Annotated in this window: 51 protein-coding genes and 3 pseudogenes (1 of these 54 only partly in view); 31 read left to right on the plus strand and 23 right to left on the minus strand. The window is 53.0% G+C overall.

Annotation, left to right across the window (positions count from 1 at the left end; all coding sequences use genetic code 11):
- Positions 1-28: 28 nt before the first annotated feature.
- The 6 genes and pseudogenes from QFZ34_RS02450 (at position 29) to QFZ34_RS02475 (ending at position 7,270) form a co-directional block, all read left to right on the plus strand.
- Positions 29-1,255 carry an MFS transporter gene (locus QFZ34_RS02450; RefSeq protein ID WP_307276446.1) on the plus strand — a complete coding sequence of 409 codons (1,227 nt, stop codon included), beginning with the start codon at positions 29-31 and terminating at the stop codon, positions 1,253-1,255.
- A gap of 35 nt (positions 1,256-1,290) precedes the next feature.
- Positions 1,291-1,791 carry a cyclophilin-like fold protein gene (locus QFZ34_RS02455; protein WP_370878708.1) on the plus strand — a complete coding sequence of 167 codons (501 nt, stop codon included), beginning with the start codon at positions 1,291-1,293 and terminating at the stop codon, positions 1,789-1,791.
- Positions 1,792-2,437: 646 nt separating this feature from the next.
- Positions 2,438-4,150 (plus strand): calcium-binding protein, encoded by a 1,713-nt coding sequence (locus QFZ34_RS02460; RefSeq protein WP_307276448.1) that lies wholly within the window; start codon positions 2,438-2,440, stop codon positions 4,148-4,150.
- Positions 4,134-4,511 (plus strand): annotated as a pseudogene (locus QFZ34_RS02465) (VOC family protein). Before QFZ34_RS02460 ends, QFZ34_RS02465 begins: the two are co-directional and overlap by 17 nt.
- 65 nt (positions 4,512-4,576) lie before the next feature.
- Entirely contained in the window at positions 4,577-5,095 is a 519-nt protein-coding gene (locus QFZ34_RS02470) for an alpha/beta hydrolase (RefSeq protein WP_307276451.1), read from the plus strand.
- Between the two features lie 426 nt (positions 5,096-5,521).
- Positions 5,522-7,270: a calcium-binding protein gene (locus tag QFZ34_RS02475; RefSeq protein ID WP_307276454.1), complete on the plus strand. Its 1,749-nt coding sequence runs from the start codon at positions 5,522-5,524 to the stop codon at positions 7,268-7,270.
- A gap of 507 nt (positions 7,271-7,777) precedes the next feature.
- On the opposite strand, the gene QFZ34_RS02480 is transcribed toward QFZ34_RS02475, so the two are convergent.
- Positions 7,778-8,521, minus strand: coding sequence for a hypothetical protein (locus QFZ34_RS02480; protein WP_307276458.1), 744 nt, complete (start codon positions 8,519-8,521; stop codon positions 7,778-7,780).
- A gap of 686 nt (positions 8,522-9,207) precedes the next feature.
- Here QFZ34_RS02480 and QFZ34_RS02485 point away from each other — a divergent pair.
- The 3 genes from QFZ34_RS02485 (at position 9,208) to QFZ34_RS02495 (ending at position 16,636) form a co-directional block, all read left to right on the plus strand.
- Positions 9,208-10,248: a helix-turn-helix domain-containing protein gene (locus QFZ34_RS02485; protein WP_307276461.1), complete on the plus strand. Its 1,041-nt coding sequence runs from the start codon at positions 9,208-9,210 to the stop codon at positions 10,246-10,248.
- A gap of 205 nt (positions 10,249-10,453) precedes the next feature.
- The gene (locus QFZ34_RS02490; RefSeq protein WP_307276464.1) at positions 10,454-11,071 is read left to right on the plus strand and encodes an outer membrane protein; all 618 of its coding nucleotides are present in this window, start codon (positions 10,454-10,456) and stop codon (positions 11,069-11,071) included.
- A 21-nt stretch (positions 11,072-11,092) separates the two neighbouring features.
- Complete coding sequence (locus QFZ34_RS02495) at positions 11,093-16,636, plus strand: autotransporter domain-containing protein (protein ID WP_307276467.1); 5,544 nt, start codon at positions 11,093-11,095, stop codon at positions 16,634-16,636.
- Positions 16,637-16,963: 327 nt separating this feature from the next.
- On the opposite strand, the pseudogene QFZ34_RS02500 reads toward QFZ34_RS02495, so the two are convergent.
- The 6 genes and pseudogenes from QFZ34_RS02500 to QFZ34_RS02525 all read right to left on the minus strand — a co-directional run.
- Positions 16,964-17,188 (minus strand): annotated as a pseudogene (locus QFZ34_RS02500) (helix-turn-helix domain-containing protein); the annotation flags it as partial.
- A 37-nt stretch (positions 17,189-17,225) separates the two neighbouring features.
- Positions 17,226-18,071 (minus strand): type IV toxin-antitoxin system AbiEi family antitoxin domain-containing protein, encoded by an 846-nt coding sequence (locus tag QFZ34_RS02505; RefSeq protein WP_307276472.1) that lies wholly within the window; start codon positions 18,069-18,071, stop codon positions 17,226-17,228.
- Positions 18,072-18,249: 178 nt separating this feature from the next.
- Positions 18,250-18,438, minus strand: a pseudogene (locus tag QFZ34_RS02510) (hypothetical protein); the annotation flags it as partial.
- Between the two features lie 194 nt (positions 18,439-18,632).
- Complete coding sequence (locus tag QFZ34_RS02515) at positions 18,633-19,082, minus strand: hypothetical protein (protein WP_307276474.1); 450 nt, start codon at positions 19,080-19,082, stop codon at positions 18,633-18,635.
- A gap of 554 nt (positions 19,083-19,636) precedes the next feature.
- Positions 19,637-21,427 (minus strand): YbhB/YbcL family Raf kinase inhibitor-like protein, encoded by a 1,791-nt coding sequence (locus QFZ34_RS02520; RefSeq protein WP_307276477.1) that lies wholly within the window; start codon positions 21,425-21,427, stop codon positions 19,637-19,639.
- 899 nt (positions 21,428-22,326) lie between these two features.
- Positions 22,327-22,611: a hypothetical protein gene (locus tag QFZ34_RS02525; protein ID WP_307276480.1), complete on the minus strand. Its 285-nt coding sequence runs from the start codon at positions 22,609-22,611 to the stop codon at positions 22,327-22,329.
- A gap of 147 nt (positions 22,612-22,758) precedes the next feature.
- Here QFZ34_RS02525 and QFZ34_RS02530 point away from each other — a divergent pair, with 147 nt between their 5' ends.
- Both QFZ34_RS02530 and QFZ34_RS02535 read left to right on the plus strand, forming a co-directional pair.
- Positions 22,759-23,469 (plus strand): Crp/Fnr family transcriptional regulator, encoded by a 711-nt coding sequence (locus QFZ34_RS02530; RefSeq protein ID WP_307276483.1) that lies wholly within the window; start codon positions 22,759-22,761, stop codon positions 23,467-23,469.
- Between the two features lie 59 nt (positions 23,470-23,528).
- Positions 23,529-23,699 carry a hypothetical protein gene (locus QFZ34_RS02535; RefSeq protein ID WP_307276486.1) on the plus strand — a complete coding sequence of 57 codons (171 nt, stop codon included), beginning with the start codon at positions 23,529-23,531 and terminating at the stop codon, positions 23,697-23,699.
- 216 nt (positions 23,700-23,915) lie between these two features.
- Here the strand turns inward: QFZ34_RS02535 and QFZ34_RS02540 are convergent, their stop codons facing one another.
- The 3 genes from QFZ34_RS02540 to QFZ34_RS02550 all read right to left on the minus strand — a co-directional run bounded on the left by QFZ34_RS02540 (position 23,916) and on the right by QFZ34_RS02550 (position 24,922).
- Positions 23,916-24,128 carry a hypothetical protein gene (locus QFZ34_RS02540; protein ID WP_307276489.1) on the minus strand — a complete coding sequence of 71 codons (213 nt, stop codon included), beginning with the start codon at positions 24,126-24,128 and terminating at the stop codon, positions 23,916-23,918.
- Positions 24,104-24,433: a hypothetical protein gene (locus QFZ34_RS02545; protein WP_307276494.1), complete on the minus strand. Its 330-nt coding sequence runs from the start codon at positions 24,431-24,433 to the stop codon at positions 24,104-24,106. Before QFZ34_RS02545 ends, QFZ34_RS02540 begins: the two co-directional genes overlap by 25 nt.
- A 171-nt stretch (positions 24,434-24,604) precedes the next feature.
- Positions 24,605-24,922: a hypothetical protein gene (locus QFZ34_RS02550; protein ID WP_307276497.1), complete on the minus strand. Its 318-nt coding sequence runs from the start codon at positions 24,920-24,922 to the stop codon at positions 24,605-24,607.
- Between the two features lie 223 nt (positions 24,923-25,145).
- Between QFZ34_RS02550 and QFZ34_RS02555 the strand changes: the two genes are divergently transcribed.
- A complete protein-coding gene (locus QFZ34_RS02555) occupies positions 25,146-25,385 on the plus strand; it encodes a DUF982 domain-containing protein (protein WP_307276500.1) in 240 nt (79 codons plus the stop codon).
- A gap of 47 nt (positions 25,386-25,432) precedes the next feature.
- On the opposite strand, the gene QFZ34_RS02560 is transcribed toward QFZ34_RS02555, so the two are convergent.
- The 3 genes from QFZ34_RS02560 to QFZ34_RS02570 are packed head-to-tail and all read right to left on the minus strand — an operon-like array spanning position 25,433 to position 28,902.
- Complete coding sequence (locus QFZ34_RS02560) at positions 25,433-26,401, minus strand: TIGR03885 family FMN-dependent LLM class oxidoreductase (protein ID WP_307276504.1); 969 nt, start codon at positions 26,399-26,401, stop codon at positions 25,433-25,435.
- Complete coding sequence (locus QFZ34_RS02565) at positions 26,401-28,032, minus strand: alpha-amylase family protein (protein WP_307276508.1); 1,632 nt, start codon at positions 28,030-28,032, stop codon at positions 26,401-26,403. The genes QFZ34_RS02560 and QFZ34_RS02565 overlap by 1 nt, the downstream gene beginning before the upstream one ends.
- Before the next feature lie 12 nt (positions 28,033-28,044).
- On the minus strand, positions 28,045-28,902 hold the full coding sequence (locus QFZ34_RS02570; protein WP_307276511.1) for an SDR family oxidoreductase: 858 nt from the start codon (positions 28,900-28,902) through the stop codon (positions 28,045-28,047).
- 210 nt (positions 28,903-29,112) lie between these two features.
- Here QFZ34_RS02570 and QFZ34_RS02575 point away from each other — a divergent pair, with 210 nt between their 5' ends.
- Positions 29,113-29,373 (plus strand): hypothetical protein, encoded by a 261-nt coding sequence (locus tag QFZ34_RS02575; RefSeq protein WP_307276515.1) that lies wholly within the window; start codon positions 29,113-29,115, stop codon positions 29,371-29,373.
- Positions 29,374-29,739: 366 nt separating this feature from the next.
- Here QFZ34_RS02575 and QFZ34_RS02580 read toward each other — a convergent pair whose 3' ends face one another.
- Complete coding sequence (locus tag QFZ34_RS02580; protein WP_307276518.1) at positions 29,740-30,507, minus strand: endonuclease/exonuclease/phosphatase family protein; 768 nt, start codon at positions 30,505-30,507, stop codon at positions 29,740-29,742.
- Between the two features lie 38 nt (positions 30,508-30,545).
- Here QFZ34_RS02580 and QFZ34_RS02585 point away from each other — a divergent pair, with 38 nt between their 5' ends.
- Complete coding sequence (locus tag QFZ34_RS02585; RefSeq protein WP_307276520.1) at positions 30,546-31,508, plus strand: lysylphosphatidylglycerol synthase domain-containing protein; 963 nt, start codon at positions 30,546-30,548, stop codon at positions 31,506-31,508.
- Here the strand turns inward: QFZ34_RS02585 and QFZ34_RS02590 are convergent.
- A complete protein-coding gene (locus QFZ34_RS02590; RefSeq protein ID WP_307276522.1) occupies positions 31,459-32,841 on the minus strand; it encodes a phospholipase D-like domain-containing protein in 1,383 nt (460 codons plus the stop codon). The two genes, QFZ34_RS02585 and QFZ34_RS02590, sit on opposite strands and share 50 nt — an antisense overlap.
- Before the next feature lie 437 nt (positions 32,842-33,278).
- Here QFZ34_RS02590 and QFZ34_RS02595 point away from each other — a divergent pair, with 437 nt between their 5' ends.
- The gene (locus QFZ34_RS02595; protein WP_307276523.1) at positions 33,279-33,533 is read left to right on the plus strand and encodes a type II toxin-antitoxin system ParD family antitoxin; all 255 of its coding nucleotides are present in this window, start codon (positions 33,279-33,281) and stop codon (positions 33,531-33,533) included.
- A 59-nt stretch (positions 33,534-33,592) separates the two neighbouring features.
- Positions 33,593-33,817 (plus strand): type II toxin-antitoxin system RelE/ParE family toxin, encoded by a 225-nt coding sequence (locus QFZ34_RS02600; protein ID WP_307278849.1) that lies wholly within the window; start codon positions 33,593-33,595, stop codon positions 33,815-33,817.
- Positions 33,818-33,975: 158 nt separating this feature from the next.
- Here QFZ34_RS02600 and QFZ34_RS02605 read toward each other — a convergent pair whose 3' ends face one another.
- From QFZ34_RS02605 to QFZ34_RS02620, 4 genes are all read right to left on the minus strand, one after another.
- Complete coding sequence (locus QFZ34_RS02605; protein ID WP_307276525.1) at positions 33,976-35,049, minus strand: ABC transporter ATP-binding protein; 1,074 nt, start codon at positions 35,047-35,049, stop codon at positions 33,976-33,978.
- A gap of 15 nt (positions 35,050-35,064) precedes the next feature.
- A complete protein-coding gene (locus tag QFZ34_RS02610; protein ID WP_307276529.1) occupies positions 35,065-35,913 on the minus strand; it encodes a carbohydrate ABC transporter permease in 849 nt (282 codons plus the stop codon).
- A complete protein-coding gene (locus tag QFZ34_RS02615) occupies positions 35,906-36,847 on the minus strand; it encodes a carbohydrate ABC transporter permease (protein ID WP_307276532.1) in 942 nt (313 codons plus the stop codon). Before QFZ34_RS02615 ends, QFZ34_RS02610 begins: the two co-directional genes overlap by 8 nt.
- An 82-nt stretch (positions 36,848-36,929) precedes the next feature.
- The gene (locus tag QFZ34_RS02620) at positions 36,930-38,231 is read right to left on the minus strand and encodes an ABC transporter substrate-binding protein (RefSeq protein WP_307276536.1); all 1,302 of its coding nucleotides are present in this window, start codon (positions 38,229-38,231) and stop codon (positions 36,930-36,932) included.
- Between the two features lie 211 nt (positions 38,232-38,442).
- Between QFZ34_RS02620 and QFZ34_RS02625 the strand changes: the two genes are divergently transcribed.
- From QFZ34_RS02625 to QFZ34_RS02680, 12 genes are all read left to right on the plus strand, one after another.
- On the plus strand, positions 38,443-39,642 hold the full coding sequence (locus tag QFZ34_RS02625; protein WP_307276540.1) for an ROK family transcriptional regulator: 1,200 nt from the start codon (positions 38,443-38,445) through the stop codon (positions 39,640-39,642).
- A gap of 34 nt (positions 39,643-39,676) precedes the next feature.
- Positions 39,677-40,777 carry a Gfo/Idh/MocA family protein gene (locus tag QFZ34_RS02630; RefSeq protein ID WP_307276542.1) on the plus strand — a complete coding sequence of 367 codons (1,101 nt, stop codon included), beginning with the start codon at positions 39,677-39,679 and terminating at the stop codon, positions 40,775-40,777.
- Between the two features lie 17 nt (positions 40,778-40,794).
- Positions 40,795-41,436: a ThuA domain-containing protein gene (locus tag QFZ34_RS02635; RefSeq protein ID WP_307276545.1), complete on the plus strand. Its 642-nt coding sequence runs from the start codon at positions 40,795-40,797 to the stop codon at positions 41,434-41,436.
- A gap of 87 nt (positions 41,437-41,523) precedes the next feature.
- Positions 41,524-41,874 (plus strand): prolyl oligopeptidase family serine peptidase, encoded by a 351-nt coding sequence (locus tag QFZ34_RS02640; RefSeq protein ID WP_307276548.1) that lies wholly within the window; start codon positions 41,524-41,526, stop codon positions 41,872-41,874.
- Positions 41,875-41,942: 68 nt separating this feature from the next.
- Positions 41,943-42,215, plus strand: a complete 273-nt coding sequence (locus QFZ34_RS02645; protein WP_307276551.1) for a hypothetical protein — start codon at positions 41,943-41,945, stop codon at positions 42,213-42,215.
- 463 nt (positions 42,216-42,678) lie between these two features.
- Positions 42,679-43,509 (plus strand): response regulator transcription factor, encoded by an 831-nt coding sequence (locus QFZ34_RS02650; protein WP_307276554.1) that lies wholly within the window; start codon positions 42,679-42,681, stop codon positions 43,507-43,509.
- A 945-nt stretch (positions 43,510-44,454) separates the two neighbouring features.
- Positions 44,455-45,543: an NAD-dependent epimerase/dehydratase family protein gene (locus tag QFZ34_RS02655; RefSeq protein WP_307276557.1), complete on the plus strand. Its 1,089-nt coding sequence runs from the start codon at positions 44,455-44,457 to the stop codon at positions 45,541-45,543.
- A 79-nt stretch (positions 45,544-45,622) separates the two neighbouring features.
- Positions 45,623-46,225, plus strand: a complete 603-nt coding sequence (gene rfbC / locus QFZ34_RS02660) for a dTDP-4-dehydrorhamnose 3,5-epimerase (protein ID WP_307276561.1) — start codon at positions 45,623-45,625, stop codon at positions 46,223-46,225.
- Complete coding sequence (locus tag QFZ34_RS02665; protein ID WP_307276564.1) at positions 46,222-47,598, plus strand: NAD(P)H-dependent oxidoreductase; 1,377 nt, start codon at positions 46,222-46,224, stop codon at positions 47,596-47,598. The genes rfbC and QFZ34_RS02665 overlap by 4 nt, the downstream gene beginning before the upstream one ends.
- Before the next feature lie 3 nt (positions 47,599-47,601).
- Positions 47,602-48,378 carry a glucose-1-phosphate cytidylyltransferase gene (gene rfbF / locus QFZ34_RS02670; protein WP_307276567.1) on the plus strand — a complete coding sequence of 259 codons (777 nt, stop codon included), beginning with the start codon at positions 47,602-47,604 and terminating at the stop codon, positions 48,376-48,378.
- A gap of 71 nt (positions 48,379-48,449) precedes the next feature.
- The gene (locus tag QFZ34_RS02675) at positions 48,450-49,439 is read left to right on the plus strand and encodes a glycosyltransferase family 2 protein (RefSeq protein WP_307276570.1); all 990 of its coding nucleotides are present in this window, start codon (positions 48,450-48,452) and stop codon (positions 49,437-49,439) included.
- Between the two features lie 94 nt (positions 49,440-49,533).
- Positions 49,534-50,982 (plus strand): oligosaccharide flippase family protein, encoded by a 1,449-nt coding sequence (locus tag QFZ34_RS02680; protein WP_307276575.1) that lies wholly within the window; start codon positions 49,534-49,536, stop codon positions 50,980-50,982.
- A 35-nt stretch (positions 50,983-51,017) separates the two neighbouring features.
- Here QFZ34_RS02680 and QFZ34_RS02685 read toward each other — a convergent pair whose 3' ends face one another.
- The 4 genes from QFZ34_RS02685 to QFZ34_RS02700 form a co-directional block, all read right to left on the minus strand.
- Positions 51,018-51,866 carry a glycosyltransferase family 25 protein gene (locus tag QFZ34_RS02685; protein ID WP_307276578.1) on the minus strand — a complete coding sequence of 283 codons (849 nt, stop codon included), beginning with the start codon at positions 51,864-51,866 and terminating at the stop codon, positions 51,018-51,020.
- Positions 51,867-51,872: 6 nt separating this feature from the next.
- Entirely contained in the window at positions 51,873-53,144 is a 1,272-nt protein-coding gene (locus tag QFZ34_RS02690) for an O-antigen ligase family protein (protein ID WP_307276580.1), read from the minus strand.
- A 27-nt stretch (positions 53,145-53,171) separates the two neighbouring features.
- Positions 53,172-54,455, minus strand: a complete 1,284-nt coding sequence (locus QFZ34_RS02695; protein ID WP_307276583.1) for a polysaccharide biosynthesis/export family protein — start codon at positions 54,453-54,455, stop codon at positions 53,172-53,174.
- An 84-nt stretch (positions 54,456-54,539) separates the two neighbouring features.
- Positions 54,540-55,220, minus strand: coding sequence for a sugar transferase (locus QFZ34_RS02700; RefSeq protein WP_307276588.1), 681 nt, complete (start codon positions 55,218-55,220; stop codon positions 54,540-54,542).
- 642 nt (positions 55,221-55,862) lie between these two features.
- Between QFZ34_RS02700 and QFZ34_RS23285 the strand changes: the two genes are divergently transcribed.
- From QFZ34_RS23285 to exoK, 3 genes are all read left to right on the plus strand, one after another.
- Positions 55,863-56,132 carry an exopolysaccharide production repressor protein gene (locus QFZ34_RS23285; RefSeq protein ID WP_370878674.1) on the plus strand — a complete coding sequence of 90 codons (270 nt, stop codon included), beginning with the start codon at positions 55,863-55,865 and terminating at the stop codon, positions 56,130-56,132.
- Positions 56,133-56,177: 45 nt separating this feature from the next.
- Positions 56,178-57,176 carry a glycosyltransferase family 2 protein gene (locus QFZ34_RS02705; RefSeq protein ID WP_307276592.1) on the plus strand — a complete coding sequence of 333 codons (999 nt, stop codon included), beginning with the start codon at positions 56,178-56,180 and terminating at the stop codon, positions 57,174-57,176.
- 162 nt (positions 57,177-57,338) lie between these two features.
- Positions 57,339-57,671: the 5' end (the start) of an endo-1,3-1,4-beta-glycanase ExoK gene (gene exoK / locus QFZ34_RS02710; RefSeq protein WP_307276594.1), read on the plus strand. 450 nt of this gene lie beyond the right edge of the window; the window shows 333 of its 783 coding nt (coding positions 1-333); the start codon lies at positions 57,339-57,341; its stop codon lies beyond the right edge, outside the window.

The following is a 57,671-nucleotide window of genomic DNA, read 5'->3' on the forward strand; positions in this document are numbered from 1 at the left end:
TGTCGTTCGACCAATACAGAGGCATGAAATGGCCCACGCAACCGCGGTAGCGACTACCGAAAGCGCCCCAGACTCGGCATCATGGAGCGCTGTCCTCGCCCTTAGCTTGTGCGTTGCGACGCTCATCGCTTCGGAATTCTTGCCCGTCAGCTTGCTGACGCCAATCGCCTCCGACCTGCATCTGAGCGAAGGGCAGGCGGGGCAGGCCATCGCGATCTCCGGTATATTCGCGGTCGCCACCAGCCTCTTCGTCGCGGCATTCACGTCGAAGCTTGACCGGCGACAATTGTTGTTGTGGCTCACAGCTTTGATGCTCATTTCGGGCGTCGTGACCGCGTTCGCGCCGAACTATGCGGTCCTGATGGCGGGGCGTGCCTTTGTTGGCGTCGTAATCGGCGGCTTCTGGTCGATGTCAGCGGCGACAGTCATGCGCCTCGTGCCGGCTGCAGACGTGCCCCGTGGCCTCGCGATCCTCAACGGCGGCAATGCACTGGCAGCAACGATTGCTGCGCCTCTCGGCAGTTTCCTTGGACAGTATATCGGTTGGCGCGGCGCCTTCTTCAGCGTGGTGCCGCTCGCTGCGATCACCTTTGTGTGGCTCCTCGCAACGTTGCCGTCCATGCCCAGCCGGACCCGTGCGAACCCACTGGCGGCGTTTCAAGTTTTACGCCGACCTGGCGTGCCGACCGGCATGGCGGCCGTCGCACTTTTCTTCATGGGCCAATTCGCGCTTTTCACGTACCTGCGGCCATTCCTGGAAACCGTGACGCTCGTCAATGTTTCCGGCTTATCGCTCCTGTTGTTGGCAATGGGCGTCTCCGGTTTACTCGGGACCCTCCTTATCGGCTCTGTCCTGCGTACGCGCCTCTACCAAGCGTTGATCGCCATGCCTGTGATGATGGCGGCGCTCGCGATTGGCCTGGTCGTATTCGGATCGTCGTTAGGTACCACTGCCGGGTTGCTGGCACTTTGGGGCCTGATCGGCACCGCCGCGCCAGTGGGCTGGTGGAGCTGGTTGAGCGAAGCACTGCCGGACGATGCAGAAGCGGGAGGAGGACTCATGGTGGCTGTAGTGCAACTCGCCATCACAGCCGGCGCAGCCTCCGGCGGTCTGCTGTTCGACAATGGCGGTTATCAGATCGCATTCGGATTCGGCGCGATCGTGCTTTTCACGTGCGCTATCGCGGCTGTGGTGCTGGTGCGTCACGACAGATCACGCACGGCCACGCCAACGTCAAGGGAGCATCTATTATGAGCAAAAGACAAAGCCAGTTTGGCGATGCAACCGCAATGTCAGTTAGCCAAATCTTGTCTGCGCCCGGTGCGCCCGGTTTTTCTCCGCTCCGCCGCTCTATCCTTGGAGCGATATTGGTCACCGCCACTATGCCCTGGCCGGCGTTCACCCAACAAAAAAACGATCCGGCAAGTCAGGAGCCAACCGACATGAAAATTCGAATGATGTTCAACGGTCATAGCCTGACGGCAACGCTTTATGACAACCCCTCGGCGCGCGATTTCGCATCCATGCTACCCCTAGAACTGACCACCGAAAATTATGCCGGCAACGAGAAGATCGCTTATCTCCCCCGTAAGCTGACGGAGGACGCGAGTGGTCCATTCGGCAACGAGGCGCCAGGCGACCTTTGCTACTTCTCGCCGTGGGGCAATCTCGCGATGTTCTACGCCGGCTACAGCTATTCCGGTGGGCTGATCCGGCTCGGCCGCTTCGACGATTTCGAGCCGTTGCTTGTGCGCGGGACGTTCCCCCTGACCATCGAACGGATCGTCTGAACGCATTGTCTGGGCGAGAAGGAATGTACCAAATAGCGAAGATTCGAAACTGAGCTTCCTCCAAGTCGAGGCCGCGCGATAACCACGACGCAGGTCGATGAGCCTTAAAACTTATAACAGGGTGGCGCATGAAGAGCTGCGGAGTCCGCTTACAGGGACCGACGGAGCCCCATAAATGACCGATTTCGGGGCGCAAACCGTCGCCGTTCTTTGGTGACTTTCATTCCTGTTTTGCCAAATTATATATTTACTCGAAACGAGAGGGGACAACTAGCGGGTTTGCAGGGTCGGCGGCCTCGAAGACTCCCGCTCGTTTTCTTCTTTCGAGAGGTTTGGATCTGGTACGTGTGCCCATAATCCTTGTCATGATCTGGCCAGTCTTCGTTCTGGCGGTCAAAAGGTTGCGCGGTGCGGGACAAAACCCCTTATTGTGTTTTTTCATATTGATTATCCTTGCAATAGAATTAAACAATATTATTTTGAATCTATCCTTAAATTGTACGCAAGTTTGTAGTATATTTCTTCGTTCGCTTAATAAACTCTTTCGATCAATATTTACGCGATATTGATTTAATGCTTGCAGTACTGATTTTGAGGAAGTTTAATGCATTATCCAGGTTAAACCGGGAAACTGCGGGAGGACGCGATGGACGTTGAGGCGAATAAGCCAGGGTTTTCTTTTTCGAACGGGGTCTTTGTCTCGACGAGACAAGATACGGTTCCCCTTGCGGTCATCGACGGAACGCAAGGGGATGACGTTCTAAACGGAACGGATGGTGATGACCGCATCAACGGATATGGTGGCCGCGATAGCATGTTCGGGCATGCTGGCGACGACGTTCTGAATGGCGGTGGTGGGTCAGATGTCCTTGATGGTGGCGACGGTGATGATTGGCTTAATACCGCTGTTGGTGATGGATTGTGGCAAGATTCTCTGTCTGGTGGTTCGGGCAATGACGTTCTTACATCCGGATACGGCAACGATGTGCTTCACGGTGGAGACGGAGACGACATCCTCATAAGCGGTGGCGGACCCATAAGCGGCAGTGTTTCCGGCAATACCGATGGTGACACCGTCTACGGTGACGCGGGCGATGATACACTGATCGGCAGCGGTCTGAGCGACAGGCTGTACGGTGGCGTTGGCAATGATGTGCTTTTCGGCGGCAATGAACAGGATATTCTGTATGGCGATGCCGGGGCTGATTTCATGGACGGCGGAGACGGATGGGACTATGCGGACTATCGCACGGCAGACGCCGGTGTGACCATCGATCTGCAAACAGGCCTCGGTCGAGGCGGCGTGGCAGAAGGCGACATTTTCCGTAACATCGAATATGTTCGCGGCAGCGACTTCGCCGACACGCTCATTGGCGATGACGGCAACAATCTCCTCCTGGGCTTTGTCGGCAATGACAATCTGTCCGGCGGTGGTGGCAATGATCAACTGGATGGTGGTGCGGGTGATGACATTCTGCGCGGCGACGCCGGTGACGACCGTTTCACCGGCGGGGCTGGCGCTGATCATTTCGACGGGGGCGATGGTTCAGATACGATGTTGCTTCGCTCCTATAGCGGTGTTTTTAGCCCGCTAACGGTCAATCTTGAGGCAGGCACGGCTTCAGGCGGTGCCTTTGATCCGGGCGACACGTTCACCAGTATAGAAAATGTAGTCGCAACGCAGTTCAACGATACTCTCATTGGTGACGCCAAGGATAACACCTTTGCGGGTGATGATGGTGGGGATCACATTGATGGGGGAGACGGCTCGGACACCGTCATTTACTATGGCGAGGTATTTGGTGGTGGTGGTTCCTTTGGAATTGGCGTCACGGTCGATCTAGCAAATAGCACAGCCTATGGCGCCGACGCCAATGGCGACACAATTATCAGTATTGAGAATGTCGTCGGTTCAACTTATGAAGATTCCCTTACCGGAAGCGATGCGGCAAACCGCCTATCCGGCGGCGGTGGCATCGACAATGTGTTCGGCGCTGGTGGCGATGATGTTCTCATCGATCCAGACGGCGGAGATTCCCTTTATGGCGGTGCTGGTGCGGATGTTTTCGTCTTCAATTATGGAGACAGCGGTCTGATCAAGGATTTCAATTCCCTCGACGGCGACAAGATCGATCTCACAGATTTCTACGGTCCGTACGGATTGAACAATCAGGATCCGCAAGATCTTACATTCATCGGCTATCGCGCTTTCACGGGAGAGGCAGGTCAGTTGAGTCTGGTCCAGGCTTCGGATTCAACTTTCGTCCAGATCGATCTTGACGGCGATCAGACTGCAGACTTTCAGATTACTCTGAAGGGGATTTCGAACGTACTCACTTCCGATGCCTTTGAACTTTAACGGGGCTGATATCGGAGCTGAACAAGATGACGATCAAGGCATTCACCACGTTCAACTCGCAACGCCAGCAGGTCAGGAAAATGCGGCCAAAGGCTTTTACCAAGGATTGCTGGGTTTGAACGAAGTATCCAAGCCTTCAAACCTTGTGGTATCAGAGTTCACCTTGGCGTAGAGACGAATTTCGCCCCAGCCAGGAAAGCGCACCCCGGCTTTGTCGTCGTGATCTTTCCAACATATGCGAACTTTGGAGAAAGCGGGCTTTCCGACAATTTCGGACGAACCACTGGAGGGATACTCGCGAAAGTATGTAAGCGATCCTTTCGGTAATCGTATTGAACTCATGCAGATCGTAGCGGACTAGACGAGCGGCAGAGTTTCATCAGGGATGCCACGAATTCCCTCGTCATTTATTGATGTGTCGCAACTTTGGACTTCCGGATCGAGGGGCTTGCTTCAGACGGTTCCGGTTATTCTTGCAATGTCGAGATTGCGATTGCTGGTTTCGAGAGGGCAGTTGAGGATGTGGATGCTGTCGTACGCCATTTGCGCGAGCGATCGGACGTGGATCAGAGCCGGCTCGCTATCGGCGGGGTCTCTCGCGGCGGCATTCTGTCGATAGCCTATGCGGGGATGCGCCCGAATGTTTTCCATGGTGCCATCAATTTCAACGGTGGATGGCTCGGCAGAGGTTGCCTCAATCATGAAATCGTAAATCCGATTATCTTTGAGCGTGGAGCACCAGCTGGAATTTCGACGCTCTGGCTGTACGGAAGTTATGACCAGTACTACCGAATAGGACATTGTCGAGGAAATTTCGAAAGGTTTCTGGCGGCGAGCGGACAGGGGAAGTTCATCGTTGCTCCCATGGGCCATGCCCTGCTGTTCAAGCCAGCACTATGGAAGAACCATCTCGATCAGTACTTGGACGGCCTCGGCCACTCCTAAAACCAGACGCCGTTGTCGCTAACCTTGGCTTCCGGCGAAATTCCGGTCAAGGTGGGTTGCGGCTGTTCTTGTCTGAGAATTGGGCGAGCGATCACAAACCCGCTGGCGTGCGGATGAGCACCGAGTTCAGTATGCCGCGGTCGCCGGTAAGTCGGCAGGGTTCCCCACTGCGTTAAATCGTCCTTAGTCTACACTCTGGCAATATACTTCGAAAATTGAAGTATATTGCCAGAGTGTAGAAATAAAAAATGCATTTGGCGTGACGATGATTTTGTAGCTTACTGCCAAACCATCAGTAAGTAAAAGTCAAAGCGGGAAACCCGCCCATTTACAATCACGACATACATGCTAGTTTGAACAATCAACACATCGCATCACAACTCCCCCATCGACGTAACCCTCAGGTTTGACCAAGGAGACTTCGTAATGGCCGCTTTGTTGAGAAATTCCCAACGGACTGAATTCTATCTGCCGGATTCCGACCCGACTGATCCTCGTTGGTGGCAAGCTCACATCAGGCACTCACCCTTTCTGGCGACTACAGATGAAGTCATTCCGGCCGCTGTTATCGACGGTACCGAAGGAGAAGACCATCTGATTGGCACTGCGGAAGAGGACACTATCAATGGTTTGGGCGGGGACGACTTCCTGGATGGCGGCGCAGGATCTGACGGCCTTTATGGCGGAGAGGGAAGCGATTGGCTCACCGGCGGCCGCAATAATGAGGGCGAGCGTGACTTGCTCGTCGGCGGCGCCGGCAACGACACGCTCATCGTCGGCTATGGCGGCCTGTACGGCGGCGCTGGAGACGATGTCCTGATCAGTGGACAAACGGCTCTGACCGGTGGTTATCTGCCAAGCAACGAGCAGGGCAGTTCTCTACGCGGTGATGAAGGCAACGATCTGCTTATCGGAACGGCAGTCGATGACAAACTGTACGGCGGGGATGATGATGACATTCTGCTTGGCGGTGCCGGGTATGATATTCTGGAGGGTGGCTCTGGCGCTGATGTGATTGATGGCGGCGAGGGCGATAATGATCGCGCTACTTATGAGAATTCGCTGGCGGGCATACAGATTAACCTGAAAAACGGAACGGGCCACGGAGGCGAGGCCGAGGGCGACACTCTCCGCAATATTGAACGGGTGCTGGGTACTGATTTCGCTGACACACTGATCGGAAATGACAAGGGCGTCGTTCTGGATGGTGAGGATGGCAATGATATCATCCGCGGTGGAGCCGGCGATGATGGCCTATATGGCGGTTACGGCGACGATGTCCTCGACGGCGCGGCGGGTGACGACCATCTCAGTCCCGATGTCGGAAGCGACCGGATTGATGGCGGCAGCGGTAGCGATACCATCACGTTTCGGGGATTTTTCACTTTTCCCGGAGATGAGACATTTCAACATGGAGGCGTAACGGTCGACCTTGATGCGGGCACTGTCCTGCGCGGCGATTTCCTCGAGAAAACGATCAGCAACGTCGAAAACGTCAATGCAACCGAGTACGCCGATACGCTGATTGGCAATGCCAGCGACAATACGTTCTTGGGCGGAGAGGGGGGCGACTACATCAACGGCGGCGCGGGTGTGGATACCGTCCTATACTCCGGCGATCCCTATAATGAGCGCGGCGTAGGGGTCAATCTCAATAGCGGCATCGCACAAGGTGCAGATGCGGCGGGAGACATATTGATTGGCATCGAGAATGCGATCGGCAGCCCCTATGATGACGACGTCCTGATAGGCTCAGAGGGTGCCAATCATCTCTCCGGCAATAGCGGTCGTGATAGGCTGACTGGGCTTGCCGGCGATGACACCCTGGAAGATGCTGATGGCGGCGACGACCTTTACGGTGGCGAAGGAGCCGATACCTTTGTCTTTGCTTACAGTTGGAAGAACGTTAGCTCAATTCACGATTTTGATTCGGTTGCAGGCGACAAGATCGATCTCAGCGGCTTTTACGGGGACTATGCCAATGACGAGCCCCTCGACCTGACATTTGTTGGTTACAATAACCTCACTGGCAAAGCTGGTGAGGTTGGTCTTGTTGCAGAACCTGGCATCACCCGTGTCATGATCGATGAGAACGGGGATGGTTCGGCGGATTTCAACCTCTGGGTGGATGACGTCATCACTCCGACGCTCGACGAGGGCGATTTTATATTTTGACATTTGGAGAATCCACTCCGAGTGCGTCATGCGGTGACTGAGGGGTGCGGCAGGTGATCTTGGCAGTCAATCCAAACAGGTAACAGCCTTGCAACCGCTCGCTTCCTGCTTCGGATAAAGCGCAGGATCGATAGACACCTCTACTGTCTCGTTCGTATGCAAAGCACTGCACGACCGCCTAAACGTTTTCCTTTCTCACTCCTGATCTATTGCTCGGCGAACTCGCGGGTAGGGCCATTATGCCTGGCATGAAGCAGCAGCTGCATTCGTTGCCGCTCAAGACTTTGCAGTATGGCGCATCTCTATGTCGGACGCTACATGCAATCCGCGCCTATCTCAGTCTGATCGCCGACTACCCCGCGAACGAGCGAGACTACGCAACTTCACAGGCAGTTGGCACTCATTTGCTCACGTGCCTACGGCACCAAACCGAATCCCATCGCGGCCTGTAATTTGCCCAATCAATAGAGCACTGTCGTGGCAATTAAGCATTGCGCTCCGGACGCATCAGGACTGCGAGAAATTCGTGGATCTTCCAATCTCACATCCAGACAGGACGAGGTCGTCTTGTGTTTCGAAAGCGACCAATCCGGAAATAGCACCCTCAAGGATCGTCACATCTCGGAATTTGGCAAGGATCGAAGACAGCTCCGCGGCTTCACTCGCAGCAAGATGATCGCGGAAATTATAGTAGCCTAGCAGATAGACATCGGTAATCTGCTTCCCGAGTGTCATCTGTAAGGTCTGGATCGGATTGCCTTCGCGGTTTTCAGGATAGACGGGGAAGTAAATCCGTCCCGTATTTTTCTCCCCCACCAGGGGCCCAGCCAGGCGGAAGCGGATAGAGCCTGTGCGCAAAAGATGATCTTCCGTGCGCAGCAGCAGCTCCTTGACTTCATCCGCGTTCACCCTTCCACAGATGGTTGCGTGCAGCCTTGCTTGTCTCGCGTCCATGACATCCCAAGCAATTTTGGGTGAAAAAGAGGCTTCTCGCATGGCTGCATCAACGGCGCGAAAAGCGTGGGACATCTGCAGATCCTCAATGCTAAACGGAATCGCCAGCGAGTACCGCTTCGTCTCATAGCGGCCAAAATGGTAATCCTCATAGAACGGAATGACATCAGAATGTTGCGGATTGACGAGCGGGAGATGGGCGTGACGATAGATGGAATCGAGCACAAGGCGGCTTCCAGGAGAGGAACTCCATCGGATTTGGTCGTAACCGAGGCTATGATCATCGAGATAATACATTTACACTCCATTTCGATCGGTCGTGAGCAGACTATCCGTCCATGCAGCCGGTGACGACCGGCTACAAACACAAGGCTGAGAAAACTCTCCTGCCTTGCCTTTCCGGTCAAGGCTCATTCAGGTCCTCCAATTTTTAATGAGCGGCACCCTTCCAACCTTGCGCGTATCGATTGTTGCGTTTACTCAAGTCAGACCAATTTGGCCTCGGTTCAAACAGGGGGCGAAATACGCCCTAGACGAGACGAAACAGGCTTTTTTCCGGATTGTAGAAATTTGGGCTACAATCAAAATTGCTCGAAATTTGACTATTATCGTCATTTTCAAAGGAAGGGTTTCTCGCCATGGAACGATTGTACAGTCGAAGCGACCCAAATCACTAATCCTTTGCGAAATACAGAGTTGCTGTGCAAATTCTACATGTTGAGCCCGCTATTTCATAAGCCCGGTCTCTCCTTGGTCGGGAATTGAGGTTCACAGGTTCGGGAACCGTCATGGTGGTGATTTTAACCTTCTGGCTGAGGCTTTCCGCAAACTATCCGTTGGGAAGAACAACATACGGCCGCTGCGCACTCACAGAATAATCCCCGCAAAGCAAGTAATTGCTCTTGCAATCAATATTACCGTTCTCAAGAATGCTCATATAGTTTTTAGGCTCGCGACCGAAATCTAGGTGGACACAAGGTGCAATGAACGAGGCAAATGGAACGCTAGTGCAGCCAGATAGAACAACGGTTCTCTTCGATACCGACACACGCACCCTTTCGCTGAAAAAAGCCCTGGAGTTTTGGGAAGAGTCGGCGGGCTCTCTTTACGATTTCCACATCGCCAGACCGGAATCATTTTATACTCACGGTCGCACGCTGTGTTTCGGGGAACTACTTCTGAATTACTGCGTGAGTGTAGAGCAGAAGCTTAGCCGCTCAAGCTATCGTATCGGAATGGATGGCTTCGATCACTACGAGGTGCAGTTCTTTCTGGATGGGATTTGGCGTCGTGGCGACGGAAAACTCGAAGCACAGGCAGGTCCCGGCGATCTGATCGTCCATGATACGGCACAGGCTCATGCGGGTTCCGCATCGGATTTCACCAATATTACTTTGTTCGTCCCGCGATTCTTGCTCGCGCCGTTACTCAACCGGCCAGACGAACATAATATGCGCGTTATCAGTTCCCATAACCCGCTTATGGGTCTGTTGCGCAGTCATGTAAGTGGCCTTTTCCACGCTCTTCCCTCGCTTGATAGCGTGCAAGCCGCCTCAATGGTTTTACCCACAGTCGAGTTGATCGCCGCGACACTCAATGGTACTCCGAGAGAGGATAACTCGCGCGGGGTTGCGGCTGCCCAGTTCAACCAGATACGACGTTACGTCGACGAGCATGTTCTGGATCGCGGCCTTGGCGCCGAGCGGCTTGCAGTTACGTTTGGTATTTCGCTCCGCAAGCTGGCCTATCTTTTTTCCCCGGAAGGCGGGGTTGCTTCCTATATCCAGAAACGGCGGCTTCATTTCGCGCGTCGTTGCCTACGGGATCAGCGGCAAGCCCACAAGTCTATCGCAGATATAGGTCTGGAACATGGCTTTATCTACGCGCCTAATTTTACACGCGCCTTTCAGCAAACGTACGGGATGACTCCGCGCGAAACGCGCGCCGTGGCTCGCAGGACCTGGTCCGCCGGGGAAGGCGAATCACCAAGCTGGTTTTATCGAGCCTCGCGGTGGGGTCTGTAGTCAGCAATTGGTCCAGTTGCGCGCTGAGATCATTTGAGCAAAGGACTTTTGCGCGCTCGGATAAATCCGAAATCTGCTCCCGCTAACCCATTAAATTCCAAACGCTCCCATGATTTATTTGGCTCGGGCGGTTGGGGCTAGCGATCTTCTGGCATTGTCAGAGGTCAAGAGTGAGGCTGCTCTATGTTCATTGGAGTGTGGCACCTTGAGAAAAATTCTGTTTTGCTCGTTCATTCTGATCGGCTCGTCCGGGGCAATGGCAGCCGATGTTACCAACTCGCGGCCCCCGGTTTCAGAAGGGTCCTTTACCTGGTCCGGCGGCTATATCGGCATTCAGGGCGGAGGTGGCTGGGCCAGTGGTGACTTCTCCGGGTTTGGCATCAATGGATCCGAAGACGCCAATGGAGGCACGCTCGGCGGATTTGTCGGCTACAATCATCAATTCCATAATAATCTGGTGATCGGCATCGAAGGCGACCTGGAATACAATTGGAATGAACAGCAAGTTTTCGGCGCTGATTTCGGCACCGACTGGGCCGGATCGGTGCGTGGCCGTATCGGTTATGCCTTCGATCAGGCGCTGGTCTATGCCGCGGCCGGCTGGGCCACAACACGCGGTTATGTGGAGGTGCCGGGGCTTGGCGAGGACGAAAAGGCCTTCAACGGCTATACGGTCGGTGCCGGCCTCGACTATGCGTTCAGCAACCAGATTTTTGGCCGTCTTGATTACCGCTATAGCGACTACGGAGACAAAGATCTCCAAGGCATCAACGTCGATGTTGACCAACATGCGGTCAAGATTGGCCTGGGCGTCAAATTCTAGTTTCCCACCGGCTAAAGCACAATGATCAACGAAACATTCCAATGGACATCTGCCCCACGGCGATATCGGTTCCTGCTGGCCACCACCGCTCTAATTTCCTGCCTTGTTGGGGTGGCAGCCACGGTTTCCGCACGAGCGCAAAGCGTCACCACGTCGGGAGATGTCAATCCGTTGCCAGCGACATCACCAATCTGGAATGTCGGGGGCGTTCTCAATGTCGGCGATGCCGGCGCCGGAACGCTATCTGTGGAAGGCGGGGGCATTGTCACCAGCACCTACGGTCAGATCGGCGTCCAGGCCGGTAGCGACGGTAAGGTAACCGTGAGCGGCTCTGGCTCGGGCTGGTTGAGCAACAGCAGCATATATGTGGGCTACTTCGGGACAGGCACGCTTAGTATTGAGGATGGGGGCGTCGTCAGCAACGCTCAAAGCGGTTATATCGGTAATGATCCAGGATCCACTGGCGTTGTGACGGTGACCGGCGCCGGATCAAGCTGGGTCAATAATAATTATCTGTCTGTCGGATATATGGGGAATGGTGCGCTCACCATTGCTGATGGCGGCAGGGTTACAAACAATTTTGGCTACATAGGCGCGAACCTCGGCTCCATTGGAACGGTGTTCGTATCCGGTAGCGGTTCGAGCTGGGACAATAGCGGCGATCTGATTGTAGGCCAGCTTGGCGACGGCACGTTGGCCATTGAAAGCGGCGGCGTTGTCAACAACACGACGGGCCATATTGGCTTCAGCCCAGGCTCTATTGGCAAGGTGACGGTGACCGGCGACGGCTCGGTGTGGACGAGCCATAATACTCTTGTTGTCGGCAATTACGGTAGTGGCACACTGACAATAGCACAGGGCGGTACGGTCAGCAGTGAGGATGGCGGCCTTGGCGTTGAGGCTGGCTCTACCGGCATGGCGACAGTGAGGGATGCCGGGTCGACCTGGACAATGGTGGACGATCTCATAATTGGTATGGGCGGCAATGGCGCTCTGTCTGTAGAGGCTGGTGGCACAGTCAACAACGGGTTCGGATATGTTGGTACAGGTAGTGGTGCCGAAGGTCACGTCACTATAACTGGTGCTGGTTCGCAATGGACCAACGCGCATAGTCTTTTTGTCGGGGATGCCGGGGGCAGTGGCACGCTTCTGATCGAGGATGGTGGGACAGTCACCAATGGCTATGGGGTTATCGGCAGTGGTACCGGCACCGGTACAAATGGCGCGGTTGTTGTAACCGGCAAAAACTCCAGGTGGTCCAATTTAGGCGACCTCAATCTTGGCAATTCGGGCAGAGGTACGCTGACTATCGAAGAGGGAGGTTCGGTGATTACCGGCAGGGTCGGTTATGTCGGCTACGGCGCCGGCGCCTCTGGCGCTGTCACCGTCTTGGGAGAAGGATCATCATGGGATTCTCTCGGACTTTCCGTGGGCGTTTTCGGTACGGGTGAACTTTCGATCAAGGAGGGCGGCAGGGTGTCCGGCTCCGGTGGCACCATTGGCGATTTTTCCGGTTCGAATGGCTCGGCCACGATCAGCGGTGCGGGGGCCTCCTGGATAAACACTTCCGACATCATTATTGGTAACAATGGCGCAGGCACATTGTCTGTCGAAGACGGCGGCCAGGTTTCGAATACATTCGGGTTCATAGGAAAAGAAGCTAGCTCAACAAGCGAAGCGACCGTCACCGGCAAGGATTCAACATGGAGTAACAGCGACACACTTTATGTAGGCTTTTACGGAACAGGGTCTTTGGCAATTGAGGATGGCGGCCATGTCTCCAATGCCACCGGTTTCATCGGTCGCGCAGACGGTGCTGAAGGCATAGCCACCGTGGTAGGTAGCGGCTCTGCGTGGAACAATGAAAATCTCTACGTCGGTACAGACGGAAAGGGCTCGTTGACGGTAATGAACGCCGGGGCGGTAACGAATGAGGCTGCCGGCTTTGTAGGATATTCACCAGGTGGACAGGGAGATGTCTTAATCACTGGCCGCGATTCAAGCTGGATCAGCAAAGGCAATCTCAGTATCGGATACGCTGGGATCGGCACCCTGACGATTGCCGACGGCGCCGCTGTTAGGGCGGGGAGCGGGATAGGAAGCACTGATATTGGCAGCATTTCTGGTTCTACCGGTACGATCAATATCGGTGCGGCAGCGGGCGAGCGCGCTGCGGCAGCCGGCACGCTCGAATCTGCAGTGTTGCTGTTTGGTAGAGGCTCTGGTTCGCTTGTGTTTAATCATACTGGGCTTCCAGACGGTTCCGCACTTAATTTTTCTCCTGAAATCGCGGGGCGAGGAACAATCCTTCACGAGAACGGTAGTACGGTCCTGAATGGCGATAATTCCCGCTTCACAGGTGAGACGGAGGTAACAGGTGGAGAGTTGATGATCGCAGACCGCCTCGGAGGCTCAGCTTTGGTGAACGGCGGCAGCTTGCGGGTGAATGGCCTCTTCGGCGGCAATGTTGACGCCTCTGCCACCGGGCGGGTTGCCGGGAGCGGCAAGATTGAGGGAAGCCTCTCGCTCTCCAATGGCGGTATTCTGTCGGGTCAGCAGGGACAGTCACTCGCTGTGACCGGAAACTTGGGGCTCGATGCGGGCAGCACCATTGATGTCGCTCTGGGAGTTATTGCTTCGCCGGCGCTCTTCGAGGTCGGTGGCAATATCACACTCGACGGAACGCTTGAGATTACCGATCAGGGCGGGTTCGGCGCCGGGGTCTACCGACTGTTCGATTATGCCGGAGGGTTGACGGACAATGGCCTTACCATCGGTTCGACGCCGGCGGGCATCGCCGCGGATGATCTGTCTATCCAGACCGCTGTCAACGGTCAGGTCAATCTGATTTCTGCCGCAGGAGCGGAGCTCGGCTTCTGGGACGGCGGCAATGCAGCGTTACATGACAATAGTGCCGTGGATGGAGGCTCCGGCATCTGGACGGCGGACGGGCGTAACTGGACCTCCGGCAATGGTTCGGTCAACGGAGCCTTCAAACCAAATCCCACCTTTGCGATCTTTCAGGGAACGTCTGGGGCAGTCACCGTTGACAACTCCGCAGGCGTGATCGGTGTCACTGGCATGCAGTTTGCCACCGACGGATATCGCGTCTCAGGCGATCCTGTAGAACTGCGTGGCGCAAATAGCGAAACCATTATCAGGGTTGGTGTTGGTGGGGCTGCAGACAGCGGAATGGCTGCCGGAATATCGGCGACGTTGAGCGGCGCCTCCGGCTTAGTGAAGACAGGTGCCGGATCTTTGGTACTCTCCGGCAACAACACCTACACCGGCGGTACCCGGATTGCGTCCGGAACATTATGGCTATCGTCGGATGCCAATCTTGGCGCGTCTTCGGGGGGATTGGTTTTCGACGGTGGAACGCTCGCCACAACGACTGGCTTCAGCTCCGCTCGTGCAGTCACCCTTGAAAACGCTGGACGATTTGATGTTTTCCGCGACCGCACGCTTACCCTGTCCGGCGCGATTTCCGGACCGGGCGATATTGAAAAGCTTGGCGACGGCACCCTGGAACTGTCGGGAAAAAACAACTACCTGGGTAACACACGCGTGCGGGCTGGAACTCTGGTCGCAGATACAAACGCAATTGGCGGTTCAATCGGCAATGCCGGCGCCGTTATATTCGATCAAGCCAGTGACGGAAGCTTTGCCGGCGATATTACCAGCCTGGACGGTACCCGCGGTGAGATGATCAAGCGCGGCGCTGGCAAACTGATGCTTGCCGGCAGTTCGAGCCTTGACTGGACGGTCGGTGAAGGTGTCCTGGTTTCAGCCACCAATCGCTTTGCCGGCGACCTTGCGATCGGTGCCGATGGCGGCTTTACCTTCAATCAAGCCTATACCGGCAGTTATGCAGGTACGATCAGCGGCGCAGGTACGCTCCTGTTGACCGGCGGCGGTGCGGTCGCGCTCACAGGCGACAGCTCCGGATTTGTAGGAACCACTGCGCTTTCCGATATGACCCTCGTGGTCAATAAGGCACTTGGCGGATCCCTCTTCATCCTTGACGGCGGTCGCCTGGACGGGACCGGCACAGTTGGCGCAACGACGGTTGCCTCCGGCGGCACGCTTGCGCCGGGAAACTTGATCGGCACGCTAACTGTCGATGGCGATCTCAGCTTCGCGGCCGGATCGCGCTACGAGGCGGACGTAAATCCCCAAGGTACGAACAGCGATCTTTTACATGTGACCGGCAATGCCACACTCAATGGCGGTGCTGTTGCCCATATCGGCGCGACCGGGGAATACGAACTGCGCTCAGCTTATACGATCATCTCGGCGGATGGCTCCCTGTCAGGAGCATTCGACGACGTGACGTCGGACTTTGCCTTTCTGAACCCCGACCTTTTCTATGACTATGGCGCGGGCACCGTCGATCTGGAGCTTGTCCGTAACGATCGCGACTTCGCTTCTGTCGCCCTGACGTCGAACCAGATCGCCACTGCACAAGGGATCGAAAGCATCGGTTTTGATGCCGGGCATGCGGTTTATGATGCGGTCGCCCAGCTCGCCGATAATGACCGCCTTATCCGGGCCAGCTTCGATGCGCTCTCGGGCGAGATCCACGGCTCAGCGATGACAACGCTGATCGAGGACAGCCGGTTTGTCCGCAGCGCCGCCAATGACCGGCTTCGTGCGGCTTTCGGTGGCACTGGCGCAATTATTATGCCTGCTCTCGCTTATGGTGTGGGGGAGGTGGCCGCGCCGGTCGCCCCCGATCATGCCGGACCGGTATTATGGAGCCACGGCTTTGGCTCGTGGGGCTCGACCGATAGCAATGGCAATGCAGCTTCGCTTGACCGCTCGACAGGCGGTTTGCTGATTGGTGCGGACACATCCATCGGTGATTGGCGGATGGGCCTGCTGGCAGGCTACAGCCAGTCTAGCTTTGACGCAAAGGACCGGGCGTCATCGGGCTCTATCACCAATTACCATCTTGGCCTGTATAGTGGAACCGGGTGGGGCGCGCTGGGCTTGCGCACTGGTGCTGCTTACACCTGGCACAATATCGATACTAGGCGCTCCGTCGCCATCCCGGGACTTACTGATAGCCTCTCATCCGATTACAGCGCCGGCACGTTCCAGGCGTTCGGGGAACTGGCCTATGGCCTGGAGCTTGATTTCGGGACGCGGCTGGAGCCGTTCGCCAATCTAGCCCATGTCAACCTGCACCGCGGCGGCTTTGCCGAACGGGGCGGGGCGGCGGCACTGAGCGGGACGAGCGAGACCATCGGTATAACCTACACAACGCTTGGGCTACGGGGCGAGCACAACGTTACGCTCGGCACCATGGATACCACGCTTAAGGGCACACTTGGGTGGCGGCACGCCTCTGGCGACATCACTCCCGAAAGCACGCATGCCTTCTCGGTCAGCGACGCCTTTACTGTCGCCGGCGCGCCGATCGCCAAAGACACCGCCATTATCGAAATTGGCCTCGGCCTTAACCTGACGCCCGAAGCCGCCTTGGGTCTGTCCTACACTGGTCAGCTCGCCTCAGACGCGGCTGATCATGGATTCAAGGCGCATCTAAGCGTGAGGTTTTAGCATGAACAGGCGGAACGGCAGCCCCATCGACGCGCAATGAAGTGATGCCTCGAGCTGCCAAATCCTGGGCCAGTCTTGGCGGAACGGTTTTTCAAAACCGTTATCGAGACGCCGCCTGATACGCTCAATCATCTTGCGTTGTGTCTGCAAGAGATAGTGAAAGCAATAACTTTCGTTGTCATTTTGATGCGATGAAATTTGCTATAACGATGACTCCCGCACGACCGCCCAACGCGCTCCGACCAAGAGTGGGCGAGCATTCTTCTCTATGCTTCGTGTTTCTACCAAGAGGCTAATATCGGCAACTTAATTTTTTGACGCTGATGATCATTGGTCGAAGTTCTTGAGATATTTAGCCGGCGATGTGCCTAGCGCTTTCTTGAACATAGTGATGAACGCGGACACCGATTCATATCCGCCCGAAATCTTTTGCACTGTCGCGCCAGCAGCCAGGCTCCTTAGCGCGATGATCAACTGCAACTCCCGTCGCCAACGGCCGAAGGTCCAGCCTGTTTCCTGTTGAACGAGGCGAGCGAGCGAGTTCTCGCCCAACGTCCGGACCAGCAGTTCGACCTGCTGCATATAGTGATCACGCGCCATCGATATTTTTCTTTGGCAGCAGGTCTGCAGGGACCGTTACGCGATAGTTCGGGTGGAGCCTCCCGCCTGGGACGAGTGCTCGATCGCCGCGTCCTATATCAATCTGCGATCGGTCGATATGCTTTAGCCACGCATGCGCATGCTTGTCGGCATAGACGAAGAACAGGCGTTTCACCTTTACGCTGCGGCACTGGGTCAACAGCGTCGTCAATAGTTTCGGGCGCAGGTTGACCATTCCCTCAAACACCATGTCGATGTTGTGAAAGCTCTCGTTCTTCGGAAGTTCATCGAGAATCTCCAGTATCGCTCGCTCTGCAGACGACATTTTGATAGGCCATCGCCACGGGCTCATGGCCAGTTCCTCATCTGGAGTATCGGAGAGGGTGAATTCGCTGTCCTCGATGCCGTTGTTCTCGTCCGCGAACAGTCTATGACTTCGCCGGACGAACTTGGCGTCGGTTGCCAATGTCACAAGCCAGTCCGGGATGTCGCAACCATAAAGGTACACGCGTGTATCGCCGCCAAGCTGCAGGTAGTGAGAATGGCCTCGCAGACCAAGCGCGGTCATACCTCCAACATGGAATGCATGTCCCATGATCCATTGCGCGGACAACAGAGGGATTTTCCAGCCCGTGACCGATTCCGTTGTTTCTATTGCCGAAAACGGGCGTCGGTAGACGCCTGGCGCGATCCGCCCGAGCCAGCCCTGTTTAATATACGCCGATACGGATTGCCGCGAGATCGCGTGGCGTGCCGTCCAAGCCGTATCGACAATGAAGCCCGGTGGGACTGATTGGATAAGGTACTTTAGCTTTGGCGTCGATTGTCCATCCATAATGGACGTTATGGGATGAGTTCAAAGGAAATATCAAGTTTACTTTAACCTCAGGCGTTCATGTACATCTTGCATTGACAAAACAAGACAAGCTCAAAGTGTGTCGGTTCTCTCAGCTCGAGGGCCGATTGAATGCATATTGAAGCCCACGGGCTTGAGGTCCAGTCTTCTGGCCGTTTTATCTAAGTCGTATTTCGTGAATCCGCACTATCGGCACCACTTTTTGGGCGATGTCACAAAGATGCTTGTAGTGGGTGAGATAGATCACCTGGCCGATGTTCGCCATCTCGGCCAACAGCCGGAAGACTTCCTCTGATCTCGGCTCATCGAAGGTTTCCATAATATCATCGGCTATAAATGGAACCGGGACGAACCTGTGCAGGGCGAAGGCCATACATTCATTGGTGTTGAGTTTTAAGGTTTTCCCCGAATTGATGAGCTCCAAAAACAAACCTTCGAAAGCCATTTCGTACTCCCGATTGTCGAGACAAAAGACAATTGCCTCAATGGATTCAGCATCCAGGTTTGCCTGCCACATGGTGCTTCTCACAAACCGATCGATCAGTTGGAAGTTGGCGCTGTTTTTTGCCACCAGGGTATATATCCTTCTTCGCTGGCAAGAATGGTAGCATTACCGCTTTCAAAATCGCCGGCTTCAACCGAGATGAGGCGGTAGTCCAACTCTCCAGCGATCTGAAGCATATACCCAATCGTTTCGCGCACGTTAACTACGTCCGTCGACACACGTTGAAATGCAATGATTTCGCATTGGTCACTATCCGCTACAGACAGTCCTTTTTTTACAAGTGCTTTAACCATTCTGTCCTCGTCCTGCTCGACCGAACAGATGAAACGTCCACCAATAGGAAGTGAAGACTTATGATCAATGGATAGCTGATTTATCGCAATGTCATGCTCAATCCAGCGAGCAGGCCTCGTCAAACTCATATCAGAAAACGCTGATGGGGCTGCAGCAAGCGAGACTGCGATAACAATGTTCGTCGCATGCACTTTGCCCCGCCTGATCCAATGCATTGGTGCAGGTCATCTCCCTACCATTTATATGACCGACTATTGCAACAAATTATGAAGCTGTCTCCCTCAATTTCGCTAGGGATAGCTGCCTTCCGATGGACGCGGTGTTCTTCTGGGAAATTATCGACTGTACAGCTAATGTCCAGAGGAAAAATGCTCCGTGATCCTGATGCCGCTCCAACTCTTTCCAAGGTAAATTCCAGCGTTACTGACCAGAGCATCCGCGAACCATAGGTCTATATCTTGGTAGCGTGCGCGAATGTCAGCTTTGTTGGCGAGATCGCCTGCAATGCATTACCCGTATCGACCAAGAAGCCGATCAAGGGCACAAAATTGTCCATCCTTCCATTGAGCGCCAGTTTTCCCGGACCTCGGTTGGTCCTGGTCCGAAATGGCGTTGTCGGATAATCGTGCAGGTCAAATCTCCAACGGATATTGTTGGGTGAACTCCCGTGAAGGGAGGGGGCTCATTTCATTAGAGGTGCCGGGGTTCTCCGCTGATTCCGGAACAAGCAAGTCGGCGAACCATCCTAACGTTCAAATGTCCCCACGATCCTGCCCGCTGCCAGCACGTGATCCTCCATCGCATCCATGACCTTTTCGCGGTTGGCGCCAGGATCGATACCAAGGCTTTCGACGTCCAAAGCGAACACTTGAAAGTGGTAGTGATGGACCGGATCGTCCACAGGCGGTTTCGGCCCTGTATAGCCTATCGAGCCCGAGCTGTTGGCTCCCTGTTTCATCGCCTTAGGCTCAGCGAGAACAGGACTTCCGGGAACGCCCTCACGTAACTTTTTGGTTTTTGCAGGAATGTCATACGCAACCCAATGCGTAAAGGGCCTGGGTTCCATCGCATCCGGATCATCGACTATCAGGACAAACGATTTCGTTCCCGCGGGCGCACTGTCCCATTCTAGCGGTGGTGAGGCATTATCCCCATCCAAAGCGTACGCGAGAGGAATTGGTTGGCCATCGTTGAACGCTGATTTGACCATGATAGCGTCATTCTTCGCGCTGTTTATCAGATCAAAAGCGACTTTGGATTCAGGTTTTTTCTTCGCGATATCGGGGACCGAAACGGCGCTGTCAGCGCTATCTACCGCTCCCTCGTGCGAGACCCGGTAAACAATGCCATTGCTGTCATCCGCTACAAAGAGCGAACCATCCTTGCCAACGGCCAAACCAGACAATCGTCCAAGATATCCATACTTGCCATTTGCCTGTTGCAGTAGGAAGCCATCGAGGAATTTCTCGAAGCCAACCGGTTTTCCATTCTGAAAATTGACGCGAACTACTTCGTAGCCGCTTGGTGGTCTACGGTTCCACGACCCCCGCATCGCGACAAAAGCATCGCCCCTCAACTCCGCCGGGAAGGATTTGCCGTTATAAAAGGTCATTTGCATGGGAGCGCTGTGAGCGGTGTATCCTAAAGTCGGTTCAGCCGACATTTTTGCCCATTGCTCCAGCGTGATACCTTCTGGCGGATCAATGTGAGGATTGAGGCCGCTCATCCCGTACACGTAGGGCCACCCGTATCGCTTTCCTTCTTCGAGCGCATTGAATTCCTCGATTTGCACTTCATCGCCGAGCCAATCAATGCCGTGGTCCATTCCGTAAAGATGGCCTGAACCGGGCTCCCAATCGAAACCGATCGTGTTTCGCAAACCGCTCGCGAAAATGGATCTTTTCGTTCCGTCCTTGCTTGCTCGCAGGATCGTTGCATTTTCGGGATTGTCTTCCTGACATTCATTGCAGGTACTTCCTACCGAGATGTAGAGCATATCATCAGGACCGACTGCGATCGTTCTGTTCGCATGCTGGCCCGCATCAGGCAGGTCGCTGATAATGCGTTTCAATGGCCCAAACGAGCCGTCCGCATTTACACCGGCGGTGTAGACGTCATGGATTGTTACCAGAAAAACCTTGTCATCGTCGAAGGCAACGCCGTGTATCCCAGGCCGACTTGCCACTGTTATCGGCTTGTCTGACTTGCCATCGCCGTCACCATCCTTGAGCAGGATGACATCACCTATGGAACGGCGTGTAGCGTAGAGATGGCCTGCTTTCGAAACCGCGAGCATACGTGGATTTATCAGATCACGTGCAAAAACCTCTACCTTGAATCCATCTGGTACGTTGATGAGTTTCGTTAGTTCTGCGTCATCAGAGACCTGCAGTTTTTCCGGTTCCAGAATCGAGCCTTGAATAACAACGTCAGACGCTCTTCCCACTACTCCCTTGACCTCCGCCCAAGCGACGCCTGATCCGGCAAACGTCGTTGCCGCCAAAAGAAGGCCGGCTGTGTGTGTGTAATACTTCATGGAAACCTCCCGGCCTTTTCATTGGCGAAAGAAAGTGAAAGCCTTGGAATGTTGATCATGGCTGATCGGTCTAACCATGCGGCAGCCGTTTAGTTCCCAAGTGATGTTTTCATCAACCCGGGCTGAGGAACCCTCTCGAAGAGATTTCTGCAATCAATGGAGAGCAGACCAAGTGGAGCGAGTTCGCGAAGGTGGCTGCCTGTGTGGAAGAATACGCTATCAAGTGGGGGGCGAACCAAGAAGGACTGGTCTGTGCCAACCTATCTGGCCCCAAGATCGCTTCATTTGCAGTGGCGGTTAGCATCGACGGAAGCGCCAAGCCTGTCGCGAGTCAGTGCGAATTCCATGGCAACTAAAAATCAGTTGCCAATACCAGAATGGTTCCGAACTCAGTTCATCAACCGTCCTGACGCTGCGGTCTCTCGATGATCATCCATTGCCGTCCCAGGCGTTTCGGAGGCGAACGAGGCAGTGGTGCCTTGCCTTCTCTGCTGTTTGATCAGGTTTAGTTCCGATTAACCACCATCGTGCTCAAAGCGCCAGGGTCATGAATGCCGCGATCAAAGCAATCCATGATCGATCTTGCGAGACGATCTTTCTGAACCAGGGGCGTATGACGGATCTGGTCGCGTGCCCATTTGTACGCTTGTGCCAACGATTTACCAGTTGGATGACGAATATTCGTTCAAATTGGTAAAAGAATGTGCACGCACAGGCTCGCTCTTCGGCAAATCTCAATGGCAATTTGGGGACCAATGATGGAGAATTGACCACGGCTTTATCTCTCTCGTTGCTCTCCATAAGTTTGTTAATCAGGATCGACGCGCATTGCCAAGAGGAGTTTGAACTATATTTCGGTAGTTGTAGCTGTCTACACATAGTCTAGTAGACACCGAGTTTTATTTGGTGAGAAGAACTCCCCAAGTCTCATCCCATAATTTGATGTCATCGATGACGACGACCATTTCCCGGAACTTGTAGTTCTGCTGAACATCCAACGCCCGCTCAAGTGCGATCTCAACCGGAGTGGCATAAAAGTAGTCGCCAGCGTCTGTCAAAGCATTGGTTGGCCACTCCACCTCAGCGACTGTCTTGTAGGAGTCCTGAAATATCCTTAGGCGAACAGCATCATTGGGTATAGGGTCAGTGCTTGAGAACCTTCTGAAATGTGCGGTTTGACGCATTGGAGTTCTCTGACACCCTGTAAAAATGAGAACGTTTGGGTTCGTCCTCTAAGGGACAATCCCTTGATACGGCTGTTTAAACGTCTATTCAATCATTTTCGTAACCGCTGGAGCGGCACCTTGTTCCCGGCGAATGGAGCAAGGCGAATGGATATCACACGGTTTAACGTCCAAAACCGGCTGCTTTCGCGGCTGGATGCCAAAGATTTGGATTTGTTGGCGCCCGATCTTGAGCTGCACAGCTTCCAACTGCGTGATGTCATCGAAACGCCTAAACAGAAAATCAAACATGCGATTTTTATGGAAACGGGCATAGCGTCAATTGTTGTAAAGAGTCCGTCCGGCAAAGATATTGAAGTCGGCCTTGTCGGCAGGGAGGGCATGACTGGCACCTCTATTGTACTGGGTGCCGATGTCAGTCCGCTCTCCGTGTACATCCAGCTTGAGGGTATGGGCTACAGGATTCCGGCAGACAAGCTCAAGACAGCAATGGAAGCGAGCGAAACGCTTCGCCAGCGCCTGCTACTCTATGTGCAATCTGTTATTATTCAATCAGCGACGACAACGCTCATTAACGGTCGTGCCAACGCCGAAACGCGCTTGGCACGATGGTTGCTGATGGTACATGATCGCACCAATGGGAACGAATTACATCTGACCCACGAGTTCATGTCGGTAATGCTGGCGGTACGCAGGCCGTGGGTTACGGAAACACTTCATGTGTTGGAAGGCAAGGGTTACATCAGGTCATCACGAGGCAAAATCACAATTCTCAATCGGGCAGGATTGATTGAAGATGCCGGTGGTTTCTACGGCGTTGCCGAACAGGAATATGAAAACCTGATGAATATTGTCTGACAGTCAGGGAACATAAGCCACATGAGATTGTTCTTCGCTGAATGGCGGAGTGTCTTTTGGTGGACAAAAAGCAGAAAACCACTGGCGAAACGAAAAGACTGATCGAGAAGCAGCTAAAAAATCGCGAATTCAAAGAGGCAATGCAGAGCAGCTTTGCCGTAGCTCCGAATGATGATGAGTTCGAGAAGTTTTTGAAACGGTTAGAAGAAGCCGAACAAAAGAAGCGATAGGCATTGCAACACATGCGACCAAGACCAAAGTCAACTAGCTTTCTCTGACTTCGGCAGCATTATACTCGGAAGACCGTTTTGAACGTCGCGGCGCTGCGAGATGCCTGCTTTGAAGGCGCGTTTGGATATGGCGGCACCAGCGTAGCGGACGGACGGCTAACCTGATCGGGTGATATTCCCCACGGGTCTGTGAGCGGGAGCCGCTCAGATCAGTTCTTAATCAATTCGATCTATCTGACCATCGTGTAATGAAAACACACCGTCCTGGCCGCCCTGTTGATTATAATCACGCACCAATTCATCCCAACGTCCCATCAGTCCGCCGCAAGTGCTGCAATATACAGGGGTATGACTTGCCACGTCTTTGGGTATTTCAAGATAAATCGTGCCGCAATTCGTGCAGTTCAGCTTGTGGTCGAGTCTTTCCATTTCCCTGTCGCCTCCATGAAATAGATTCCATCCTCGAGGGCGATATCATCATCGCAACAGGCAGGAACGTTGCGTGTGCGTGCAATATCGATCAAGCTCATTTCCCGGCTCATTGCCAGGGAACTTAACGTGCTCGCACAATGTACGCCGCTGTCGAAGAATGTCATGATGCCCCGCGCCAGCCGGTCGCGTTGCAAGGATGGATTTTTCCCAATGTGTTGTATGGCGAGTTCATAGGCTTTCGCCATTATATCCCAGTCGAGGGATGAATATTTATTGGTGTAGACCTGTCTGCGAAAAGGCATGATCGTGCTCCTCCCACTAGGCGAAGAGCACGTAACATCTCTCAAGCATCAACCGCCAGTTCAATGCTTTGTGTCGGTGCCGCATTGAGTGTACGCTTCGATTTAAAACAATCTACCCTTAGTCCAGAAGTGGACAAAGCTAAGGCTGTGGGCTGAGAATGCAGCAGACGCTTACTCGGCCCGATGTTCTTGCTGCTTCCGCGATCTTCCTTTTCTGCGTCCGATCCTTGCCAACCTTTCCGTTCGCCGCGCCAGTTTGGCGGCTTTAATCTCGAGCGCTTTTTCCCTGTTCGCCGCCAGTGTGCTCAGCACGCCGGGATCCCGAATTCCCCGATAATAGAAGTCGATGATTGTCTGAGCCATCCGCTCACCGTGTTCGTGGTTTTGGGGGTGACGATTCAAACTGTGAGAAGCGAGGCGATACGCTTCTGACAATATCTGCTCATGGATGTCGGTATATCCTAGTTCTCGAAAGTTTGAGAAAGACACCAGTCCTCTCCTGTGAATACGCTTGTGGAAAGGCTCGGTGCCCGTCATCGTTGTGGGAGGGAAGGCACCGAGCCCACGCTGGCGGTGGAGTATCCACAACACCGACAACACAGGTGAAATGCGATCCTGTCGCCGGATGTTCCGCAATCACCGACTTCTGTCCGCCAGTGGACGGGAACTTACTCGCAAGGTCGAGGTTCGTCATTTTTGAAGGAGAAAGCTTATGTCCGAAGAATTTGCGCCTGTCCGCGTCGAAGGTCCAAGCCCTAGTGAAATCCATGTGATCGATACAGTTGCCGACGCACTGGGCTTTTTATACAGCCTCTGGCCCGGCGAGACCCCAAAGCGAGCCTTGGCAGAACAGGCCTGCGTGGAAGCCTTGGCCGGTAAAATAACACCAGCCACTGCGCGTCAGATTTTTTACGATGCCGCTGAGGATGCGGGCATTTTGGCGGAAAACTAAATCAAATGACAGAGGCGGGAGGCAGTTTGCCTTGGCCAAAAGCGGGCTCAGCTGTCCTTGAGCAGCGGAAGAACGTGTTTTCCATAAGCTTCAATGAATTCGGTTTGATTTCGGCCGACATTATGAACGTAGATTTGTTCAAATCCCAAACTCAAATATTCGCGTAGCCAACTGATATGCAGTTCTGGTTCAGATGAAATTCGTACGTTCTTATCAAGATCGCCCGGAGTAACAGTTTCGGATAGTCTATCGAACTCTTCGGTAAGTTTTATCTCTTCGGCTTCCTCGGAAGAGATTGAGTTACTTCGCCATTGATCGAAAGCATGTGCTCGTGCCAGTTCGTCGTTGCTGGCGTAAGATACATGTAGCTGGAGAAAGATCGGCCCCTGATTGCCGGCGCCGCGAAATGCTGAAATTATTGCACGCAGGGTCGACATATCCTGATTGACCGTAATAAGGCCGTCTGCCCAATCACCGGCCCAAGCAGCCGTTTCTTCCGAAAGTGCCGCTGCGATAATTAGCGGAGGCGAGTCGGGCTGGGTGTAGAGTTTTGCTTGGTCTATTGGTATGGGATTGGTCGAGCTCACAGTCTCTCCCAGCCACAGTTTTTTTAGTATTTCCGAGGCGCTGACCAGTCGATTGTTGCGCGTGGTTTTATTGGGCCAACCACTGCCAATGACGTGCTCATTAAGAGCTTCTCCACTTCCAACGGCAAGCCATGGAAATCTTCCGGGATACATTTGAGCCAGCGTTGCCGCTGCTTGGGCGGATATCGCGGGATGGTAACGCCACCCGCCAGGAACAGTAATCAGTCCGAAAGGTATGTGGGTAGCTTGCATGGCTGCACCCAACCACGCCCATGCAAAACCCGACTGTCCTTGGCGCTTGCTCCACGGAGCAAAATGATCAGATGACATCACACCTGAAAACCCTGCACCCTCGGCTTTTTGCACCAGTTCGAGAAGCTCGCCTGGGGCAAACTGCTCATGAGAAGCATGATATCCGATAAAGGCCATTATAATTTTCTTTCGAACTGCAACCAACAATAGCCATAAGGGGGCAGTTTGACCTTCAGTGGATGTTCCCAGGCAACCTTGTTTCCGGTCATGAGGTTTACGGTCGATTCCACTTTGAGATTATTGAGCTCTATCGTCGTGTTCACAGGAGCACTTGATAGATTATGGGTGATAAGAAGTTGAGACTGCCCGTCCTCAAAAGCATGCGCGAACACTGACCGTTCACTGGTATGGCACACAGTCATACGCCCCTCGCTTAACACAGTACTTTTACGCCGAATTTTTATGAGCTTCTTTATTCCACCCAAAACAGAGTTTGGGTCTCCTTGCTGATTGGCGACGTTGACCTTGCGATAGCCAAACGCACCCTCCCGCTTAGGCCGGAGGATCAAATCTGCTCCTTTTGCTTCAGAAAAACCTCCGTTGCGACCCGCTGTCCATTGCATCGGCACTCTCACGGCATTGCGACCCTCATTTTCCAGGTTTTCACCAAGCCCAATCTCGTCGCCATAAACAAATAGTGGAGGCCCGCGCATGGAGAGAATAAGACTGAAAGCGAGTAATATTCGCCGAGGATTACCATCGAACATCGGGGCAATCCTTCGTCGGATTCCCCTGCCGTAAACCTGCATTGATTTTGATGGAGCGAAAGCTTCAAAGACCTGTTTCTTCAGGTCACTCGATACCTGCGAGAAATCAAGTTCATCGAGATTGCGTAAAAAGTTTGTCCAGCCGCAGCCCGGTGGCGGATCTGGAATAACGCCTATCGCTTTATTGATAGGTTCCGCAGATTCCAAGGCAAGTCCTGCAAATATGTGACAGGCTAACTGGAAGTTAAACATGAGATGCAGTTGGTCGCTATCGCCAAAATAGGCCTTGGTTTGATCCAAAGGCATGTTGACTTCGCCCAAAAGCACGGCGCTTGGTCGTCGCTCTGCGACATAGCTGGCCAAATCACGAAGTACCCCATGCGGGTCATGTGGATTCGCGTGTTTTAATCCATTGTCACCTATCAATAGCGGCGCTGCATCCACCCGGAAACCGCTAACCCCGAATGCGAGCCAGAAATCAATGATACGCAGTATTTCTTCGCGGACTTGCGGGTTGGCGATATTCAATTCTGGCTGGAAGTGATAAAACTTATGGAAATAGTAGGATCGGGCGACCTCGTCATAGGTCCATACTGTAGCTTCCTCTCCGGGGAAAATGGATACAGTGTCAGGAGCGATGGGGGGAGGATCTCCGCTCCATACATAATAGTTGCGGTAACGGCATTTTTCATCACGGCGGGCTGCTTGAAACCACGGATGTTCGTCTGAGGTATGATTGATAACCAGATCGATTATAACGCGGATGCCAAACTCACCGGCGCGATGAAGGAAAGCTAGAAAGTCGTTCCAAGTTCCAACTTTGGGGTTGATGGCCATGAAGTTGCTCACATCATAGCCGTTGTCCCGGTCGGGCGAGCCGAAAAATGGCAGTAGCCAGATACAGGTGACTCCAAGTTCCCGTATGTATTCGAGCTTTTGCGACAGCCCGATAAAGTCGCCTATCCCATCACCATTGCCGTCCGCAAATCTTTGCACGTCGATCCCATAGAAAACAGCTTCCTGATACCAGTGCTTGGTCATGAGCTGTCACCATTAGATAATGGGTTTACCGCCCGTGACAGCGATTGTTGCTCCCGAAACATAACTCGACAGCGGATCGGCAAGCATGACGTAGGTCGTCGCCAATTCCGCTGGCTGACCCGGCCGTTTCATCGGGACCTGCTCGCCAAACGTTCGCACGCTGTCTTCGGGTAGGGTTGAAGGTATTAGCGGGGTCCAGACGGGGCCGGGCGCAACTGCATTAGCTCGAATGTTTTTCTCGGCGAGCAACTGCGCGAGGCCCGCCGTAAAGTTTTGTATCGCACCCTTTGTCGTGGCGTATGCCAGCAAGCTAGGGTTGGGGTTGTCGGAGTTTATGGATGCAGTGTTTATGATGGAACTACCTGACGGCATATGGGGAACAGCTGCCTTCGTCAGGTAGAACATCGCATGGATATTCACCCGGAATGTGAGTTCCCATTCCTCATCGGGGATATCCTCAATATGCTTGAAGGTTGCCTGGTGGGCAGCATTGTTGACCAGAATATCGATACCTTGAAACTCCTCGACGGCGACATCAATAATATGTCGGCAATGATCCGCATTCTGGATGTCACCACGAACGAGCACTGCCTTTCTACCGGCTTCTTCAACGAGTTTCGAAGTCTGCTCAGCGTCCCCATCTTCTTCCAGATACGAAATTAAGACGTCAGCACCTTCGCGGGCAAATGCAATCGCCACGGCCCGGCCGATCCCGCTATCGCCCCCTGTGATAATCGCTCGCTTTCCCGTCAATTTTCCCGAGCCTTTGTACGAATTTTCACCGTGGTCCGGCACGGGATTCATCTCTTTGCTTAACCCGGGCATTGACTGTTTGGGCGTGTCAAATGGTGGCTTGGGATAATTTAACATAGTGGCCTCGCAGAATATCTCGGTTGACTACAGCTCAACGGAAACAAAACAAGCTCCGCTTCTGACGAGCTGGAGTGATGTCCAATCCCTTGATGCCGATAAGGTTCCACAATTCGTGATTTGCAGGGAACTTCAGCGAAATGGAGAGGTTCTAGTTAAAGCGATCGCGCTTTTTTAGTGCGACGCAATTGATAAAATGGAGATTGGAATATGACTTTGGATGGAGCTAAAGGATCGGGAATACTGCGAAGCGGACAAACGGAACTGCCTGTTACATATACAATCAAAAAGGGCAAAGACGCGCTGCAGTCCGACACGGTTGCGACGTTGATGTTAGACGACATTGGGAAGTTAAAATCTCTCTACCCCTCGGATGAAGTTGTGTTGCGTCTAGCTGACGGTCAGGAATTAAAAGGCCAATTGGCGGGTTCAGGGACGGAGGGAAAAATTAAATTTATAAACTTCGAATGAGTGGTCTGTTGCTAAGAAAACAATGGTCCTACGGATAGGTAGACCGCCCAACAACATGTTGGAGTACAAGTGTTGGGACGGCGCCTCGTCTTAGAACGAAAGGCGCTCGCGTGAACGCCGTGATAAGCTGCTCTGCTCTTCCCAAGTGAGGGTGGCTTTCCCGCAGTGATTTTTGCGAAATTTCTTTCATAACCGTTATCCGGACGTCTTTCGGATCGAGTCGCCCCGCTTTTCATAGTTTTAGCAATTAGCTTTGTGTTTCTGGTAGGGTAATATTTTTGAGCTTCAATGTGGGGTGGCGGTTACATCCAATGGGTTTGGTTTGGAAATCCAGAAAGCCGATCCTCTGCGACTGTGTGTTGGAAGCTAAATATGAAATTCGGCAAAAAGAGGAAGGTGATCGGATGCCGTTTTCGCCAACCAGGTGTCCCCGACACCGACTTCTCCAACCTCGAGCTGACGATCTGAAAAAATATGATCGATGCGCAGCAAAGGTAGGCGTGATGGAAACGTCTTTTTCGGGCGAGCTGCGAAATGAGCCCAAACATCTGCGAACTCTCTGGTAATTTGCTTGTAAGCCATGGAAGAGGGCAGAGCGTTGAAATCGCCAAGCAGGATTCTGGGGGATTTTCGGTCGACGTTTCCCATCCATCTCGGACCGAGGAGTGCGGCGACTTGCGCGGATCGATCGCGCCGTGACAGTCCCAAATGGGTATTGATTACATTGATGCGTTTTCCCCTGTGTTGGATCTCAACCCAGAGTGCACCACGTCTTTCACCAATGGATGGCAATGCATCTGCCTTTATGAGGCGCATGTCCAGCGTTGTCAGGATCGCGTCGCCGTATTGTTCCTCGGCGATCGTAACTGTCGGATTGAAAAAAAGCCTCATACCTAAATGCTTGGCAATTGCTTGCGCTTGATCCACTAATCCGGTGCGGCTTCGACCGACATCCAGTTCCTGAAGCGCCACCACATCGGGATTATATGCCGCGATTACCTCGGCAATGCGTGTGGGCGAGGGCTGTCCATCACCGCCAACACAACTGTGTACATTGTAAGTTAGTATCCTGATTGGCTTGCTCCCGCACTGTCCAGATGAGGAACCTACTTGCCCGCCTTCCGTTCCATTCACATCAACGAAAAGTCAAACTTACAGCAGAGCGGGAAACTATGATGTGGCGTAAAGCAGTTGTGAATCTGTTGGTTGCGGTGGCGATCGCCTTGTCCTTGTGGCTTATCTATCGCAGCGTCAGTCGCTACAGCGCAGATGAAATTGCACGATCGCTCGGCGTCATCCCCTTCCAGCATTTGGCGATGGCCATTATCTTTACAGCGTTAAATTACGCATGCCTTACGGGCTTCGACGCACTTGGGTTGATATATGCCGGCAAGCCCTTGCCTTATCGTCGCGTCGCGCTGACGTCTTTTGTCAGCCTCTCAATCGGCCACAATGTCGGGTTATCGGCGCTGAGCAGCGGAGCAATCCGCTATCGCTTTTATTCAAGGTGGGGACTTGGGACAGAAGACGTCGCCAAGGTAGTTTTGTTCTCAGGACTGACAGTTGCCCTTGGCCTTCTTACCTTGTGTGGGGTTTCCATGCTGGTCAGCTCGGATTCAGCTGCCAAAATTACTGGACTGAGTCGTGGTTGGGTAGTGACGGTCGGATTGTCCATTCTGTTGATCTTGATGATATTCGTTACTCTGTGTTGGCAACTTCGACGACCCCTCAACGTCTGGCACTGGACTTTCAAGTTGCCGACAGCCCGTTTAGCTATCGCTCAAATTCTTTTGGGCACACTAAATTTCTCGTTCATCGCCGCCGGTCTTCATGAACTTATTCTGGCTTATCAGGATGTCAGTTATTGGGATGTGTCGACGGTCTATGCAATTGCCAACGGAGCGGCGGTGGCCAGTCACGTCCCCGGCGGTCTCGGCGTCCTGGAGGCTACAACGCAGTTTTTGTTACCACAAGCAGCAACAATCGGAGCAGTCATCGCTTTCCGGGCCGTCTATTTCTTCATGCCGTTACCGCTCGGGCTCTTATTATTTGGTATTTCAGAGCGCTTTTTCCGAACTCACCCGCTCAAGACCAAGCCCACAGCCGCGACCACAGCCCGCGCGCAAGCTTCATGATTGATTGAAGAGGTTGCAAGGGCTCTTTAGGGTCGAAAAGGACTGTTAGCGGGACCGTTTTTTCAGACCCGCTTTCCCGTCCCACGGAGACTGGCAACAAACGGCGCTGCCTCTCATGCTTAAGATCAATTAGCGAGGTGATGGATCCCGATTTCCGGATGTGGTCGCCCACGGCACCGGACTTCAGGCCAAGGTGTTCTCCGATGAGCGAGTCGCGCATCCTTATTATAGCTGCGCGTTCAGTTTGAGACGATGCTTCCAGGGCCAGGTCGCACTCGCTGTCCATGCCTCGGGAGCGATTGTTGAAATTGGATGATCCAACCCGGAGGAAGACGTCGTCGATAACCATAACTTTGGAGTGGACAAAAATAGGGACGTCCTCGAAGGTATCGGGGGCTCGTATTGACGGATAAACAACGCGTAGCCGGTTGTATGCATCGGCGCGTCGCAGGCGACGAAGGAGTCGCTTGCGATTGCCTCCCATGAAAATGCTTTCCAATCCTCCGTGACTTTCTTTAGGAACGACAATCGTGACCTCGGGTCCTTCAGGTTCGCCCAACCTGCGCGCAAGCAATTCCCCAGTTCTACGGCATGTAAGGTACTGCGTTTCGATATAGATGAAACGACGCGCCGATTTTAATGCTTCTTCGTTCAACCGCTCAATTTCGCGAATTCCGCGTTTCAGTAAAGATCCCGGCATCGTGCGCGCGATCGAGACGTCGATGTCACGCAGATCCGGCACCAGTTTCTCTGGCCATCGGTCTACGATCGTGCCGAGCGCCGGGATACTGGACCCATTGCACGCCAACCATCTCTCTCGTACGAGATCAGCCAATGATTTGGCTGCGTCGTGATCAACTGCAATTTGAACATCATGAACAGGATCATATTTGCCGTCACCATGTTTGCGACGAGGGTCATTGACCAAATGGTCGGATGTGTCCCAGCGATGGATGGTTAGGTCAATGCCACCCGAGAAGGCCAGAGAATCGTCGATGCAAACGATCTTTTGATGATGACTGCCCCGCCATGGGTGACGGCTGTCGTAACAAAGCTTGATGCGAGGATGATCCGACCATGGTTCTTGCGGAAAAAACCGCATTTGCCTTGCGGAATAAATGGGTCCGCTCGCCCATACCAGGATGTGAATGACAAGTTCCGGTCTCCTATCAACCAGGTGGCGCAGGAAGTTGCCGAGCTGTTCCGCATCGCATCGATCAGGACACAAAATAATCTGCCCATTGAAATCCCATCCCGCGATCAGGATCGATTGTTGTGCGTTTAGAAAAGCGTTTTCTAAATGGCGGTAGTAATTTGCAGCGTCGACCAGCATTGCAACGCGCTGCGCACGAACTTGGCGCCACGCGTTGCCTCCAAGCGTTATAACGGAGCGCACGGGTGGTAGAAGTGTTTTTTCGTAGGAAGGTCCGCGTTCAACCGAGAATGTCAAACTAATACTTTCATTCTGATTTCTTCCATTCCTCAAACTCCGGCTTCGCCCATTGGTTCCAAAGCCCAATAGACGAACCGAGCCTGTGCGCGCCCCTTCAAATCGCGCTTGCTCACCGCAATCCATCGTGCCGGCGCCAGCTTCGCCCCATATCGTTCCGCTTCCTTATTCCGTGGAAGCCAACGTCGATCCGGAAGAGGCCTATATCGCGGCCATGGGGTTAGAATGAACTCTGCCCGCCTGAAGCGTCGTGTCTTAAAAGGATCAAGTTTGACAAACTTTGCCAAACTCAGTTAATCCGGGCGCCAACGGAGGTTTGAATGGCTACTATGAACGTGTCTCTACCGGACCCAATGAAAGATTGGGTCGAAGCCCAGGCAAGGACCGGGCGATACTCCAATGCTAGTGACTATGTGCGCGATCTGATTCGAAGGGACCAAACGCGTAGTGATAAGATCGTTGCCATGCAACGCTTCGTTGATGACGGTCTCAACAGTGGTGTTGGCGGCCGGTCGAAGGACGAGCTGTTCGCTGCGGCTGTCGCGCGCACGGAAACGGCGCGCGGCAGCAGCTAATGCCTTTTAGCCTTTCTGTCGAAGCGGAAGAGGACATCATTGCCTTCACCTAGCAAGGTATCCGCATGTTCGGAACTCTACAGGCTAGGCGGTACCATGACGACTTGTTCGCGGTACTTGAACTGATCGCCGCCAATCCCCGAATGGCGCGTGAGCGAGAAGAGATTTCGCCTCCGGTTCCGTTCAAAGCCCATCTGATTGTCTACCGCGTCGAAGAGAGCGAAACCATTTTCGTGATCCGAATACGCCATGGACACGAAGACTGGGCCAGCGAATCTGCTTAGGATCGCCGATTGAACAGACGAGCGCAGTAACTTTTAGAGTAATCACCCTGGGAATGTGACAGACGGCCTGACATTCTTAAGCTGCTATTATGCCGCTGAATCATCTCCGCATTTTGTTAGGATCGATGGTTCAGTTCTCATAAAGGGTGAGGAACGCGTTATAGCGACAGGCCTGTCGTTCTGTCGAAGACATGCACGCGCTCGCGACTGATGCCGGTTGAAAAGACCGTGTTCTGTTTGACCGGGTGCTCTCCATCCACAATGGCTGTGACCGGCTTGCCTGCGAGATCAAAAACAACATGGATGTAGGCTCCGGTCGGTTCCACCAGCAGCGTGTTTCCGGCAAAGGTCGTTTCTCCGGCCAACGTTGTGCTGAAATGTTCAGGACGAATGCCTATGGTTACCGCCTGACCTTGCTTGATGCGACGATCTTGCGACAAGACGACCGCCGTTCCATCGCTCAGACGTGCAGCCGGTTTCCCATTGTCGCTGTCGATCACGCCTTCCACGAGGTTCATGGCCGGCGAACCGATGAAAGCCGCAACGAAGATATTGGCTGGGGTTTTGTACAGTTCCAGCGGTGTGCCCTCCTGCTCGATCTTGCCATGATTGAGAACGACGATACGGTCGGCGAGCGTCATGGCTTCGATCTGGTCATGGGTAACATAGATGGACGTAGTGCCAACATTCTGGTGTAGCGTCTTGATCTCGGAGCGCATTTGCACGCGCAGTTTTGCGTCCAGGTTCGATAAAGGCTCGTCGAACAGGAATACGGCGGGATTACGGACGACCGCGCGGCCCATGGCAACGCGCTGACGCTGACCGCCGGAGAGTTGCGAGGGTTTGCGATCGAGAAATGCCGTCAGGTCAAGCATCCGGGCTGCTTCGGTAACGCGCGCCTGTATGGCCGGTTTGGTTTCACCTGCCAGCTTAAGATTGAAACCCATATTTTCAGCGACAGTCATATGCGGGTAAAGTGCATAAGACTGGAACACCATGGCGATGTTGCGCTCTCGTGGCGTCATGTCGTTGACGACATTCCCGCCGATCATCACATCACCGCCGGTGATCTCCTCCAGGCCGGCAATCATGCGCAGCAATGTAGATTTGCCACAGCCTGAAGGGCCAACGAGGGCTATGAATTCACCATCGTTGACGGCCAGGGAGACATCGTGGATCACGTCGAGTGAACCATAGGTCTTGCGCAAATTTCTCAGTTCGACAGATGCCATTTCGACCTTCAATTATCAGGATTTGACCGCACCAGCCGTCAGGCCAGCGATGATGTGTTTCTGGGCGAGGAAGAAGACGATAATCGTTGGCAGTATCGTCATCGTGATGAATGCCAGTACAAGCTGCCATTCAGTGCCGAATTCGCCCCGATAAACCATGATGCCGAGCGGCCAGGGATATTTTGACTCCGAGTTGAGCATGATCAATGGCAGGATATAGCTGTTCCAGCTGCCGACAAAAGACACAATGCTCACCGTAGCAATGATCGGCCGGGAAAGCGGCACAGAGATATACCAAAAAAATTTCAGATAACCGCAGCCATCAACAAAGGCGGCCTGGAACAGTTCTTCCGGCAGGTTACGGAAGTAATTGCGGAAAAGAAGTATGCTCATGCCGAGGCCAAAGGCCACCTGTGGCAGCACAACCCCCCAATAGGTATCGAGCAGACCCAGATCCCGGATCCGAATGAACAACGGCAGAATTGCCGTCGCTGCAGGAAACATCAATCCGAGCAGGAAGTAGTTCAACAGGAAGGATGAGCCGAAAAACTTCACATGTGCAAACGTAAAGGCCGCCATCGACGAGGCTACGACGGTCAGGAATACAGTCAAAGCGGCAATGACGAGCGAGTTGAAAATCTGCAACCAGTATCTCTGGCCGAGCAGAATGCCGGTATAGTTCGACCATTGCCATTCCGACGGCAGGCCGAAAGGATTGACGCGAAGATCACCAAGAGTCTTGAAGCCGCCCAAAGCCGTTGTCAGCAATGGGACCAGCACGATAGCGGCAATCAGAGTCAGCGACGCATAAAGATAGATGCGCGTCTGGATGGATATTCGGACGGAGGTGCTTGCATCAGTCATGGCGCATGAAAATCCTTTTATACCCGAATGCGAGCGTGACGCATATGACGAACAGCACCACACCGACAGCACTTCCAAGGCCGACCTGCATGCGCATGACGCCATAAGTATAGAGGAAGGTCACCATCGTCTGGGTGGAGTTTGAAGGTCCGCCACCGGTCAGGGGCATGATCATGTCGAACAGCTGGATGGAGCCGACGACCGCAAAGAAGATCGACAAGCGCAAAGTCGAGCCCAGCATGGGCAATGTGACGTAGCGGAACTTCTGCCACCCCGTTGCGCCGTCGATTTCAGCAGCTTCCAGCACGTTCTTGTCGACCGACTGCAGGCCAGCAATAAACAACATCATATGGAAGCCGAAATATTTCCACACGACGACTGCCAGCACGGCATAGATTGCCAAATCTCGGTCGGCCAACACATAGGGCGTGGCAAAGCCGAAGAAGTTGGATATAGCGGCGAACAGGCCGTAGTCGCCGTCATAAACGAAGCGCCAGATCAGACCAGCAGCGACGTCCGCCAGTACGTAGGGAAGAAAGAAGATCAGGCGGAAGGCCACGACGCCCGGAATACGGTGCGCCAGCATCATCGCCAGCCAGATAGCCAATGGAACTTGGATGCAGATCGATACAATAATGATCAAGCCGTTGTTGATCAGCGCCTGTGAAAAGGCAGCGTTGCCAAACAGAATCTGGAAATTACGCAGTCCGACAAATTCTGTAGGAGTACCGTAACCGTTCCATTTATAAAGGCTGTACCAAGCGGCTTCGCCCATGGGCAGGATGACGAAGATTGTAAACAGCAGAAGGGCCGGAGGCAGGAAAATCAGGAGGGTCAACTTTCGGTCGTGTGCAACCGAGCTTTGCTTTCTCCTGCTTCTTGCTGCTTTCATGATGGTTGGCGCTGCCGCCGTAGTTATAGATGTATTGGTCATGTGATCCGCCTTGCGGTTCGGGCCAGTCAAGTCTCCCGAAGCGGTCGCACAAGCCATTGCGCGGGAGACTTGCTCATCAAGCTTATTGTTCCAGCTCGAAAGCGTCCTGGATCTGTTGAGCGCCTTCCTCCGAAGTCATCTGGCCGGAAACAATTTCCACCGAGACATCATTGACCACACGACCGATGGCCGCGCCCAGGGTCTGGTCGAAAAAGTTCTGGTGCCAGGTGGAGGCCGCAAGCTGTTTTGCCGAATCTGCCAGCAAAGGATTGGTCACACCAGCTTCCGCACCCACTGCCACTGGCAGGATCATGCCAGCCTGTGCCATTTTCTTCTCGTTGTCGGTATTTGTCAGGAAGGTGGCGAAGTCGATCGCCTCTTTTGAGGCATTCTTGGTCAAGGCCCAGCCGTTCAGGCCGCCGAGTGTATCGGTTGCAGCACCCGCACCGCCTTCAACGGCCGGAAAGGCAAAACGGCCAATATTGTCCGGCGCAAGACCTTTGCCGTCACCGGCATTCTTGCGCTGGTTGGCTTCGGTATTGTCGAAACCAAGGATCATCGCTGCTTTGCCATCGCCAAATACACCAAGTGCTTGTGGCCAGGAAGCGCCAAGATAACCCGGCTGAAAAGGCTCCAGCTTGCCGAATTCTGCAAGCTGTTCGCCAGCCTTGATGATAGCCGGGTCCATGAAACCTTCGCCCTCGCCAGTGCGTGCAGCTTCGAACACCTTCTGTCCGCCGTTGCGCATTACAAGATAGCTCCAATAGAAGTGGATAGGCCACTTCTCGCCACCACCACCGGCGATAGGCACCACACCAGCGCTCTTGATCTTTGTCACAGCGCTGCCGAGATCGGACCAGTTTTTGATGTCTTCTGCCTTCACGCCAGCCTTAGCGAACAGCTCCTTATTGTAGAAGAAGCTAACGAGGCTGACCCTGTAAGGCACGGCCCAGAGCTTGCCATCAAAGCTCAGGCCGGTGATGGCAGCCGAATTATAAGCGTTGCGCAGCTTGCCGTCATCCGCGTCAAAGGCTGCCGTTATATCCTGCAGGGAGCCGGTCTTGGACTGTTCCTGCAAAACTCCACCACCCCAACTGTAAAATAAATCGGGTACGTCATCAGACTGCAGAAGGGTTGGCAGCTTCGCCTTGAACGCCTCGTTTTCGAGGAACTGCAGTTGAATATCCACATCAGGATGCTGCGCTTCATATGCGGTGGCGATCTCCTCCCAGACGGCCACGGCTTTCGGGTCCAGTTCAACGTGCATCCACTTTACAACTGCTGCTGCGGAGCTGGTTGCGCCGAGCATAAGCGTCATGCTTGTTGTGGCGGCAAAAGTAATCAGCTTGTCGCGAAGGCTTGCGCCTTCGTGCATATAAGTCATGATCATATTCCTCCCATGGGGGAAATTCCTCACAAATTATTCCCCTATACGGATTAATTCAGCTGAGCCTTGGCTCAATGTCAAGCTAAAACAGGAGATATATTGGCATATTGGCTTGACATACCCTAGGCAGCGCCTGTTATTTAATCCGTTACCCGATAAAAATACGCCGTGTTCAACGTCAATATTGGTGTCATTGCAGCAGGATCTTATGAAAACCGCCGACCCAGAACTCATGCGGGCAATCAACCGCTTCAGCGTGCTCGATACCGTGCGTCGTCATGGCCCGATCTCACGGATCGAGATCAGTGGGCGAACTCAGCTTTCAACAACGACAGTCTCCGCCATCACGGCGTCACTGCTTGATGATGGACTCATCCTCACCCGCCACGAGGGGGACATTCGCACCGAGGGTGTGCGTGGTCGCCCTCGGGTGATGCTCAAACTCAACCCGGAAGCGGCGCGGGTGGTTGGTGCAAAGATCGCGGCCAGCCGGATGATGTTTGTTGTCACCGATTTTTGCGGCGACGTTCTTTCCACGCTGTCATTGCCCATCAGGGTGGACCGCCAGCCAATCGGGGTGATTGCCGATCTGGTGGAGGATGGCGTCAGGCGCTGCGTTGTGGATGCCGGGCTTTCGTTGGAAGACGTTGATATGGTCTGCCTCGGTTTGCCGGGCGTGATCGAACACCGCACCGGGCGGATTCGCAGCAGTCCAATTTTTCGCGAGATAAATGTCGATTTTGCCGACGAGATGACCCGCCGCCTTGGCGCTCCGACGATGATCGAAAGCGATGCCCATGCTGTTACGTTGGCGCATCACTGGTTTGGAAGCGCTCGTGATCTTAACGACATGGTTCTGATCTCGCTCGAACAAACGCTTGGCCTCGGTGTGCTGCATGACAACCAGTTGTTTCGCGGAGCGGGAGGCCTCAGCCACAATTTGGGTGATCTTGTGCTGAGCGCGGGATCGGCGGGCACGGTGCGGCTGGCAAGTCAGGCGGGGGAAAATGCCATTCTCGGGGCGAGATCTGCCGATGGACGCTTCGCGGAAGCGATCCGTCTTGGGCGCGGCATGCAACATGCGCAGACGCTAGTGAAGGCGGAAGACAATGAACTGATCAACGCTGCCATCCGTGCAGGAAGCGCTGTTGGCGTGACGCTTGCCAACATAGTTACTTTGTTTGCACCGCCGCTCGTTATCATTGTTGGCTCCAGTCTGGAGTTGGGCGCGCCTTTCATCAATGCACTTCAGGACGCCTATGAAACGGCCGTTCCGCCATCGCTCAAGGGCGTTGCTGAATTGGTTTTTCATAATTCGAGTGATGAACTGTGGGCGCAGGGCGCTGCGGCAGTCGCACTTCACGAGCTTTACGAGTCGCCATGGAGCACCACGGGCCCGGCGCTCTGACATGCAAAGTTAGAACAATCCAAGGGAGGAAAGAATGGACAAGGTCGGTATAGGGATCATCGGTTGCGGCAATATTTCGGGAGCTTATCTCAAAGCGATGGCATCCTTCCCAATCCTTGATATTCGCGGGATTGCCGACCTTAACCATGCACTTGCCGAGGCCAAGGCGTCAGAATTTGGAGTTTCTGCACGCAGCATCACTGATCTACTAGCGGATCCAGATATCGAGATTATCGTCAACCTGACCATCCCCAAGGCTCATGTGGAGGTCGGCCTTCGCATACTGGACGCTGGCAAGCACGCCTATTCAGAAAAACCTCTCGGAATCAACTTCGCCGAGGGAAAAAAGCTTGCCGATGCCGCAAAGGCTAAAGGCTTGAGGGTCGGGGCTGCACCGGACACGTTCCTGGGTGGCGGTCATCAAACGGCGCGCACCTTGGTTGATCAGGGTGTTCTGGGGCAACCGGTTGGCGGCACGGCAACCTTCATGTGCCCCGGCCATGAACGTTGGCACCCAAACCCGGACTTCTATTATGAGGTGGGTGGCGGGCCGATGCTGGACATGGGACCTTATTACCTCACTGGTCTTGTCGATCTCCTTGGTCCCGTGGCGCAGGTTGCGGGTTTTGCAATAGCGCCACGCAAGAAACGTCTGATCACGAGTGAACCAAGGAACGGCGAGTTTATTCCCGTTGAAGTAGCAACCCACGTTGCAGGTGTGATGGCATTTGAAAACGGTGCTGTCGTGCAGGTCGGGATGAGTTTCGATGTGGCGGGGCATAAACACCTGCCACTTGAGGTCTATGGTACTGAAGGCACGTTGATCGTGCCGGACCCCAATCATTTTGGCGGTGAGGTGCAACTGCTCAAAAAGGGTGGTGCTTTTGAAGTGCAGGATCTGTCATCGCCCTATGCCGATGGCAATTACCGTTCGATAGGCGTCGCCGATCTGGCGCATGCCATTCGTTCAAAACGTCCCCACCGCGCAAATGGTGATCTGGCGTTGCATGTTCTGGAAGTCATGGAGGCATTCCAGACTGCAGCCGGTAGTGGTCAGACTGTCGCGATCACCACACGGACGGCGCGTCCGGCAGCGCTTTCGGAATCTCTGGTCGATGGCCAGTTGGCAAGGTAATGCGAGGAGAAAAAACTATGCGTGAAGCACTGATTGTCTGGGGTGGCTGGAGTGGGCACGAACCGGAAGAATGTTCGGTTATCGTCAAGGACATTCTGGAGCAGGAGGGTTTCAAGGTCTATGTCGAACATGGCACCGAAGCCTTTGCGGACCCGTCCATTCATGATCTGAGCCTGATCGTTCCGATTATGACCATGTCGAAGATCGAGAAGGAAGAAGTGAAAAACCTCACGGCGGCGGTTGAAAGTGGTGTGGGGCTTGCTGGCTATCATGGCGGGGCTGGCGATAGTTTTCGCGACAGCGTAGATTACCAGTTCATGGTTGGCGGTCAGTGGGTAGCCCATCCGGGCAACATCATCGATTACAAAGTAAATATCACAAGGCCTGACGATCCTATCATGAAGGGCATCGAGGATTTTCCGTACAGCTCGGAGCAATACTACATGCATGTTGATCCGTCCAATGAGGTGCTGGCAACAACTACTTTCACGGGAGACCATGCCTGGTGGATTGACGGTGTGGTGATGCCGGTGGCTTGGAAGCGCAAGTACGGCGAGGGTAAGGTTTTCTATTCCGCTCTTGGACATCAGGCTAAAGAATTTGCTGTTCCGCAAATGCAGACGATTTTTCGGCGTGGTGCTCTCTGGGCAGCGCGATGAGGATATGTAAGGCCCTTGCCGGATCGTTGGCATTTTACCGCGGAGCGAGTTCGCAACTTTTGCGACAGAAATTTTGCTGAAAATTCAGTGCCGGCGGATTTTTCACGAATCAGCATCAGAGCAAGAGGCTTCGGTCCACTCAGTGAGGCCGATTTCCGCAACCTGCTGTCCTATTCTCCCTATCATAATGTCAGGGCAGGCAAGCCGTATCCAGCGATCCTGGTGACGACAGCCGACGCGGACAATCGAGTCGTGCCGGCGCACAGCTTTAAATATATCGCTGCACTACAGGCTGCCGATCCGGGCCCCCGGCCGCGGCTGCTCCGGGTCGATACCCGTGCGGGCCATGGCACAGGCAAGCCGACCGCTAAATTGATCGAGGAAGCGGCCGACATGTTGGCTTTTGCCGCCCGTTGGACGGGGTTGAAACTGCCATGAATAAGCGCCAATCCGCACCTGTGCCAACTGGCGTCATCACTATAATTTAAATTCACCTGCGCAAGCGCATGGACGAGCTATTTACTGAGGAGGGATTGGTATTGCACGAGCAGAAGCAAGACAAATTTGATATGGATGCCGGTGCATACAAACTGGCGGTTAGCGCAGTTATTCGGGCCCTCGTCGAACACGCAAGCGATGCAGATTCAGAATTGCGCGGCCGCATTACTTTGGCGATGGAAGCTTACATAACAAAGCTCGACCCACAGTCGGAGCGAGAGGAAGACTTTGCAGAAAGGGCCCGAGGTTACGTCGCATTGCTTGTCCGACCAACCGCCTGATGACCCTGGCGCTCGAAGGCTGCTGGTTGAAAAGTATAATTCCTGATGGAGAGTCGGACGACGCCTACGAGAAGGTTGAGGCCGTCCGGTCCATGGGCAGTTGCCTCGCGGGGGCGCCGTACGCCGAACACTGACAGTGAGTGCATCAACCTGCTATGCCCGAGAATGCGCGAACTGCATAACCAATGCGCTCATCAGCGCCTGAATCCTCGCCATCTTGTAGAGGTCAACGTGTGCAACGAGCCAGACGTCGAGTTCAGCGGAATGCGGCATGATCCGTACAAGGTCGGCGCGTCGCGTCACGACGGCGTCACGTTACATTTATTAATTCTTTTTTAATCCATACGGGGTGGCAAAAAGACTCCAGTTGGAAGAGATAAACCAGATTATTCATAACATTTTAGAAGACTAAAGCAGACCCGGGAGGAATAATTTTTCTGTCGAAACGGTGTAGGGGACAATTATGAGTGCAAAAATACCGCAGATAAAGCCGGGCAATGTTTATCCTATTTCAAAAATCGAAGGTAACCCCCGGAGCATGAAAGGTATATTTATATACGCCGAAGCGGGCGCAGTTTTCCAAGGATTGGTACATTCCCTGGAAAGAACATTTGCAAATATCACCATTCATCTTTCCAGCAAGTTCGTAGAGATCGAAGCCTTCGATAACGAAATCGGGCTCGTCCTTGTCAATACCGGATTTGTATCGAACCTCAGCGAGTGCACTGCGCGCTGCAGGAAACGCTTCCCAAATGCATCCATCACGATGATGATTGATGACAGTGGGGCGCATTTGGATGAATTGGCCAATCTTTTTGATGATCAATTGATCCAGGGATTGCTGCCGTTCAGTCTCAAACTTGATATTTGGCTGGCAGTGATATGGTTGTTGCTCAATGGCGGCGAATATGGCCCTTCCGCAATTATTCGTTCATCCGAAAATGCGTCAGGCCGGGCTGGCGTTCAGGAGAACCAATTGGGCGAACAAATCAAAAATTCACCTGATATCAGCAATCAGGTAAAGATGTTGACGTCGCGAGAGCATCAAATTCTAGACCTGATCTCGCTTGGATTGCAAAACAAGAACATCGCGGACCGGCTCAAACTTTCCGAACACACGGTAAAGGTGCACGTACACAACCTTATTCGTAAGCTTCGGGTTCACAACCGCACTCACGCCGCGGCTGTTTATCGGAACAACAAGGAACGTGAGGCTTACTCGGGACCGTTAAAGGGGTACCAAGCGCCCGTGAGACATGTCGAGCATGCCATGGAGATTGGCAGAGTGGCATAAGAGTGCGAGCCGCTCACAACAATCAATTTTGATCGCCACACCATCCAAGGACTTGCGACACAAGGGCCCTGTCTGGAGACAGGGTCCGCGTGCAGGATATTGCGTCGATAGGTGGGCCAGCAGGTAGGACTGGAAGGCTGGATACAACACAATGTTGTTCTCACACAAAGACGGCTCGAGCCGCACGGTCCGCAAGCATTCCATCTTCTAACAACTGTCTATACGGGCATGAGGGCGACCCCGATAGCTCCCTTGAACAGTTAAATCGTGCCTGCCGGTAGCGCACTTCCATTTCCACTCGTTTCTGCCGCCATTTTGAACGCGCGGCTGAAACACACGGAGGCGCTTGGCCGCGGCGATCGCGGGCCTCGCATCGGCCATTGCGACTGGTGGCGCAATCACTCGCTTCTGTCTAAAGAGACGATGGTGTGGGCGTCAACCGGCCGGACTAGCTGCGGGAACCGAGCCGGTTCCCAGAAATTGAGTCACTGGCATCAACGGACTGTTCCCGATGCGAACTAAGTCGTAGCTCTCTTCTTTCAAGGCGCTCAGAGCCTCCTCATACGTCTCGAATGCGTCAAATCGTGCACCTCGAGGGGAGTGCCTTATAGAAATCAATACGACCGGCCGCGTGCTCATCAATGTCCCTCCATTTGTTATTATAGGTTTAGTTTATCTTGATTGAGTAGTCATTGAAGCCTCTAATTAGAGCTAGATTCCGCTGGTAGTCCGCAAGTGTGCTGCCTCCTAGCTTTCGCCGACTGGCAAGGCAGCGTTACGTCTAAACGGTGGGCCTACGCCTTAGTAGGTAAAATCTAACTCCATGTATTGAATGTCTTAACTTCAATAATCATCGTACATTTTTTCATAATCTGCTTGCCAACAATCAATGGCCGTTACGTGGAGAGGGAAAGTCTTCGCGGGCTGGAATAACGGGGAAAATCTATGAAAATTCTTATCACTGGTAACATGGGCTATATCGGCCCCGTTGTCGCCCAGCATCTGCGTCAAACATTCCCACATGCCACAATAGTCGGGGTCGACAGCGGTCTGTTTGCTCACTGTCTCACGACAAATGCTTTCCCTGAAACCGTTATAGATGAGCAGATATTTGCTGACGTTAGAGATTTGACCAGCGCTATTTTCGAGGGCGTCGATGCCGTCGTCCACCTTGCCGCGGTGTCGAACGATCCGATGGGCTCACGCTTCGAACAGGTCACTGAAGAAATCAATCAGAATGCGACGGTCCGCGTGGCCAAGCTTGCGTCTGAGAACAACGTTAAGCGTTTTATTTTCGCCTCCAGTTGCTCAATGTATGGATATGCCGAAGGTGGTGCTAGAACCGAGGGAGATCAACTGAACCCGCTCACCGCCTATGCGCGATCGAAAGTGGGTGCGGAGACAGGTTTGCAAAAAATCAGCGCCCATAGCGGCATGGTCGTTACAGCATTGCGGTTTGCGACAGCGTGCGGTTTTTCAAGCCGCACGCGCCTTGATCTCGTTCTCAATGATTTTGTGGCATCCGCGCTCAACACCGGACGTATATCTGTTATGAGTGACGGCACGCCCTGGCGACCGCTGATCCACATCGAAGACATGGCCCGCGCAATTGAATGGGCGATTATACGATCACCCGAACACGGGCAGTTCCTGGCGGTCAATGCGGGTTCAGAAGTGTGGAATTATCAGGTCCACGAACTGGCTGCCGCTGTGCAACAGGCAATGCCTGGCGTGAGTGTCGACATCAATAAAAATGCGCAACCGGATAAACGTTCATATCGAGTGGATTTTTCCCTCTATAGAAGTCTGGCTCCCGATCATCAGCCTCAGGTCATGCTCAAGGAAGCTATAGAGAATCTGCGTGATGGATTGACTGCAGCCAGCTTTAACAGTCCGGCTGACCGTCCCGCTTCCCTCATTCGATTTAATGTTCTTGGAAACCATCTGGAGCAAGGACGCCTTGGGCCAGACCTCCGCTGGATTACGGCTGGGTCGCCTCGCGCGCAATCTGAAATTTCCGTTGCTGCCGCATAGAGTTTCATAACCTTCGCACTGGAATCCAAAAACTGGTCCGAATTGCGAACAATCCCGCGTTCATCGCACAGGAATACAGATGATATTTCGAGATATAGGACTAACCGGTGCGTGGCTTATTGATCTGGAAAAGAAGGGCGATGAGCGGGGTTTTTTTGCGAGATTTTTTTGCCAAGATGAGTTTTCGCAAAAGGGGCTGGAGACAGACTTTGTTCAGATCAACACGTCCCTGAGCGTTGAAGCCGGAACGCTGCGCGGAATGCACTACCAACTTTCACCATTTGCCGAGGTAAAGGTCGTGCGCTGCATCAAAGGTGCACTGTGGGATTGCATTATCGATCTGCGTCCAGACTCACCGACCTATCGCAAGTGGTACGGCGCTGAACTGAGTGAAGAAAATCGTACAATGCTCTATGTCCCGCGCGGTTTCGCACACGGCTTTATAACTCTTAGTGCCAATACAGAAGCATTGTATCTTGTGAGCAACCGTTACGCGCCAAGCGCGGAACGCGGCTTGCGATGGAATGACCCCGTGTTCGCCATTGATTGGCCGCGGACGCCCGTCGAAGTATCCGTGAAGGATCGGTCCTGGCCCGATTTTGATCCAGCATTTCACGGTACGGATCTGTTGCGTTCCGACAAACTCGTCCGTTCGCCCATTCCCACTGGAGTATCAGTATGATTATCGTCGATAGAGCTATCAAGGCGCGCATGGCTACCGGGCGTCCGGTGGTTGTGGGAATGTATGGTATCGGATTCATGGGCCGCGGCCTATTGATCAATGTCGAGCGCTATATGCCGGTTCTTCGCATTGCTGCGATCTGCAACCGAAATGTCGCGCGCGCCATCAATGCCTTCGTTGATGCTGGTATCGAACGTGGCGATATCGTTGTTGTGTCGAGTCAGGCTGCGTTTTCCGCAGCACTGGAACAGGGCAAGCGCATTGTTACGGACGATCCTTTGCTGATAGCGAGATCGGCACAGATTGACATCGTTCTAGAAGCCACTGGGCACGTCGAATATGGCGCGAACGTAACGACTGAATGCATTGCAAATAGGAAGGATGTGGTCTCGCTCAATGTAGAACTCGATGCGACTGTCGGGCCCTTGCTGCGCATCAAAGCCGAAAAGGCCGGGGTGATATTTACTGGGGCTGACGGTGATCAACCTGGCGTGACGATGAATCTGGTGCGTCACGTGGAGGCAATGGGTTTACGGCCCTTGGTGTGCGGAAATATCAAAGGACTTCAAGACCGGTTTCGCAATCCAACGACACAAGAGTCCTTTGCGAAGCAGTGGAATCAAACTCCCAGTATGGTTGCCAGCTTTGCCGACGGCACAAAAATGACTGCTGAACAGACTATTGTTGCCAACGCCCTCGGCTTTAAGGTTCCGCAAAGAGGAATGATCGGCCGCGAACATCTTGGTCACGTGGATGATCTGGTGGACTTCTACGATATCGAGCAGTTGCGTGAGCTGGGGGGGATCGTGGACTATGTCGTAGGCACTCGTCCCAGTCCCGGAATTTATGTGTTGGCCGAAGCTCGCGATGACAATCAATCCTTTTTTCTCAATCTTGGCAAACTGGGGAAAGGCCCTCTCTACAGTTTTTACACCGCCTGGCACATGACAGTATTGGAGTTTGGCATATCGGTCGCGCGTGTGGCGCTTTGCCGTGATGTCATAATCGGCACAACTGACGCGCCATCGATGGACGTCATAACGATGGCAAAACGCCCGCTCAAGAAGGGTGAAACTATTGACGGTATGGGTGGATACCTGACCTATGGTACCGGTGAGAACTACGATGTTAGCCGGCAGCAGCGGCTTTTGCCCATGGGACTTGCCGAAAACTGTCGTCTGAAACGTGATGTCGGCATTGACGAGGCACTCACCTATGATGATGTCGAGTTACCGGAAGACAGCCTCGTTCACGCACTTCGTCAGGAGCAGGACACCCTGTTTCCTGCCGCCCGCCCGTCCACGCAGCAATTTCGGCAAGATATCCCGTACAGTTCAATCAACAATTCCATCGAACCACTTGAAAGAGCCTAATCCATGAAAGTTGTCATTTTCGCAGGCGGTTTCGGTACGAGGCTAACGGAAGAAACAACAGCGCGGCCAAAGCCGATGGTAGAGATTGGCGGTCGCCCGATCATTTGGCATATAATGAAAATCTATGCGCATCATGGGTTTACAGAATTTGTTGTGCTTGCCGGATATAAAGCCGAAGTTATCAAATCGTATTTCTTGAATTATTTCATGCTTAACAGCGACTTCACTGTGGATCTTGCATGCGGTAGCGTCAGTTGGAAGCAGAAGGAAGCTGAAAACTGGAAGGTTACTGTCCTCGATACGGGATTGGATACGATGACAGGCGGCCGGTTAAAACGGGCCCGCGAAGTAATTGGCAATGAAAGGTTTCTGCTGACCTACGGCGATGGGGTTTCCAACACCGATGTTGCAGAATCCATACGCACGCATGAGCGGGGTAATAACTGGATTACGTTGACGGCCGTAACCCAGCCGGGCCGGTATGGTGCGCTTGGTCTGTCGGAGGATTCAGCCAAGGTACACGCTTTCCGGGAAAAAATTGCTGGAGACGGCGGCCTGATCAATGGCGGTTTTTTTGTGTGTGAGCCGGAAGTGTTCGATCTCATTGATGGTGACGAGACCGTATGGGAAGAACAGCCAATGGAGCGCGTGATCGAGCGTGGAAAACTGGGTTCGCACTGGCACCAGGGGTACTGGCAGAGCATGGATTCTTTGCGTGACAAAGCGGTGCTGGAAAAGTCGTGGGCGGATGGCAGCGCCCCGTGGAAAATTTGGGCCTGAGCAAGATCAAAGGTGCCGTTTCCACTTGTTAATGTAAGATCGCCCTCGTGGTTTGATCGATAGGAATGCACATGAAAAAGATGCCGCTGGTGGCAGTCGTGACTCCCACTTATAACGGTTCCCGATATCTGGCCGAGACCCTTGCCTCAGTGCAGGAACAAACTTGGCCGAATCTGGTCCACGTTGTCCTCGACAACAACAGCGGCGATAATACGGCAGCTATCGTTGATAGCTTCAGGGCAGGAAAGGTTCCCATTTTATACGCACGCAACGAAATCACGCTCGCCCAGCGGGAGAACTGGAACAAGGCATTTTCTCTGGTTCCAGATAACAGTGAGTATGTGCGGTTACTGTGCGACGACGACACGATCTACCCCACTTCCATTGAGAAAATGGTTAATCTCGCCGAGCAGGACAAGAATATCGGCGTTGTAGGAAGTTACGATGACGGCCATCTGAAGGACTTTCGCTGGCCCGTTCAGCGTGAAATCTTTGATGGTTCGGAGGCCTTGGCCAGGGCGCTGACCGGCCGGGGCGTGATTATGCCGATCCAGATGATGTGGCGTCGTAGCATTGTCGAACAGCGCGCACCTCTGTTCGATCACTCCATTATAGGCGGCGCATTTGACATGGATACGGTATTTGATCTGTTGACGCGTTCCAAATTCGGGTTTGTTCACGAAAGTCTTGGGTTTACACGGGCGCACCCCGATTCAGTTTCCAATCTCGTCTATGGCCCCAATACCCACTCCAATACCAGAGATCACTTTGATCTTTTGCTAAAGTACGGACAAACAGCGCTTTCTGCTCAATACAGGGAAACGCTCGTTCATTTCCGCCGTATCTATGTACGCCAGATCATGTTGTGGTGGTGGAAGGATGCAGGTATTGCGGACATCAAAAGCCATATCTCTGCTTTAAAGCGTGGGGGGTTTGATTTTGGACCCATGCTTGTCATTGATGCATTGCTTGACTGGCTGCTGCGAAAATTCAGTTTACGCACTCACTGCCAAGCCGGTTTCGCACCGCCCCAGTCCATTACTGGTAAGCTGAATTCATAGATATGATTGCAAACTGAATGCGGCGCTTGCGCCTGAAAAACGTGCAAGTAACCCAATGAAAGTCCGGCATCCGGACCTGAGGAATTAAGGGGCGATGACTGACATTACCATAGGTAAGTCACTGCATAACAGCATGGTGTGGAACGCATTGAACATGCTGACCACGCAAGTCGCCGGTTTCCTGATTTTCCTGATTATAGCGGGGAGAATATCGCCGGAAATATTTGGACTTGTAGCACTCTCGGCTGTTCTGGCAGACATTCTCATGAATGAGGGCCGGACGGCGGGCATGGATGCGATCATCCAGGAAAATGATTTCCGGCCAAGAAGCTTGAACTCAGCATTCTACAGTCTGATGGCAGTGGCTGTCGTGTTCGCGTTAGTCCTGATTGTTCTAGCGCCTTACCTTGCCAACGTGCAGGGCAAGCCGTTGGTCGCGCAATTCATGCCTGTTTTCGGAATATTGGTGCTTTTTGTTCCATGGTTGTCCGTGATGGACGCCTTGATCATGAGAAATCTCAACTTCAAGGTCATGACCCAGCGCAATATAATCAGCACTATTGTTGGCGGTGGCGCAGGGATAGCTTTTGCTTTTTCCGATTGGGCAATATGGGCGCTCATTATCCAACGCAGCGTTTCGATGGCAGTCATCGTCGCCTTTGAATTCAGTTATACCCGCTGGCATCCGGGTCTGGCAGCGGACAGAAATGTGGCCGCAGCGATAGCAAAACGGTTCTTCCCTCTTTGGGCAATTGGAGCCTTCAACCTGCTATTGCACAGGATCGCGACCTTTGTTTTCGGTTTGCGCTACAGCGCTCATGTCCTTGGTCTTCTGCGCGCGGCTGACCGGATCAATGAATCTATCCAGGCACCATTGATCAGCCCCCTCTATTCGCTTTGGTTGCCGCTCATGACGCGTGTGCGCGGCGATAAGGCAAAAGAACGGGAAATCTATGTCGCAATTGTCAGAACAGCTGCCTTTTTTGCGATGCCCGCGTTCGCAGGTCTGTTCGTGGTGGCAAATGACATCGTGGATCTAATCTTGCCTGAACGGTATTCCGATGTGGCATCGCTGATGCGCGCGCTATCGATTGTTTCACTATCAATTCCGTTTGTCTGGTTCAACACACTGGCGATGAATGCGCTGGATATGAACAGAACATCCCTGATTTTTAGTGTCTGTTCAGTTTCGGCCTGCATCGTCGCTCTTCTGCTGTCGAGGGGCGTCTCCCCGCAAGAAGCGATCCTGTGGACTTCGGCACCCGCTCTGGTCATGGGTATTGCCGGGAACATAATTATCCATCGGCGGCTTTCGCTACCGCATTGGGAAGCTTACGCGGGATTGTTGCCGGCAATAATTGCTGCCGGGGCGATGGCACTTGTAACGACGTATGTTCGTATGGAACTGGCCTTGTGGCATCCGGCAATTCGGCTCGTTGCCTGCATTACCCTTGGAGGCGCCATATATTTCGGCTGGCTGGCACTCTTCAACAGGAGATGGCTGGTCGAGCGCGTCGACCTTTTGCGCGGCCGGGCCGGTTAGCCCATCGGAAATACGACAGCCGTAAAAGACGACACCTAACCCAGGTCCAGACATCTGGAGATGGTTTTTTCCTTACCTTGGATTCGCTGCATTAAAGCCCTGTCAAAAGCCTTAAACTTTCTGTCCGAGGAACGTCGACGTAACTTTTCCGATATGTTTGACACCGCGAAGTCCAATTTTTGGCGTCGGGTGACCAATTTTTCAAGGTTTAAATTCTCGCGGGCGATGGTATCCCTGTTGGCCGAACCATGAATGGTGGTGCTGTAACCGAGCTCCATGACAGGGAAGGGATAGATGAACGTTATCGGTAGCCTGGTACACCAGAATCTGTCGATCAAATCGTCAATAGGTCGATTGAGTGCGCCAAGGGACATCAAATGTTGCAACAATTGTGTGGCACCGATCCTTGACAAGACGTAAGCCTGGGTACCCAGAAGAGGCCAGGAACCACGATAAAACGTATATCTGCCAATGCTGCTTATATACCGGGAAGGCACAAAATAGCGGGCATAGAGTTTAAGGTAGTGAAGCTCCAGCTTGTTCATCACCTCGGCCAAACCGTGAATATTGAAAAATGGATCGAACTGAACGTCGTCTTCCATAATAAGTATGTTCTGAAGATTACTGTCTAAAAACTGTTGCAGCATGGCAATATGGCTTGCAGCGCAGCTGACCTCGCCCGGTGAAAGCACAGAGCGACGAGCTCGAAAAGCAACATCGGCTTCGTAGGCAATTGGAAGTCTGTCGGCAGTCAGGGGCTCGAAGAATTCCCAATGACGATAGCCCATTTTTGAGAACATAGCCGTGATAGTCTCACGCCGCTGCGTTGAATTCTTGAGAGAGAGGACATAAACACCAATATTAGTCACCTCATCAATTACCATTCGAGTTCACCTTCGCGAATACCGCAGTCCGTCGTGATAGGCGGCTTGCGGCAAGGAATTCACTGGACGATCCGCATGGCGTTTGATCGCGATTTGTCCGGCAAGATAGTAAAGCAGGAACGATCCGATTGTGTAAGGCTGGATAAAGTCGATTTCGAAAAATGACCGTATAAGCAACAGAACCGATACGCCGAACAAAAGGTGCGCGCTCTGGGCCTGCGGATAATCCAGCAGGCGGCCTAAATTGCCGAAGACCACGATGGCCAGGATCGCTATAATGAGCACCAGACCGGCGTATCCGAGCTCGACAAGAACCTCGATGTAGGTGTTGTGAAAATGAAATCCGCTTCGGGTGGCAATGTAAAATTCATCCCACAACCTTTCAGCTTCGGAAAAACCCTGCACCCAATATGCCTGGTACCCCATGCCCAGCCAAGGGGAGGATTGAAAAGCTTTTAATCCTTCCTGCCACAGATAGGTGCGACCAGTCAGCGTCGTATCTTTGCCGAATGCACCAAGAATTACATCGAGAACGCCACTGTTTAAAGCGATTCCAGCACCTGCAATTGCAACAATCAACAATACAGAGAAAAAGACCTTCCTGTAACGCGGTGGGAACAGAAGTGCAAAGCCCAGAGTCAAGCTGATCATAATAGTGGCGACTGTCGCTATGATCGACGTTGCAGAACTTGAGTATAACAGGCAGTAGACAGCGAGTGTGCCGGCAAGAAGGGAAAATACTCTCCAGGTTCGTGATGAGCGCATTATCACGAAACTGCTAAAAGCGAAGTAGACGCCAAGAGAAGCAAAAAAACCGAGCTGGTTCTTGGATGAGAACGCTCCGACAAAATCATAGGTGCCATCCAGCTCATCATATTGGAATTCGCCGAAAACCAGCGAATAGATCAGCACAACAGCCACGCCGATCGTCATGCCGCGCATGAAACTGGAGGTGCTGACCGTGCGAGAAGCAATCAATGCACATATGATCGTTGTGGCGTACTGGATGCCTGCCCGAATGGTGACGGGAGGTGCCGCTGACCAGGCAAACGATAAAATGGCCAGTGTGACAAAGGAAAATATCCAGTAAAAGCGGACATAGTTTCCCAGCACTTTGCGGTAATCAAGAAAAACCAATGGCAGCCATAATGCATAGAAAACCAGGATCGAGAGAAATCCGAAGATTATGGAATAGGCAAACACGAAAACCGACGCTGCCGTTGCCGCAGTAGCATACTTCTGGTTGCGTTCGGGATCTATGAAAGTGGACTTGCGCATAACACTGTCTCGGGCAGAGGCCGCTGATTATGCGGGATTTCGAGAAACAGTGACTTTTACCATATCTCCAGGCATGAGCAGTGTGTTTTCTTCGGCCGCAATTTCAGTGACCTTGCCATTTTCCGCGCGAACGATTGTATAGTTCAGCAAGGGTGCCGCAACGCCCGCTGCTATTGCGGCAGACTCGGGTGCACTGACTAGAGCTTCCGCCATGAGCTTTTTGTACATGACCAGCTTCAGCGTATTTTCGTCTAGTGCTGCCTGGGTGGTACGGTTTTCCACCGTCAGCGCTGCTTTACGCGTATTGGCAAGATCGGAGGCGTCACGGGTCGCTTTGTTAACTTCCTGCTTTGCCCGCAGCGAGGCAGTGTCGAGATCAAGAAGCTTGCCCTCCATATCCGCAACCGTTGTCTTCAGGTCCATGAGCCGTGAATTCACCACGAGGCCCTTGTCGGCCAGGCCGCCGATGCTCTGTAGTTCATCTTTGGCAAGGTTGAGCTGTCTGTTTTGGACGACCATCTTTTTTTCGAGCGAGATGATTTCGGCCTCGTACAGAGCTTTGAGTTCTTGCAGAGCGCTCAATTGCAGATCCACCCCGGTCTGTTTGGACACCATGATTTCTTTTTCAGCCGAAATCAAAGCGGCGGATTGGGGATCTTTCGCGATCTCCGCAGGAACGGTGATCTCTTTTTCATTTTGCAGTTCCGCCTGGATACGGGCAAGCGTTGCGATCAATCGGTTGCGTTCAGCAATCAGGACAGCGTAGCTTCCCTCCGCGTTGAAAAAATCGCGCTCAAAACGCTGTCCCTCGTCTGCGGACCGTCGCATGCCGCCCGCCAAACTGACGGCTTTCAACACTGTCATATCCGGTTCAAAGATGTACTTTCCTGGTAGCTGCACAACCCCGGACACATATACTGGACGAAACTCGACAATCTCGACCGATGTTTCCGGCAGGTCAATCAAACCGAGCTTCTGCTGCAATGAATGACTGATGGCTTCAGCTGCGTCGTGTGGAGTCTTGCCGGATACCGGAATAGATCCGGCAAATGGAAGCGTCAGGTTTCCCGAAGACGTTATCGTATAGGTAGACGTAATAGCTGGCCATTCACGAAACGTACCCTCCGCGGTCTGCCATTGGGCGACTTTCACAGACACCTTATCCAACGCGCCAAGTGTGTAATCCGACGCGTATGCAATGCTTGCAAAAACGCACATTCCCCCCATACCCAAGACGCGGAAGGTGGGGCGCAGATACCGCCACGGGTTGTTGAGAAATGGTTCAACTCCTCTTGCTATCAGTCTGTACACGCGTCGTCTCCAAATTTGCTGCGTATTGGTTCTTGTGGGGCCACACGCACAATGCTCCCTGTTTAGTCGTCTCGTTCCAACCGCTTAATACGATCCCTTGGCGGTACACACCGCTGGAATCGTTTTTATTATGATGGCGATGTCCCCGGCGAACGACCAGTTCTCGACATAGCATCTGTCCAACGCCACGCGCTTGTCGTAAGAAACGTCGTTGCGACCGCTGACCTGCCAAGCGCCGGTCAAACCAGGACGCGAGCGCAAATAGAATGCAGCGCACGTTCCGTAGTACTCGAGTTCCTCTAAAACGATTGGCCGCGGCCCCACGATACTCATTTGTCCTGCAAGAATGTTGATAAGCTGGGGAAGCTCATCCAAGCTCAATTTGCGCATAACCGCCCCTACATGGGTAACGCGCGGATCACATTGAAGCTTTCGGTTGGCATACCATTCAGCCGACGCTGCGGGGTTCCCGGCAAGATAAGTTTCAAGGACAATCTGCGCATCGACACGCATCGTTCGGAACTTGAGACACCGAAATGGTTTGCCACCCCGACCGATACGCGTGTGTCCATAAAAAATGGGTCCGCCATCCCCGGTCTTTACGAGGAGCGCCAGCATGACAAAGAGAGGAGCCAGCAAGAACAAACCCGTCACGCCCGCGACGATGTCAAAGAGCCGTTTGACAGACCCGCCCACGGCAGCGTTTTCTGAGGTGCCTGCATCGTTGAAGAACGGAGAACCGGCCAACTTTACCGAAGGCTTCATTTTTTGCTCCAAATCAGTCTGTAAAACTAAAAAAACGTTAACAGAAAAGCCGTACGTTGCAACGCACACAAGACCTAATAAAACGAATTAAGCGGTATCGATCTATAGGTGAAACAAATCGATATAAGTATAAAGACTTTTTGGGAAAACTAACAGTTCAAATTGAGCAAGTATATTACAGTTTATCTAAGAGGCAGTAATGATTGTAACCTCAAATTATCTGGTAAAATTAAGAAATTAAGCTTACTCCACGCGGGAGTAAATTCAATTTGTTCTCTACGATTACATCGACGTCTAATTATATTTTCTAAGTTTTCGCTGATCTATATTGGGGCGATTTTCATCGGGTTGGCTCGAAATCATCGCGTCGCTTTGTTGGAAACGACGCTAGTCAATTCGATTTAAATGACCGAATTTCCACAGTGTGGACGTAAATGTTGCTATCCTGACACAGAACAAATGGCGGGCAGCGTCCATGCCGAGGCGAGTGGCAAGGCTTGTGCAATAACCATTATTTCAATAGTATGCTGGTTTTAATCTTAACCTGATTTTACGAAAGCAATGTTTAGGTGCTGTTGTGTTTTCGGATCAGATTTCGGTTTTCCGAGATTTGAACCCGATTATGGTCCAGGGAGCAGAGCAATGAAGTTTCAGCGATTTTTGATCGGGTTCATTGCGGTGCTCCTCTTGTTCGGAATCGTGACTTACGTTTTGAGCCAAAACATCTGGACCACCCTTGTCCAGACTCTCATCTGTGCGTTTGTCATCCAGCTTGGATACTTTTTAATTATAGTGGCGATGGTCAAGATTCGCCGGCGCCGTTCTTCTTCGCAATCAAATGCGGAAGAAGACAATGGCTCGGGTAAATCAAGCCCTGTGCTTCACGCCCCCCGATTGAAACACACTCGCTGATGTTGGCTTGCACCACGACGATTTCAGCGGAGCGACGTCATTAAGATGGAAGACGGAATCTGCACTGTGATTGCCGCGCGTAATGCGTCTCAAACGATAGCAAGGGCCATTCATTCAGCCTTGCGCGATCCCTATGTCGAAGAAGTCATCATTATCGATGATGCGTCCGAGGATGATACGACCCAAGTTGCGTATCAATGCGATGATGGGACAAAACGTCTGAAAGTCATACGATTTGATGTAAATAAGGGTCCAGCGGCAGCTCGCAATCATGCTCTCGATTCCTCAAGGGCGCCTGTCATCAGCATCCTTGACGCGGATGATTTTTTTATCGACGGCAGGTTCTCAAAATTGATGCCGGTCGAGGGTTGGGACATCATAGCCGACAATATCGCATTCATTGAGGAACGCGATGGCGATAATTTTGACATTGGAGCGGTAGCGGCGTTCGATGGTTTGATATGGCAGCTTGATCTTGCCACGTTTGCACGACGCAATATCAGCAAACGTGGCGTGCGACGTGGAGAACTCGGCTTCCTCAAGCCCCTTATCAGACGTGAATTTCTCGATAAACATAAGCTTCGCTACAACGAACGAATGCGTCTTGGAGAAGATTATGATCTGTATGCACGCGCTTTGGCAGCCGGAGCATGTTTTTACCTGACAAACAACTGTGGCTACGCCGCCGTCATCCGGCCAGATTCGCTCAGTGGCCAACATTCGACAGAGGATCTGGCACAACTCGCAGCGGCCTCAGAGGCATTGTTGCACCTTAATCTGCCTCGCGATATTGCCCTTGCATTACGGGAACATGCTTCGCATGCGCGTGCAAAGTACCTTCATCGGAACTTTCTCGACATGAAAACGCGCAATGGCCTGCCGGCGGCTGTGTTTGATGCCCTTGCTGATCCACTGGGTTTCGCCCGCACGACGAGGGCAATATTTTTGGACAAGCTCGATAAATTGTCGCGAAATTCCAGTACTTCTTCTCGTGAGGGTGAAGTAAGATATCTTTTTGAAAATGGGCGAATAAATAGCAATTAACTAAATTTGATCAATGGAATCTCAATCGATTTGATTACCGTGCCGGGTAGCTCAATCTTTCCTGTATAGACTACACTAACGCTTATTCGAAATCATGGGAAACGAATCCCGGATTTGCGAAGTACATCTTAGGTTCGTACTTTCGAAAGAAGAAAGCGTGTGATGAAGCATCTACGTGGCAGTTATATTATGCTTTCCGCCGCCGTGTGCGCATTCGCTGCTACCGCGGCAGCATCATCAGAAAAGCCAGGCTCTTCCTTCGTTGAAACCTTCACCGAACTCAATACAAATCGCTGGTATGTGTCGGACGGCTGGACCAATGGTGATCATCAGAACTGCATTTGGTCAGCTGAACAAGTCGCGGTAAACGAAGGCGGGCTGACCCTGGGCTTTGCAGAAAAAAAGACCAAGGAACGCCAGCACGTCTGTGGAGAAATCCAGACAAACGCACGGTTCGGTTACGGCACCTTCGAGGCCAGGGTGCGTTCTGCGGGC

The sequence above is a fragment of the Phyllobacterium ifriqiyense genome, from assembly GCF_030817885.1.
Classification (GTDB): domain Bacteria; phylum Pseudomonadota; class Alphaproteobacteria; order Rhizobiales; family Rhizobiaceae; genus Phyllobacterium; species Phyllobacterium ifriqiyense.

Coding starts and splice junctions, on each gene's coding strand:
- QFZ34_RS02450 (WP_307276446.1), top strand. CDS start 29: ATGGCCCACGCAACCGCGGTAGCGACTACCGAAAGCGCCCCAGACTCG.
- QFZ34_RS02455 (WP_370878708.1), top strand. CDS start 1,291: ATGTCAGTTAGCCAAATCTTGTCTGCGCCCGGTGCGCCCGGTTTTTCT.
- QFZ34_RS02460 (WP_307276448.1), top strand. CDS start 2,438: ATGGACGTTGAGGCGAATAAGCCAGGGTTTTCTTTTTCGAACGGGGTC.
- QFZ34_RS02475 (WP_307276454.1), top strand. CDS start 5,522: ATGGCCGCTTTGTTGAGAAATTCCCAACGGACTGAATTCTATCTGCCG.
- QFZ34_RS02480 (WP_307276458.1), bottom strand. CDS start 8,521: ATGTATTATCTCGATGATCATAGCCTCGGTTACGACCAAATCCGATGG.
- QFZ34_RS02485 (WP_307276461.1), top strand. CDS start 9,208: ATGAACGAGGCAAATGGAACGCTAGTGCAGCCAGATAGAACAACGGTT.
- QFZ34_RS02495 (WP_307276467.1), top strand. CDS start 11,093: ATGATCAACGAAACATTCCAATGGACATCTGCCCCACGGCGATATCGG.
- QFZ34_RS02505 (WP_307276472.1), bottom strand. CDS start 18,071: ATGGATGGACAATCGACGCCAAAGCTAAAGTACCTTATCCAATCAGTC.
- QFZ34_RS02520 (WP_307276477.1), bottom strand. CDS start 21,427: ATGAAGTATTACACACACACAGCCGGCCTTCTTTTGGCGGCAACGACG.
- QFZ34_RS02525 (WP_307276480.1), bottom strand. CDS start 22,611: ATGCGTCAAACCGCACATTTCAGAAGGTTCTCAAGCACTGACCCTATA.
- QFZ34_RS02530 (WP_307276483.1), top strand. CDS start 22,759: ATGGATATCACACGGTTTAACGTCCAAAACCGGCTGCTTTCGCGGCTG.
- QFZ34_RS02540 (WP_307276489.1), bottom strand. CDS start 24,128: ATGGAAAGACTCGACCACAAGCTGAACTGCACGAATTGCGGCACGATT.
- QFZ34_RS02545 (WP_307276494.1), bottom strand. CDS start 24,433: ATGCCTTTTCGCAGACAGGTCTACACCAATAAATATTCATCCCTCGAC.
- QFZ34_RS02555 (WP_307276500.1), top strand. CDS start 25,146: ATGTCCGAAGAATTTGCGCCTGTCCGCGTCGAAGGTCCAAGCCCTAGT.
- QFZ34_RS02560 (WP_307276504.1), bottom strand. CDS start 26,401: ATGGCCTTTATCGGATATCATGCTTCTCATGAGCAGTTTGCCCCAGGC.
- QFZ34_RS02565 (WP_307276508.1), bottom strand. CDS start 28,032: ATGACCAAGCACTGGTATCAGGAAGCTGTTTTCTATGGGATCGACGTG.
- QFZ34_RS02570 (WP_307276511.1), bottom strand. CDS start 28,902: ATGTTAAATTATCCCAAGCCACCATTTGACACGCCCAAACAGTCAATG.
- QFZ34_RS02575 (WP_307276515.1), top strand. CDS start 29,113: ATGACTTTGGATGGAGCTAAAGGATCGGGAATACTGCGAAGCGGACAA.
- QFZ34_RS02585 (WP_307276520.1), top strand. CDS start 30,546: ATGATGTGGCGTAAAGCAGTTGTGAATCTGTTGGTTGCGGTGGCGATC.
- QFZ34_RS02590 (WP_307276522.1), bottom strand. CDS start 32,841: ATGCTGGTCGACGCTGCAAATTACTACCGCCATTTAGAAAACGCTTTT.
- QFZ34_RS02595 (WP_307276523.1), top strand. CDS start 33,279: ATGGCTACTATGAACGTGTCTCTACCGGACCCAATGAAAGATTGGGTC.
- QFZ34_RS02605 (WP_307276525.1), bottom strand. CDS start 35,049: ATGGCATCTGTCGAACTGAGAAATTTGCGCAAGACCTATGGTTCACTC.
- QFZ34_RS02610 (WP_307276529.1), bottom strand. CDS start 35,913: ATGACTGATGCAAGCACCTCCGTCCGAATATCCATCCAGACGCGCATC.
- QFZ34_RS02615 (WP_307276532.1), bottom strand. CDS start 36,847: ATGACCAATACATCTATAACTACGGCGGCAGCGCCAACCATCATGAAA.
- QFZ34_RS02620 (WP_307276536.1), bottom strand. CDS start 38,231: ATGACTTATATGCACGAAGGCGCAAGCCTTCGCGACAAGCTGATTACT.
- QFZ34_RS02625 (WP_307276540.1), top strand. CDS start 38,443: ATGAAAACCGCCGACCCAGAACTCATGCGGGCAATCAACCGCTTCAGC.
- QFZ34_RS02630 (WP_307276542.1), top strand. CDS start 39,677: ATGGACAAGGTCGGTATAGGGATCATCGGTTGCGGCAATATTTCGGGA.
- QFZ34_RS02635 (WP_307276545.1), top strand. CDS start 40,795: ATGCGTGAAGCACTGATTGTCTGGGGTGGCTGGAGTGGGCACGAACCG.
- QFZ34_RS02645 (WP_307276551.1), top strand. CDS start 41,943: ATGGACGAGCTATTTACTGAGGAGGGATTGGTATTGCACGAGCAGAAG.
- QFZ34_RS02650 (WP_307276554.1), top strand. CDS start 42,679: ATGAGTGCAAAAATACCGCAGATAAAGCCGGGCAATGTTTATCCTATT.
- QFZ34_RS02655 (WP_307276557.1), top strand. CDS start 44,455: ATGAAAATTCTTATCACTGGTAACATGGGCTATATCGGCCCCGTTGTC.
- rfbC (WP_307276561.1), top strand. CDS start 45,623: ATGATATTTCGAGATATAGGACTAACCGGTGCGTGGCTTATTGATCTG.
- QFZ34_RS02665 (WP_307276564.1), top strand. CDS start 46,222: ATGATTATCGTCGATAGAGCTATCAAGGCGCGCATGGCTACCGGGCGT.
- rfbF (WP_307276567.1), top strand. CDS start 47,602: ATGAAAGTTGTCATTTTCGCAGGCGGTTTCGGTACGAGGCTAACGGAA.
- QFZ34_RS02675 (WP_307276570.1), top strand. CDS start 48,450: ATGAAAAAGATGCCGCTGGTGGCAGTCGTGACTCCCACTTATAACGGT.
- QFZ34_RS02680 (WP_307276575.1), top strand. CDS start 49,534: ATGACTGACATTACCATAGGTAAGTCACTGCATAACAGCATGGTGTGG.
- QFZ34_RS02685 (WP_307276578.1), bottom strand. CDS start 51,866: ATGGTAATTGATGAGGTGACTAATATTGGTGTTTATGTCCTCTCTCTC.
- QFZ34_RS02690 (WP_307276580.1), bottom strand. CDS start 53,144: ATGCGCAAGTCCACTTTCATAGATCCCGAACGCAACCAGAAGTATGCT.
- QFZ34_RS02700 (WP_307276588.1), bottom strand. CDS start 55,220: ATGAAGCCTTCGGTAAAGTTGGCCGGTTCTCCGTTCTTCAACGATGCA.
- QFZ34_RS23285 (WP_370878674.1), top strand. CDS start 55,863: ATGAAGTTTCAGCGATTTTTGATCGGGTTCATTGCGGTGCTCCTCTTG.
- QFZ34_RS02705 (WP_307276592.1), top strand. CDS start 56,178: ATGGAAGACGGAATCTGCACTGTGATTGCCGCGCGTAATGCGTCTCAA.